The organism is Haloechinothrix aidingensis, assembly GCF_013450155.1.
Lineage (GTDB): Bacteria > Actinomycetota > Actinomycetes > Mycobacteriales > Pseudonocardiaceae > Haloechinothrix > Haloechinothrix aidingensis.
In genome coordinates this window covers 627,760-685,430 of record NZ_JACCKD010000002.1, presented here as the reverse complement: position 1 = coordinate 685,430, position 57,671 = coordinate 627,760, and the positions used below count along the sequence as shown (strand labels likewise).

The 57,671-nt window shown below is 70.4% G+C and carries 49 protein-coding genes (1 of these 49 running past the window's edge); 36 read left to right on the top strand and 13 right to left on the bottom strand.

Going from position 1 to position 57,671, the window contains the following annotated elements; translation table 11 throughout:
• Positions 1-340: the start of a lipid droplet-associated protein gene (locus tag H0B56_RS07610; RefSeq protein WP_180892198.1), read on the bottom strand. It extends 389 nt beyond the left edge of the window; the window shows 340 of its 729 coding nt (coding positions 1-340); it begins with the start codon at positions 338-340; its stop codon lies off the left edge, out of view.
• A 167-nt stretch (positions 341-507) separates the two neighbouring features.
• Here H0B56_RS07610 and H0B56_RS07605 point away from each other — a divergent pair, with 167 nt between their 5' ends.
• Positions 508-1,485, top strand: a complete 978-nt coding sequence (locus H0B56_RS07605; RefSeq protein ID WP_180892197.1) for a 4-hydroxy-3-methylbut-2-enyl diphosphate reductase — start codon at positions 508-510, stop codon at positions 1,483-1,485.
• A gap of 66 nt (positions 1,486-1,551) precedes the next feature.
• On the opposite strand, the gene H0B56_RS07600 is transcribed toward H0B56_RS07605, so the two are convergent.
• Positions 1,552-2,400 (bottom strand): DUF6542 domain-containing protein, encoded by an 849-nt coding sequence (locus tag H0B56_RS07600; protein WP_180892196.1) that lies wholly within the window; start codon positions 2,398-2,400, stop codon positions 1,552-1,554.
• Positions 2,401-2,487: 87 nt separating this feature from the next.
• Positions 2,488-3,417, bottom strand: a complete 930-nt coding sequence (locus H0B56_RS07595; protein WP_180892195.1) for a DNA recombination protein RmuC — start codon at positions 3,415-3,417, stop codon at positions 2,488-2,490.
• Between the two features lie 258 nt (positions 3,418-3,675).
• On the opposite strand from H0B56_RS07595, the gene H0B56_RS07590 reads away from it, so the two are divergent.
• Both H0B56_RS07590 and H0B56_RS07585 read left to right on the top strand, forming a co-directional pair.
• Positions 3,676-4,842 carry an exonuclease SbcCD subunit D gene (locus H0B56_RS07590; protein ID WP_180892194.1) on the top strand — a complete coding sequence of 389 codons (1,167 nt, stop codon included), beginning with the start codon at positions 3,676-3,678 and terminating at the stop codon, positions 4,840-4,842.
• Complete coding sequence (locus tag H0B56_RS07585) at positions 4,839-7,436, top strand: AAA family ATPase (RefSeq protein WP_180892193.1); 2,598 nt, start codon at positions 4,839-4,841, stop codon at positions 7,434-7,436. Before H0B56_RS07590 ends, H0B56_RS07585 begins: the two co-directional genes overlap by 4 nt.
• Here H0B56_RS07585 and H0B56_RS07580 read toward each other — a convergent pair.
• The gene (locus tag H0B56_RS07580) at positions 7,410-7,946 is read right to left on the bottom strand and encodes a methylated-DNA--[protein]-cysteine S-methyltransferase (RefSeq protein ID WP_180892192.1); all 537 of its coding nucleotides are present in this window, start codon (positions 7,944-7,946) and stop codon (positions 7,410-7,412) included. The genes H0B56_RS07585 and H0B56_RS07580 overlap by 27 nt on opposite strands.
• A 10-nt stretch (positions 7,947-7,956) precedes the next feature.
• Positions 7,957-9,600, bottom strand: a complete 1,644-nt coding sequence (locus H0B56_RS07575; protein WP_281373609.1) for a DNA-3-methyladenine glycosylase 2 family protein — start codon at positions 9,598-9,600, stop codon at positions 7,957-7,959.
• A gap of 150 nt (positions 9,601-9,750) precedes the next feature.
• Here H0B56_RS07575 and ychF point away from each other — a divergent pair, with 150 nt between their 5' ends.
• On the top strand, positions 9,751-10,833 hold the full coding sequence (gene ychF / locus H0B56_RS07570; protein WP_180892191.1) for a redox-regulated ATPase YchF: 1,083 nt from the start codon (positions 9,751-9,753) through the stop codon (positions 10,831-10,833).
• Positions 10,834-10,839: 6 nt separating this feature from the next.
• Positions 10,840-11,301 carry an ASCH domain-containing protein gene (locus tag H0B56_RS07565; RefSeq protein WP_180892190.1) on the top strand — a complete coding sequence of 154 codons (462 nt, stop codon included), beginning with the start codon at positions 10,840-10,842 and terminating at the stop codon, positions 11,299-11,301.
• Positions 11,302-11,350: 49 nt separating this feature from the next.
• Here the strand turns inward: H0B56_RS07565 and H0B56_RS07560 are convergent, their stop codons facing one another.
• Positions 11,351-11,641, bottom strand: a complete 291-nt coding sequence (locus H0B56_RS07560; protein WP_180892189.1) for a 4a-hydroxytetrahydrobiopterin dehydratase — start codon at positions 11,639-11,641, stop codon at positions 11,351-11,353.
• 138 nt (positions 11,642-11,779) lie between these two features.
• Here H0B56_RS07560 and H0B56_RS07555 point away from each other — a divergent pair, with 138 nt between their 5' ends.
• The 11 genes from H0B56_RS07555 (at position 11,780) to H0B56_RS07505 (ending at position 23,823) form a co-directional block, all read left to right on the top strand.
• Complete coding sequence (locus H0B56_RS07555; protein ID WP_343063795.1) at positions 11,780-12,193, top strand: (deoxy)nucleoside triphosphate pyrophosphohydrolase; 414 nt, start codon at positions 11,780-11,782, stop codon at positions 12,191-12,193.
• Between the two features lie 82 nt (positions 12,194-12,275).
• Positions 12,276-12,578: a YciI family protein gene (locus H0B56_RS07550; protein WP_089299726.1), complete on the top strand. Its 303-nt coding sequence runs from the start codon at positions 12,276-12,278 to the stop codon at positions 12,576-12,578.
• Between the two features lie 194 nt (positions 12,579-12,772).
• Positions 12,773-14,692, top strand: a complete 1,920-nt coding sequence (gene typA / locus H0B56_RS07545; RefSeq protein WP_180892188.1) for a translational GTPase TypA — start codon at positions 12,773-12,775, stop codon at positions 14,690-14,692.
• 364 nt (positions 14,693-15,056) lie between these two features.
• Positions 15,057-16,796 carry an ABC transporter family substrate-binding protein gene (locus tag H0B56_RS07540; protein WP_180892187.1) on the top strand — a complete coding sequence of 580 codons (1,740 nt, stop codon included), beginning with the start codon at positions 15,057-15,059 and terminating at the stop codon, positions 16,794-16,796.
• Between the two features lie 149 nt (positions 16,797-16,945).
• The gene (locus H0B56_RS07535; protein ID WP_180892186.1) at positions 16,946-18,463 is read left to right on the top strand and encodes an ABC transporter permease; all 1,518 of its coding nucleotides are present in this window, start codon (positions 16,946-16,948) and stop codon (positions 18,461-18,463) included.
• Positions 18,464-18,476: 13 nt separating this feature from the next.
• On the top strand, positions 18,477-19,469 hold the full coding sequence (locus H0B56_RS07530) for an ABC transporter permease (protein ID WP_180892185.1): 993 nt from the start codon (positions 18,477-18,479) through the stop codon (positions 19,467-19,469).
• Positions 19,469-20,575: an ABC transporter ATP-binding protein gene (locus H0B56_RS07525; protein WP_180892184.1), complete on the top strand. Its 1,107-nt coding sequence runs from the start codon at positions 19,469-19,471 to the stop codon at positions 20,573-20,575. The genes H0B56_RS07530 and H0B56_RS07525 overlap by 1 nt, the downstream gene beginning before the upstream one ends.
• A gap of 5 nt (positions 20,576-20,580) precedes the next feature.
• Positions 20,581-21,594: an ABC transporter ATP-binding protein gene (locus tag H0B56_RS07520; protein ID WP_219632513.1), complete on the top strand. Its 1,014-nt coding sequence runs from the start codon at positions 20,581-20,583 to the stop codon at positions 21,592-21,594.
• Positions 21,595-21,683: 89 nt separating this feature from the next.
• Positions 21,684-22,529: an N-acetyl-1-D-myo-inositol-2-amino-2-deoxy-alpha-D-glucopyranoside deacetylase gene (gene mshB, locus H0B56_RS07515; RefSeq protein WP_180892182.1), complete on the top strand. Its 846-nt coding sequence runs from the start codon at positions 21,684-21,686 to the stop codon at positions 22,527-22,529.
• Complete coding sequence (locus tag H0B56_RS07510; protein ID WP_180892181.1) at positions 22,526-22,984, top strand: hypothetical protein; 459 nt, start codon at positions 22,526-22,528, stop codon at positions 22,982-22,984. The genes mshB and H0B56_RS07510 overlap by 4 nt, the downstream gene beginning before the upstream one ends.
• A gap of 2 nt (positions 22,985-22,986) precedes the next feature.
• The gene (locus tag H0B56_RS07505) at positions 22,987-23,823 is read left to right on the top strand and encodes a hypothetical protein (RefSeq protein WP_180892180.1); all 837 of its coding nucleotides are present in this window, start codon (positions 22,987-22,989) and stop codon (positions 23,821-23,823) included.
• Here the strand turns inward: H0B56_RS07505 and H0B56_RS07500 are convergent.
• The gene (locus tag H0B56_RS07500; protein ID WP_180892179.1) at positions 23,820-24,626 is read right to left on the bottom strand and encodes a zinc metalloprotease; all 807 of its coding nucleotides are present in this window, start codon (positions 24,624-24,626) and stop codon (positions 23,820-23,822) included. The two genes, H0B56_RS07505 and H0B56_RS07500, sit on opposite strands and share 4 nt — an antisense overlap.
• A gap of 434 nt (positions 24,627-25,060) precedes the next feature.
• Between H0B56_RS07500 and H0B56_RS07495 the strand changes: the two genes are divergently transcribed.
• The gene (locus tag H0B56_RS07495) at positions 25,061-25,345 is read left to right on the top strand and encodes a WhiB family transcriptional regulator (protein ID WP_089299864.1); all 285 of its coding nucleotides are present in this window, start codon (positions 25,061-25,063) and stop codon (positions 25,343-25,345) included.
• A gap of 45 nt (positions 25,346-25,390) precedes the next feature.
• Positions 25,391-28,783, top strand: a complete 3,393-nt coding sequence (locus H0B56_RS07490; protein WP_180892178.1) for a glycosyltransferase family 2 protein — start codon at positions 25,391-25,393, stop codon at positions 28,781-28,783.
• Here H0B56_RS07490 and H0B56_RS07485 read toward each other — a convergent pair.
• Positions 28,767-29,234: a metallopeptidase family protein gene (locus H0B56_RS07485; RefSeq protein WP_180892177.1), complete on the bottom strand. Its 468-nt coding sequence runs from the start codon at positions 29,232-29,234 to the stop codon at positions 28,767-28,769. The genes H0B56_RS07490 and H0B56_RS07485 overlap by 17 nt on opposite strands.
• Positions 29,235-29,366: 132 nt before the next feature.
• Between H0B56_RS07485 and H0B56_RS22760 the strand changes: the two genes are divergently transcribed.
• The 6 genes from H0B56_RS22760 (at position 29,367) to H0B56_RS07455 (ending at position 35,253) form a co-directional block, all read left to right on the top strand.
• On the top strand, positions 29,367-29,729 hold the full coding sequence (locus H0B56_RS22760; protein ID WP_180892176.1) for a DUF3499 family protein: 363 nt from the start codon (positions 29,367-29,369) through the stop codon (positions 29,727-29,729).
• 203 nt (positions 29,730-29,932) lie between these two features.
• Positions 29,933-31,291, top strand: coding sequence for a phosphomannomutase/phosphoglucomutase (locus tag H0B56_RS07475; protein WP_180892175.1), 1,359 nt, complete (start codon positions 29,933-29,935; stop codon positions 31,289-31,291).
• 121 nt (positions 31,292-31,412) lie between these two features.
• A complete protein-coding gene (locus H0B56_RS07470; protein ID WP_180892174.1) occupies positions 31,413-31,667 on the top strand; it encodes a Trm112 family protein in 255 nt (84 codons plus the stop codon).
• Complete coding sequence (locus H0B56_RS07465) at positions 31,633-32,733, top strand: SIS domain-containing protein (RefSeq protein ID WP_246360914.1); 1,101 nt, start codon at positions 31,633-31,635, stop codon at positions 32,731-32,733. Before H0B56_RS07470 ends, H0B56_RS07465 begins: the two co-directional genes overlap by 35 nt.
• Positions 32,734-32,792: 59 nt before the next feature.
• Positions 32,793-34,034: a mannose-6-phosphate isomerase, class I gene (manA, locus tag H0B56_RS07460; RefSeq protein WP_180892173.1), complete on the top strand. Its 1,242-nt coding sequence runs from the start codon at positions 32,793-32,795 to the stop codon at positions 34,032-34,034.
• Positions 34,035-34,185: 151 nt separating this feature from the next.
• Positions 34,186-35,253: an extracellular solute-binding protein gene (locus H0B56_RS07455; protein WP_180892172.1), complete on the top strand. Its 1,068-nt coding sequence runs from the start codon at positions 34,186-34,188 to the stop codon at positions 35,251-35,253.
• Positions 35,254-35,315: 62 nt separating this feature from the next.
• Here the strand turns inward: H0B56_RS07455 and H0B56_RS07450 are convergent, their stop codons facing one another.
• Positions 35,316-37,706 (bottom strand): hypothetical protein, encoded by a 2,391-nt coding sequence (locus tag H0B56_RS07450; RefSeq protein WP_180892171.1) that lies wholly within the window; start codon positions 37,704-37,706, stop codon positions 35,316-35,318.
• Between the two features lie 199 nt (positions 37,707-37,905).
• Between H0B56_RS07450 and H0B56_RS07445 the strand changes: the two genes are divergently transcribed.
• From H0B56_RS07445 to secA, 7 genes are all read left to right on the top strand, one after another.
• Positions 37,906-38,562 (top strand): dTMP kinase, encoded by a 657-nt coding sequence (locus H0B56_RS07445; RefSeq protein WP_180892170.1) that lies wholly within the window; start codon positions 37,906-37,908, stop codon positions 38,560-38,562.
• Positions 38,563-38,658: 96 nt separating this feature from the next.
• Positions 38,659-39,336: an MtrAB system response regulator MtrA gene (mtrA, locus tag H0B56_RS07440; protein WP_089299706.1), complete on the top strand. Its 678-nt coding sequence runs from the start codon at positions 38,659-38,661 to the stop codon at positions 39,334-39,336.
• Between the two features lie 30 nt (positions 39,337-39,366).
• On the top strand, positions 39,367-41,289 hold the full coding sequence (gene mtrB / locus H0B56_RS07435; RefSeq protein WP_180892402.1) for an MtrAB system histidine kinase MtrB: 1,923 nt from the start codon (positions 39,367-39,369) through the stop codon (positions 41,287-41,289).
• The gene (locus H0B56_RS07430; RefSeq protein WP_180892169.1) at positions 41,286-43,070 is read left to right on the top strand and encodes an LpqB family beta-propeller domain-containing protein; all 1,785 of its coding nucleotides are present in this window, start codon (positions 41,286-41,288) and stop codon (positions 43,068-43,070) included. The genes mtrB and H0B56_RS07430 overlap by 4 nt, the downstream gene beginning before the upstream one ends.
• 56 nt (positions 43,071-43,126) lie before the next feature.
• On the top strand, positions 43,127-43,840 hold the full coding sequence (locus H0B56_RS07425; RefSeq protein WP_343063794.1) for a ComF family protein: 714 nt from the start codon (positions 43,127-43,129) through the stop codon (positions 43,838-43,840).
• 535 nt (positions 43,841-44,375) lie between these two features.
• Complete coding sequence (hpf, locus tag H0B56_RS07420; RefSeq protein WP_180892168.1) at positions 44,376-45,086, top strand: ribosome hibernation-promoting factor, HPF/YfiA family; 711 nt, start codon at positions 44,376-44,378, stop codon at positions 45,084-45,086.
• 281 nt (positions 45,087-45,367) lie between these two features.
• The gene (gene secA, locus H0B56_RS07415) at positions 45,368-48,214 is read left to right on the top strand and encodes a preprotein translocase subunit SecA (RefSeq protein ID WP_180892167.1); all 2,847 of its coding nucleotides are present in this window, start codon (positions 45,368-45,370) and stop codon (positions 48,212-48,214) included.
• A gap of 77 nt (positions 48,215-48,291) precedes the next feature.
• Here the strand turns inward: secA and H0B56_RS07410 are convergent, their stop codons facing one another.
• Together H0B56_RS07410 and H0B56_RS07405 are read right to left on the bottom strand one after the other, a co-directional pair.
• Positions 48,292-48,843, bottom strand: coding sequence for an Rv3235 family protein (locus H0B56_RS07410; RefSeq protein WP_180892166.1), 552 nt, complete (start codon positions 48,841-48,843; stop codon positions 48,292-48,294).
• A gap of 113 nt (positions 48,844-48,956) precedes the next feature.
• A complete protein-coding gene (locus H0B56_RS07405; protein ID WP_425484503.1) occupies positions 48,957-49,727 on the bottom strand; it encodes a TrmH family RNA methyltransferase in 771 nt (256 codons plus the stop codon).
• 127 nt (positions 49,728-49,854) lie between these two features.
• On the opposite strand from H0B56_RS07405, the gene H0B56_RS07400 reads away from it, so the two are divergent.
• The 3 genes from H0B56_RS07400 to pruA all read left to right on the top strand — a co-directional run bounded on the left by H0B56_RS07400 (position 49,855) and on the right by pruA (position 53,584).
• Complete coding sequence (locus tag H0B56_RS07400) at positions 49,855-51,261, top strand: WS/DGAT/MGAT family O-acyltransferase (protein ID WP_180892164.1); 1,407 nt, start codon at positions 49,855-49,857, stop codon at positions 51,259-51,261.
• Positions 51,258-51,770 (top strand): DUF6912 family protein, encoded by a 513-nt coding sequence (locus H0B56_RS07395; RefSeq protein ID WP_180892163.1) that lies wholly within the window; start codon positions 51,258-51,260, stop codon positions 51,768-51,770. The genes H0B56_RS07400 and H0B56_RS07395 overlap by 4 nt, the downstream gene beginning before the upstream one ends.
• Before the next feature lie 185 nt (positions 51,771-51,955).
• On the top strand, positions 51,956-53,584 hold the full coding sequence (gene pruA, locus H0B56_RS07390; protein ID WP_180892162.1) for an L-glutamate gamma-semialdehyde dehydrogenase: 1,629 nt from the start codon (positions 51,956-51,958) through the stop codon (positions 53,582-53,584).
• A gap of 282 nt (positions 53,585-53,866) precedes the next feature.
• Here pruA and H0B56_RS07385 read toward each other — a convergent pair whose 3' ends face one another.
• Positions 53,867-54,754, bottom strand: a complete 888-nt coding sequence (locus H0B56_RS07385; RefSeq protein WP_180892161.1) for an SCO4651 family lipoprotein — start codon at positions 54,752-54,754, stop codon at positions 53,867-53,869.
• Between the two features lie 222 nt (positions 54,755-54,976).
• Complete coding sequence (gene rsgA, locus H0B56_RS07380; protein WP_180892160.1) at positions 54,977-56,002, bottom strand: ribosome small subunit-dependent GTPase A; 1,026 nt, start codon at positions 56,000-56,002, stop codon at positions 54,977-54,979.
• 212 nt (positions 56,003-56,214) lie between these two features.
• On the opposite strand from rsgA, the gene H0B56_RS07375 reads away from it, so the two are divergent.
• Complete coding sequence (locus H0B56_RS07375; protein WP_180892159.1) at positions 56,215-57,042, top strand: SOS response-associated peptidase; 828 nt, start codon at positions 56,215-56,217, stop codon at positions 57,040-57,042.
• Entirely contained in the window at positions 57,039-57,656 is a 618-nt protein-coding gene (locus H0B56_RS07370; RefSeq protein WP_180892158.1) for an alpha/beta hydrolase family protein, read from the top strand. Before H0B56_RS07375 ends, H0B56_RS07370 begins: the two co-directional genes overlap by 4 nt.
• Positions 57,657-57,671: the final 15 nt, after the last annotated feature.

Below are 57,671 nucleotides of genomic sequence, written 5' to 3'. Positions count from 1 at the left end.
GTGTCGGCCCGAAGACGAGATCGGCGTCGTCGCGCGTGTCTGCCGCGGGGTCCGGCCTCGCGCTGCCGGTGCGCGTGGCGGGCGGGGTGTCCTCGAGGTCCTCGTCGAAGGTGGCCCAGGCCGGTGTGTCGTCCTCGACCGAGCGCAACGCGGCAAGGACGTCATCCCCCTTGATCGCCAGCTCGGTTACCTGCTGCTGCACGCGCATGGCGGTTTGCAGCATCTGGCTGGCTATGGTCACGGGCAGGCCGGTGAGTTGCCGAGGCAGGTCCTTGGCGTGTTCGGCCGCGCTGACCGCGAGCCCCGTCGCGACTCGTACTGGCAGCGGGAGTGGCTTCATGCCGTCAAGTCTCTCGCACCAGGTGTGTTCTGCCCAGGAGGGCTCGCCCTGGCAGCGGCACATGCCGGGGCGAGCCCTCCTGCCGCGAGGTACGCCGCTGGAGCGGGTTATGAGTGTGGCCACAGCGGTACCCCGGACCGCCGTGCGGTAGTCCGTATGCTGGTGGCATGACTGCAGCGAGCCAGGACGGACAGCAATCGGGCAAGCGGGTCTTGCTCGCCAAGCCGCGCGGCTACTGCGCCGGCGTCGACCGTGCCGTGGTCACCGTGGAGAAGGTACTGGAGAAGTACGGCCCGCCGGTGTACGTGCGGAAGGAGATCGTGCACAACCGGCATGTCGTGGAGAACCTCCGCGAGCGCGGTGTGATCTTCGTCGAGGAAGTGTCCGAGGTCCCCGAGGGCGCGCGCGTCGTCTTCTCCGCGCACGGGGTCTCGCCTGCGGTGCACCAGGAGGCGGCCGATCGTGACCTGCGCACGATCGACGCGACGTGCCCGTTGGTGACCAAGGTGCACAAGGAGGTCAACCGTTTCGACCGCGAGGACTACGACATCCTGCTGATCGGCCACGAGGGTCACGAAGAGGTGGAAGGCACCGCTGGTGAGGCGCCGGACAACGTGCAGCTCGTCGATACGGCGGAGGACGTGGACAAGGTCGAGGTCCGCGACCCCTCGAAGGTCGTGTGGCTGTCGCAGACCACACTCAGCGTCGACGAGACCATGGAGCGGGTCGACCAGCTGCGCGGTCGCTTCCCCCATCTGGCCGATCCGCCGAGCGACGACATCTGCTACGCGACGTCCAACCGTCAGGTAGCGGTGAAGGCGATGGCCGCGGAGTGCGATCTGGTTCTGGTCGTCGGGTCGACGAACTCCTCGAACTCCAAGCGCCTCGTCGAGGTGGCCCTGCAGGCAGGCGCCAGTGCCGCGTACCTGATCGACTACCCGAGCGAGGTCGATGAGGCGTGGTTGGACGGCGTGCGTACCGTCGGCGTGACCAGCGGTGCGTCCGTCCCGGATGTCCTGGTCATGGAGTTGCTCGACTGGCTGGCCGAGCGCGGCTGGAGCGACGTCGACGAGGTCACGACGGCGAACGAGAAGATCTCGTTCGCGCTGCCCCGGGAGCTCCGGGACTCCTCGCCGGTGCGGTAAGGCCGTCGCACCGGCGTGCCGGGCGAGCGGTACCGAGCTCGAGGTATATCAGCGGCTGACGGCAGGCTACCGCTCGCGCGGGGGGCGCGGCCTGCGTGGTGGCCTGCCTTCCGCGTCGGGCCTCGGGCGGCCACGGGCCTGCTCGTCCAGGAACGGCGGTGGCGCCCCGGTCTCGCGCGGCGCTGCGGGGCGTTGCTGCCGTTCGGACTCCCACGGGCGTGGTCCGCGAGTGTCCTGTGTGGTGCGTCGCGGCTCGCGTTTCGGTGCCGGCGGGTCGTTCGACGGCGGCGCGGATCGGGCGGCGGGATCCGGCTCGCGGCGACGTTCCGGCTCGCGGCGCCGTTCCTGCTTGGGCTGCCGTGCGGAGCCACTTCCGGATCGTTGCCCGGCCTTGCGCTCCCGATCCCCGGCCTTGTCCTCGCCCTGGCGGGTGCGTGAGGTCCGCCTGATCGCCTTCCGGTCCGGATCGCGTTGCGTGGCCAGCCGTAGAAGGCCGATGCCGATGGTGGCTACCGTGGTGGCTGCCATGGCCGGGAAGTTGTCGATCAACGGGGTGCCGATGGCGATCGCGCGGGACATCGTACCGGTCTCCTCGGGCATCCCGGAGGCGTAGAGCACGACGCCGGGCACGGTGAGCGCGAGGATCAGCGGCGGCTGCACGATCGGCCCGAACAGGTTGCGCCTGCGGACCGCGCAGATCGCGGCGACGCACCCGACAACGAAGCCTGCCTGGAACACCCGGTTGAGCTGACCCTGCAGCTGCATGTCGAGTATCGCCCCGCCCAGGGTGAGGCCGAGGGCGAGCGCGACAGCCACCGGCCACGATAGGCCTCGCGCGCTCCCGGCGATGGGACGTTCGTCCCATGGCACGGGCTCGTCGCCACTGTCCTGGTCGTCGGGTCCACTGGTGCTCACCACGACCTCAACCGTAGCGGCCGGTGTGCACGCCGTGCCGCCGCCCCGGGCCGGGGCGGCCTCCTCGTGTGGACCGGCCGGTTGTGCCTACCCGGTGCCGTTGTGCTGCGCGGCCTGCTCGCCTCGCCGGATCTCGGGCACGGCGTTGGGGCTGGCGGCTGTCTCGGTCAGCGGTGTCACCGCGGAACGGAAGCGTTCCAGCGCGTCCAGTTCCTTGCGCCGCGCGGCTATGAAGCGTTGCAAATGCGTGCTTGACACGTTCAGCGCGTCCACGGCGCCCGCGGCCGTGCGGTGCGCGGTCGCCGCCTGCGCGCGGATGTGCTCGACGTCCTCGGCCAGCGCGCGATCATTGCCCGCGAACAGCGCGGCCGAGGCCAGGATCGCGAAGCCGGTCGGGCCGCACAGGAACACCCGGCGATCCAGCAGCCACCGCAGCAGCTCCTCGTCGGTGTCAAGGGCCGCGACCACGGCGGCGTCGGAGGGGACGAACATGATGACGCCGTAGATCGCGTCCGCCCAGCGCTCGTAGCCCTTACCGGAGAGCTCGGCGGCCCTCGACCGCAGGTTGCGGGCATGTACCCGCAGCGCGTCGGCGCGTTCCGCGGCGTCGTCGGTTTCCATGGCCTCCGCCCAGCAGGCCATGCTCGCCTTCGCGTCGACGGGGACACTGCGGCCGCCACCCACGTACAGCACGAGATCGGGTTTGGCTGCGCCGCCGCCCGCGACGTCGGCCTGCAGGCTGAAGTGCAGGCCCTCACGCAACCCGAGCGCGCGTGCGGTCTGGACCAGGACCTGCTCGCCCAGCTCGCCCCTGCCGGACACCGAGGCGAAGGCCACCTGGTACCGGCGCAGCGCGTCGTGCTGCTCGTCGAGGCGGGCCCGTTCGGTGGCCAGGTCGGCGACCGCTTCGTCTACGCGCCGCATGCTGTCGGTGTAGAGCCGCCAGAGCACGGCGACAGCGGCGGCCAGCAGCAACGCGACCACCACGGCGGCGGTGGTGATCACCGTGGATGTCACGGATCCTCCTTGTCAGCACGGATGCCTCGGGTGCCGGTGGCGTTTCGGGCGCGAGCTCACCCCGCGGGCACGCCACCGGTGATCGCGCTCCAGCCTCGCAGGGACCACCGACAGTGTCCGGGCGGTCCCCGTTCGCTACCGGCCCGGTCGTCGCGCACGGCAGCCGCACGGCGCTGTCGCGAGGCGACGTCGGGGGTGGTCGGTGAGACGGTGCGTGCCGGGTTCGGCGCTGTCGGTACCGGGACATACCTTGGGGACATGCGCCTGCTGCACACTTCGGACTGGCACGTGGGTCGTACGTTCCACGGCGTGGACCTGCTGGCCGATCAGGAACGGGTGCTGGACCACATCGCCGAGATCGTCGTAGCCGACGGTGTCGATGCCGTCCTCGTCTCTGGCGATGTCTACGACAGGGCCGTCCCGTCCGCGGAGAGCGTCCGGGTGGCCTCGCGCGCCCTGCAACGGATCAGCGACGCGGGTGCGCAGCTGGTACTGACCTCGGGCAACCACGACTCGGCCGCCCGGCTGGGGGCGTTCGGCGCGTTCGCCGCGGCGGGCGGGCTGCACCTGCGTACCGGCATCGGGGAGCTCGCCGACCCGGTCGAGCTGCACGACGAGCACGGTCCGGTCGCGGTGTACGGCATCCCGTACCTCGAACCGGAACCGGTGCGGCACGCGTGGGGGATCGACGGCAGGGGACACTCCGCGGTGCTCGACGAGGCGTTGCGCCGCATCAGGGCCGATCTCGCCTGCCGCGAGGCGGCACGTTCGGTCGTGCTCGCGCACGCGTTCGTCACGGGAGCCGAGGCCTCCGGCTCGGAGCGCACCATCGAGGTCGGCGGTGTCGAGCAGGTTCCAGCCGCGGTGTTCGACGGTGTCGACTACGTCGCGCTCGGGCACCTGCACGGCCCGCAGCGGGTGACCGGCAACGTGCGGTACTCGGGCAGCCCGCTCGCGTACTCCTTCGCGGAACGCACCGACCGCAAATCGGTGTGGCTGGTGGATCTCGACGCGACGGGACTCGCGGAGGTCACCCGGCGCGAGCTCCCGGTGCCGCGCGCACTGGCCACGGTCACCGGCAGCCTGGACGAGCTGCTGACCGCGGAGGACTACGCCGAGCTGGCGGAGTGCTACCTGTCCGCGACGTTGACCGACCCCGTGCGGCCCGTCGACGCGATGCGCAAGCTGCGCGAGCGGTTCCCGCACGCCGTGCACCTGGAGTGGCAGCCAGAGGGTGGCGGCACGCAGGTCACGCTGCGCTACGCGCAGGTGGTGCGCGGTCGCAGCGACCGCGAGATCGCCGGTCACTTCGTGCGCGACTGCCGGGGAGCGGAGCCGACCGGGTCCGAGGCCGACCTGCTGACCGAGGCGCTCGCCTGGGCCGGTCGAGCCGACCAGGCGGGTAGCAGGGGTGATGCCCGGTGAAACTGCATCGCCTGGACGTGACGGGGTTCGGGCCATACCCGGACCACCAGACGGTCGACATGGATGCGCTGGGCAGCGACGGGTTGTTCCTGCTGCACGGCGACACGGGCGCAGGCAAGACCACCGTGCTCGACGCCGTGGCGTTCGCGCTGTTCGGGACGGTTCCCGGTGCCAGGGGGGAGACCAAACGGCTGCGCAGCGACCTGGCCGACGCCGACACCCCGACCGAGGTCGGCCTCGAGCTGACGGTGCAGGGCTGCCGGTTCCGTGTGGTGCGCAATCCCGAGTACGAGCGACCGAAGAAGCGTGGAAGTGGCACGACGACACAGCAGGCCAAGGCGTCCCTGACGTGGATCGCCCGCACGCCGAGCGGGTACGCGAACGAGCCGATCACGCGGGTCGACGAGGTGTCGCGCACCGTGCAGCGGCTGCTCGGGATGAGCGCAGAGCAGTTCTTCCAGGTGGTTCTCCTGCCGCAGGGCGAGTTCGCGCGGTTCCTGCGCGCGGAGACCAGCGAACGCGAGCAGCTGCTTGAGCAACTGTTCGCGACCCGGCGGTTCGCCGACGTGGAACGGTGGTTCCGGGAGCGCCGTGGCGAGCGGGGCAAGGAGCTGGAGGCGCTGCGGGCCCGCACGCGCGAGTGGGCGGCGCGGGCCGCGCAGGTGGCTGGCGTCGAGCAGCCGGAAGCGCCCACGGCCGAGTGGGTACGCGAGCTCGAGCGGCAGACGCTGGCCGAGCACGAGCAGGCGAGCGCGGTGGAAGCAGGCGCCCGCCGGGCCCGGGAGGATGCCGAGTCCGTGCTCGCCGACCGTACGGCGCGCGCTGATCGGGTCCGGCGGGTGGCGGCGGCGCACCAGAAGCTGGCCGAGCTGGCCGGACAGGCCGCCGAGATCGACGACGCCAGGCACCGGCTGGCGCGTGCCCGGCGCGCCGCGACGGTGCTCGAGGCGCAGCAGCTGGCCGACCGGATCGCGACGGAGCTGGACAAGGCCGACCGGGTCGAACAGCAGCGGGTGAGCGAGTTGCTGGAGTCGGGGGAGGAGTCCTCGGACGGGTCGCCTGCCGAGCTGCGTGCTCGCGCGGGTCGATTCCGGGAGGAAGCGGGCGCGCTGTCCGGCGCGATCGAGGAAGCCGAGCAGCAGCGCGCCGACGAGGTGCGGCTGGCCGAGGCGGCCACTGCCGCCGAACGTGCCACGGCGCGCGCCACGAGCCTTGCCGAGTCGCTGCGCCAGGCGGTCGACGAGCACCAGCGCGCGCGGGAACGCGTGCTCGACCTTCGCCAGCGGCGCCTGGCCGGGATGGCCGCGGAACTGGCCTCCGCGCTCGATGCCGGAACACCCTGCCCGGTCTGCGGCTCGACCGAGCACCCCGGGCCTGCCTCGCCCGGCGCGGGCGCGGTCGCCGAGGAGGACGAGCGCGCGGCCGAACGTGCCGAGCAGGACGCCCAGCGGGAGCGGGACCGGCTGGAAGCGGAGAAGGCCGAGGCCGACCGTGCCGCGACCCGTGCCGAGTCGGACCGGGCCGGACTGGCAGGCACGGTGTCCGAACGCGCCGAGCGGCTCGCCGCGGCGCGCGGTGAGTACCCGGACGTGCAGCGGCGCCGCGCCCACCTGCTGTCGGTCGCCGCCGCGCTGGAGGCACTGGCCGAGTCCCGCACGGATGTCCTCTCGTGCCGGCGCAGGCTGGCCGAGCAGCGCGAGGTCGTCGCGGCCGCCGTGTCCGAGGCCGAGTTCGGGTCACTCGACGAGGCGCTGGCCGCGGGGCTCGGGCAGCGGGACGCCGACGCGCTCGAGGAGTGGGTCACGCAGTCCGATGTGGCCGCCTCGGCGGCCAGGGAGGTCCTCGCCGACCCCGAGCTCGCCGACGTCGCCGCCGACGAGGAGGTCGATGTCACCGGCGCCGAGCAGGCGCTCACGCGGGCCAGGGAGGAAGCCGAGGCCGCGCTGGTGCGGGTGCGTGCCTGCGCGAGCAAGCGGGACGATCTCGCCACCATCGCGGAGTCGCTGACCGCGCGGCTGGCCGAGCTCGAACCCACGGAGGCCGCCTTCGCCGAGCTGGATGCGCTGACCGACGTCGTCAACGGCCGGGGCCAGAACGCCCGCAGGATGTCGCTGCGCTCGTACGTGCTCGCGGCACGGCTGGAGGAAGTCGCCATCGCGGGTACACGCCGCCTGCGCATGATGAGCCAGGGGCGTTACTCCTTCGTGCACTCCGACGCCGCGGGCGCACGGGGCACCCGGGGTGGTCTCGGTCTGGACGTGCTCGACGACTACTCCGGCGCCGTGCGGCCTGCCAAGACGCTGTCCGGGGGTGAATCCTTCCTGGCCTCGCTCGCGCTGGCGCTGGGGCTCGCCGACGTGGTGGCCACGGAGACCGGCGGGACCCTGCTGGACACGCTGTTCATCGACGAGGGTTTCGGCACGCTCGACTCCGAGACCCTCGACGTGGTGATGGGGACGCTCGACGAGCTCCGCGCAGGCGGCCGCGTCGTCGGTGTGGTCTCGCACGTCGAGGAGCTGCGCCAGCGCATCCCGGCGCGCCTGCGGGTCGGCAAGTCGCGGTCCGGGTCAACCCTGCGGCTGGAGGGCGTGTGAGGTCGCCGCGTTGCGCCGCTCGTGCTCGAGCAGCCACCGCTTGACGTCGACGCCCCACCGGAACCCGCCGAGCGACCCTCCGGTGCGCAGCACCCGGTGGCAGGGTACGAACAGGGCCGCCGCGTTGCGGGCGCAGGCCATGGCGGCCGCGCGCACCGCGGGGCGCCGACCCGCACGGGTGGCGAGCTCGCTGTAGGAGACCGGTTGCCCTGCGGGAACGTCCCGCAGGGTGGCCCATGCCTTCTGGAGGAAATCCCCGGACCGCTGCCGCACCACGATCTCGTCGATAGCGTCGAGCTCGCCCGCGTGATACGCGCGCACGGCCCTGGTCACCGGACCCAGATCGTGGCGGGCACGAAGCTCACCGGGCAGCAGGGAGCCCGCGATCCGGGCGGTGAGGTCGTCGGGTTCCAAGGTCCAGCCGGAGGCGAGGACCGCGCCGTCCGGGGCGACGATCGCGGTGAACGGTCCTGCGGGGGTTTCGGTGGTTGCCCAGTAGGCGAGTGTCATGGCGGTCGTCCTATCCGGAGTCGGGGTGATCGGCTGTCGATGACGTGCGGGGCGGGCCCGTCGGGGTGCCGGGCGCGGTTGCGGGGGTGAGCGCGGCGCGCCACAGGTGCATACCCGCGTAGGAGCGCCACGGTCGCCAGCGGTGCGCGCGGGCGTTCAGCCCGGCCGGGTCCTCGGGAAGGTTCAGGCGGGCGGCGCCGGTGCGCAGGGCGCGGTCGGTCACCGGGAGGGTGTCGGGTGTGCCGAGCGCGTGCAGCAGGACGTAGTCGGCGGTCCACGTGCCGATTCCCGGCAGCGCGGTGAGCTCGCGATGCACGGTCCGTGGATCGCAGCCGACGTGCACCTCGAGCGCTCCCGATGCGAGGTGTTCGGCGACGGTGGTCAGTGCGGCGATGCGCCGCGCGGGACCGCGCAGCACCGTGGCCGCGTGCTCGGCGATGGCCTGCATGGTGGGGAACAGTGTGTCCGGTTCCGCCGCCGTGCCGCCTTCCTCGGGCCGCTCCTCGAACCGCGTGCCGAGGGTGCGCGCCAGCCGCGCGGCCAGCGAGCGTGCCGAGGCCACCGACACCTGCTGGCCGAGAACTGCCCGCACGACGAGCTCGTGCGGGTCGACGGTTCCCGGTACGCGGATTCCCGGTGTCGCGGCAACCCGGGGTGTCAGCGCGCTGTCGGCCGCGAGTGCGGAGTCCACCGCGACGGGGTCGGCGTCGAGGTCGAACAACCGCCGTACGCGGGCGACCGCGCTGCCGAGGTCCCGCACGTCGGTCAGCCGCAGGGTGCAGCACACGTGGTCGGCCGCGGGCTCGGCGTGCATGATCGCCGGGCCGTGTGGCAGCCGCAGCGTGCGCGCGTAGCGTGCCTGCCCGTCGCCTGCCGCGGTGCGTACCGACTCGACGCCGGGCACGGCGCGAGCCGCCAGGTAGTCGAGCACCCCGCCCGCGTCGAAGGGGCTGCGGAACGGCAGCCGCACGCACACGCGCGTTCCCGGCGCGGAGTCGCCGGGCTCCGGTGCGCCACGGCGGCGCCGCGCCGGGGCGGCGGCCGCCTCGCGCAGCCGCGCGGGAGCCACCCCGAACACGGTGCGGATGGTGTCGTTGAACTGCCGCACGCTCGCGAAGCCTGCGGCGAACGCGACCTCGGTCAGTGGAAGCGGGGTGTGTTCGATGAGCAGGCGTGCGGCGTGCGCGCGGTGGGCCCGGGCCAGGGCGATGGGGCCCGCGCCGAGCTCGGCGGTCAGCACGCGAGTGAGGTGGCGTGTGGAGTAACCGAGCGCGCGGGCCAGGCCGGTGACGCCCTCGCGGTCGACGACGCCGTCGCCGATCAGCCGCATCGCGCGACCCGCGAGGTCGGCGCGCAGGTCCCACTCCGGCGAGCCCGGCACGGCGTCGGGAAGGCACCGCCTGCAGGCGCGGAACCCCGCGGCTTGGGCGGCGGCCGATGTGGGGTAGAAGGACACGTTGCCAGGGCGCGGTGTCAGCGCCGGGCAGGACGGGCGGCAGTAGATGCCCGTGGTGCGCACGGCGGTGATGAACTGCCCGTCGAACCGGACGTCCCTGGCCGCGACGGCGGCGTAGCACCGGTCGAAGTCCCGCCACAGCTGCGCCAGCGGGGTGTGCTCCGCGGCATCGGTGGTCACGGCTCGCGTCGCTGTCATGACGTCGATCCTGCCATCACCGGCCGCGCACGACCGGCGGGAATCGGACATCACGATGGGCGGGCCGGAGCGGGGCCGCCCCGGCCGCCTTGTGGCTCGGGTGCACGGGACGTCGGGGCGGCTGCGTGGCGACCCGTACACTGGGCTCTCGTGAGTTTGACCCTCGGTATCGTTGGCCTGCCCAACGTCGGAAAGTCCACCCTGTTCAACGCGCTGACCCGCAACGAGGCCGTCGCCGCGAACTACCCGTTCGCGACGATCGAGCCCAACGTCGGCGTGGTGCCCCTGCCGGACGCGCGGCTCGACAAGCTCGCCGAGATGTTCTCCTCGGCGCGCACCGTGCCTGCCACGGTGTCGTTCGTCGATATCGCCGGTCTGGTGAAGGGCGCTTCGGAGGGAGCGGGTCTCGGCAACCAGTTCCTCGCCAACATCCGCGAGGCCAACGCCATATGCCAGGTGATCCGGGTGTTCGACGACCCCGACGTGGTGCACGTGGACGGCAACGTCGACCCGGCAGGCGACATCGAGACGATCAACACCGAGCTGATCCTCGCCGACATGCAGACGCTGGACAAGGCGCTGCCCCGGATGGAGAAGGAAGCCAGGACCAAGAAGGAGAACCGCCCTGCGCTGGACAGCGCCAAGCAGGCGAGGGAGATCCTGGACAGCGGGCGCACGCTGTTCGCCGCCCAGAACGAGATCGACCTCGACGCTGTGCGCGAGCTGTCCCTGCTGACCACCAAGCCCTTCCTGTACGTGTTCAACGCCGACGAGGGCGTGTTGCGTGACCAGGCGCGCCGCGAGGCGCTGACCAAGCTGGTGGCACCGGCCGACGCGGTGTTCCTGGACGCCAAGGTGGAAGCGGAGCTTCTCGAGCTCGACGACGAGGAGTCGGTGCGCGAGCTGCTCGAGTCGGTCGGGCAGAGCGAGCCCGGCCTGTACTCGCTGGCGCGGGCGGGATTTCACACGCTCGGCCTGCAGACGTACCTGACCGCCGGGCCGAAGGAGGCCAGGGCCTGGACCATCCGGCAGGGCGCGACCGCCCCGGAAGCTGCGGGGGCGATCCACAGCGACTTCCAGCGCGGCTTCATCAAGGCCGAGGTGATCTCGTACGAGGAGCTGGTCGAGGCGGGTTCGCTGGCGGCAGCCCGGTCGGCGGGCAAGATGCGCATGGAGGGCAAGGACTACGTCATGCACGACGGCGACGTGGTCGAGTTCCGCTTCAACGTGTAGGCGGGGATGACGGCTCGACCTGGTGGCTGGGGCGAGCTACCCAAGGCCGAGTTCGCGTTTCCCGGCCCGCTCCGGGACCGCCTCGTGGAGCTGGTGCTCTCGGGTGTGAAGAGGTCGGCCACAGGGCTGCTCGTCGAGTACGGGGCCAGTGGTGTGCCGCTTCCCGAGATCGGCGCGCGCTCGGTCGTGGTGAACTCCGCGGACGATCCGGTCGCGCTTATGACCACGACAGGTGTCCGGGTCGTGCGGCTCGCCGAGGTCGACGTGCGGCATGTGGTGGACGAGGGCGAGGGACACTCTACCGTCGCGGAATGGCGTGCTGCACACGAAGAGTTCTGGTCCGGCCCGCAGATGCTGGAAGCCCTGGCCGATCCCGATTTCCACGTGGACGACGACACCCTGGTCGTCCTGGAGCGGTTCGTGTGTGCGGAGATCCCCCGGATCCACGATGTGCGGCCACGCGCGTAGCACCGGCGAGCGGAGGAGCCCGGCGCCGTGTCCCGTGGCCGTGGTGGTGTCAGTACCCGGCGAGTACCGTGTCGATGCGGTCCACGAGCGCGAGGTCGTTCTGCGTGACCCCGCCCTTCGAGTGGGTGCTCACCGAGAACCGGAGCGTGCGCCAGCGGATGTCGATGTCCGGATGATGGTCGAGCTCCTCGGCGATGACCGCGACCTGATCGACGACCTCGATCGCGCGCGGGAACGTGTCCAGCTTGACCGTTCTGACCAGCGCGGTGTCCTCGTGCGCCCACTCGGGCCGGGTCTGTAGTTCCGCGCTGATCTGCTCGTCCGTCAGTAGTTCCGGCATACCGTCCATGGTGCCAGCGAACCCCGGCCTTTCCCGCCACCCCGCGCCCGCATGTCCCCCCGGTGGTGTGCTGAATGACGCTTTCACTCCACGAGAGGGAGTGAAAGCGTCATTCAGCGTCGGGGTAGCGTCGTGCGGGTGACGGGCAGGGATGTGGTCGTGGGGGCGGCGTTGGTGCGGGGCGCGCGCGTGCTCGCTGCGCGGCGCAGCCATCCCGCGAGCCTCGCGGGCTACTGGGAGCTGCCCGGTGGCCGGGTGGAGCCCGGTGAGTCCGATGACGACGCGCTGCGCAGGGAACTGCTCGAGGAGCTGGGTTGTGCCGTCGTCGTCGAGCACCGCATCGCGCAGGTCGAGCTCGCGCCGGGGACGGTGCTGCGGGTCTACGCGGCGAGCCTGGCCGACCCGGCAGGCGAACCCCGCGCCGTCGAGCACGGCGAGATCCGGTGGGTGCCCGCCGAGGGGCTGGACGGGCTGGCCTGGCTGCCCGCCGACCTCGAGCTGTTGCCCGAGCTACGGCGAATGCTCACCCGCGCGGGTGCCGCAGGCGGGTAGCTGCACCGTACGGCGACCGGCCACGCGAACGAATGCGTCCTTAACAGGTGTCACAGCGCTCGCTGAGGACTACCCTGGGAACATGTATGTGGCTGTGAGTACCTACACCGCGCCGATCAACGAGATCGACTACGTGCTGCCCGAGCACGTCGAGTGGCTGGAGCGGCATTACGAGTCGGGTGACTTCCTCGTCTCCGGCAGGCGTGAACCGCGCGTCGGCGGCGTGATCATCGCTCGGCCCATGCTGCGCGGGAAGCTCGACGCGATCCTGGCCACCGATCCGTTCTCGTACCGCCACCTCGCCCGCTACGACGTCTACGAGTTCGCGGCGACCAGGACGGTCCCCGAGCTCAACTGGATCAACGAGGTGGTCGCCGCGCAGTGACCCGCCGGTGGCGGGGCCGACCCGCCGCCGAGGCGTCGAGCGCGTGCTCCTGTGCCGCCGGAACGTGTCCTGACGCGGTGTGTGCCTGTTCACAGCGAGGCCTCCGGTAATCTGGCCTGGACCACGTGCCGCTGCCGTGCTCCGGCCGATGGCACCGTGGTCCCTGCCCTTCTCGCGATCCCAGGAGCCCATGCGTGCCCGCAGTAAGCGACACCCTCAGCACGACGCGCACCGACCTGCGTAATGTCGCGCTCGTCGCGCACGTTGACCACGGCAAGACCACGCTCGTCGATGCGATGCTGCGGCAGTCCGGTGCCTTCGCCGAACATGGAGACCCGGTTGATCGCGTGATGGACTCGGGCGAGCTCGAGCGCGAGAAGGGCATCACCATTCTTGCCAAGAACACCGCGATCCGTCGCCACTCCGAGGACGGTCCGGTGACCATCAACGTCATCGACACCCCCGGCCACGCCGACTTCGGTGGTGAGGTCGAGCGGGGCCTTGCCATGGTGGACGGGGTGCTGCTGCTCGTCGACGCCAGCGAGGGCCCGCTCCCGCAGACCCGCTTCGTGCTGCGGAAGGCGCTGGAGGCGCGGCTGCCCGTCGTGCTCGTGGTGAACAAGGTGGACCGCCCGGACGCGCGGATCGCCGAGGTCGTCAACGACGCCTACGACCTGCTGCTCGAGCTGGCAGGAGAGATCGAGGGCATGGACGACGACGCGCTCGATGCGATTGTGAACATGCCGGTCATCTACACCTGCGCCAGGGACGGCATCGCCTCGCTGAACGCTCCCGCGGACGGCGACCGCCCGGACGGTGACAATCTGGACCCGCTGTTCGACATCCTGCTGAACCGGATCCCGGCGCCGCACGTCGAGCTCGACGCCCCGCTGCGCGCGATGGTCACCAACCTCGACGCCTCGGCGTTCGTGGGGCGTATCGCACTGGCGCGGATCCACTCCGGCCGGTTGGCCAAGGGGCAGACGGTGGCGTGGATGCGCGCGGACGCTCCCGTCGAGCACGTCCGGATCACGGAGCTGTACCAGACCAAGGGCCTCGACCGTGCTCCGGCGGCCGAGGCAGCCGCCGGTGACCTCGTGGCGATCGCCGGCATCAGTGAGATCACCATCGGGGACACCCTCGCCGACAAGGACGACCCGGGTGCGCTTCCCCGCATCACGGTCGACGAGCCCGCGATCTCGATGACGCTCGGCGTGAACACCTCCCCGCTGGCGGGAACGGGCGGCGGCGACAAGCTGACCGCGCGGCTGGTGAAGTCGCGCCTCGACCAGGAGCTGGTCGGCAACGTCAGCATGCGGGTGCTGCCCGGTGGGCGGCCGGACACCTGGGAGGTGCACGGTCGTGGCGAACTGGCGCTCGCGGTACTCGTGGAGCAGATGCGGCGTGAGGGCTTCGAGCTCACCGTCGGCAAACCGGATGTCGTCACGCGCACCATCGACGGGAAGCTGCACGAGCCGTTCGAGCGGCTGAGCCTGGATATCCCCGAGGCCTACATGGGGGCGGTCACGCAGCTGCTGGCCGCGCGGAAGGGCCGGATGGAGCACATGGAGGGGCACGGCTCGGACCGGATGGCGCTGGAGTACCTGGTGCCTGCGCGGGGCCTCATCGGCTTCCGGACCGACTTCCTCACCGAGACCCGTGGGGAGGGGATCGCCAACCACGTGTTCGAGGGGTACTTCCCGTGGGCTGGCGAGATCCGCAGCCGCAACAGCGGCTCGCTCGTCGCCGACCGCACCGGTGCGGTCACCACGTACGCGCTGACCCAGCTCGCCGACCGCGGGACCTTCTTCGTCGAGCCGGGCGCGCAGGTCTACGAGGGAATGGTGGTCGGCGAGAGCCCGCGCGCCGAGGACCTCGAGATCAACATCGGCAAGGAGAAGAAGCTCACCAACGTCCGCTCGTCGACAGCCGACGAGCTGGAGCGGCTCGCGCGTCCCCGCGTGCTGAGCCTTGAAGAGGCTCTGGAGTTCTGCGCGGCCGACGAGTGCGTGGAGGTCGCGCCGAACGCGATCCGCGTGCGCAAGGTGACCCTGGACACGCACCAGCGCGGCAAGGAGCGCACCCGCGCGCGCAGCCGCGACGCCGGCGCCTGACGGCGCCCCGGGCCGCCCGTCTCCGCGCGTACCTGTGGCCTGACACCCGAAAGGGTACGACACAGAGTAATGAAATCCTCCTAACCAGACCCCCTCCGATGGTCGTGGGCCGTTCGGCGTAACCCGGGGGACGGGTTCGTTTCTCCAGGTAGTCGCCAGCTGGGACGAACCGGTGAGGGGTTCGAGACTGAAGTCACCGATTGGTCACGATCTTCCGCGAACTCGTGACGCGGCGTGGCCCGCTTCCTAGTGTTCATCGGCGAGCTCGCCATACCAAGAAAGGTGTGGTGCGTCATAGGCTTCGGCCACACTTGCCGTTGCGATGCGGGCCACACCGGCCCAGTGCTAGGAGGACACAGTCATAATGAGGAGATCACGATTCACCTCTGCGGTCGCGATGATCGCGGGGAGCGCGCTCGTACTGAGCGCGTGTGCCGACAACGGTGATGACGCCGCCGGTGACAACGGCGGGGGCGGCGACACCATCACGTTGGCTTGGCCCCAGCCCTTCGACAGCTACAACAACACCACGGCCGGAGCGAACTCGTTCGCCAACGGTGTCGTGATGGAGTGGGTGACCACCGGCTTCTGGCACTTCGCGGGTGAGGACGGGCAGGTCACTCCGAACGAGGAGTTCGGCAGCTACGAGAAGGTCTCCGACGACCCGCTGACGGTCGAGTACACGATCAACGAGGACGCCACCTGGTCGGACGGCGAGCCGATCGACTGTGACGACGCGCTGCTGTGGTGGGCCCAGCAAAGTGGTGAGTCGGACTACTCGGTGATCGGCACCGACGGGGTCGAGGACACCGAGGTGCCGGACTGCGAGGCGGGGGACAAGGAGTTCACGCTCGAGTACGACAAGCCCTTCGCCGACTGGAACAGCAACGGGCCGAGCAACGGCAACACCGCCATGATGCCCGCGCACGTCGTCGCCGAGCAGGGCGGACTGTCCTCGGAGGAGTTCATCGAGGCCGTCAAGGCCGAGGACTGGGAGGCCCTCGAGGACACCGTGGACTTCTTCAACGAGGGCTGGCTGATCGAGGGCGGACTGCCCGACCAGGAGCTGATCCCCTCGTCCGGGCCGTACAAGCTGGACTCCTACGAGGCAGGCCAGCACGTCACCCTGACTTACAACGAGGAGTACTGGGGTGAGGCACCGGAGACCGAGACCATCGTGATCCGGGAGATCCCCGAGGAAGAGCAGGTCCAGGCCCTGGAGAACCAGGAAGTCGACATCATCAACCCGCAGCCGACCGTGGATATCGCCAACCAGATCGAGGCCGCGGAGGCCGCGGGTATCGAGTCGGCGGTCGAGAACCAGTACAGCTACGAGCACCTGGACTTCAACTTCAACGACGGGCCGTTCGCGGAGAGCCGCGAGCTGCGCGAGGCCTTCGCGCTGTGCGTGCCGCGGCAGACCATCGTGGAGAACCTGATCCAGCCGGTGTTGCCGGAGGCCGAGACGAAGGACATCCGCAACATCGCGCCATGGGATCCGGGCTTCGAGGAAGGCATCGAGCGCTCCTCCGAGTGGCTCGACGAGTACGGCGAGCAGGATCTCGAGCGGTCCCGCCAGATCCTCGAGGAGGAGGACGCGGTCGGTACCGAGATCCGGCTGGAGACGCTGGACAACGAGCGCAGGAACAACACGGGCACGCTGATCACCGAGGCCTGTGAGGAAGCGGGCTTCGAGGTCGACTTCGACGCCAGTGCCGACTTCTTCGACACCAAGGGCGGCCTGTCGCAGGGCACCTTCGATGTCGCGATGTTCGCCTGGATCGGCTCCTCGGTGCTGTCCGGCTGGAACGCCATCTACCGGTCTCCTGAGGAGTGCACCGCCGAGGGCAAGGGCAACAACATGGGGTGCTACTCCGACGAGGAGATGGACCAGATGCTCGATGACATCCTGCGGCAGAGTGACCAGGACAAGGCGCTCTCGATCGCGGCGGACATCGAGGAGAAGCTCTGGGCCGACCTGGCGACGATCCCGCTGTACCAGCACCCGAACATCGCGGCCTGGCAGCAGGATGTGCAGAACATCGTGATGAACCCGACGCAGACCGGCCTGGTGTGGAACATGCCGGAATGGAGCAGGGAGTGAGCTGATCCGGTGCGCCGTGCGGTGAGCTGACACCCGCTCACACGCGCCCGCATCGGTATCGCACCGCGGCGGGGCCGGGAGCCCCTTTCCCGGCCCCGCCGCGGTGCGACCCCACCCGCATCCTTTCCGCGTACCCAGGAGACTGCGCCATGCTCGCTTTCATCGCGCGGCGCCTGTTCGTCTCGGTCCTGGTCTTCCTCGCCGCCACCGCCGTGGTGTTCGTCATGGCGGCGAACGTCGGGGACCCGCTGGCCGAGGCCAGGCAGTTGCCGCCCGGCCCGGCCCAAGAGTCCGCGATGGCCGAGATCACCGAGCGGATGAAGCTCGACGAACCCGTATTCGTCCGCTACTTCCACTGGCTCGGTTCCGCGCTCACCGGCGACCTCGGTGTGAACGTGACCGGCCGGAGCATCAACGCCATGCTGGAGAACGCCGTCGGCTCCACGCTGCAGCTGGTGCTCGCCGCGACGGTGCTGTCCATCGTCATCGGGATCACCATCGGGGTGATCTCCGCGCTGCGGCAGTACAGCGGCCTGGACCTGTCGGTGACCTTCGCCGCGTTCCTGTTCTACTCCCTGCCGCTGTTCTGGGTGGCCACCCTGCTCAAGCAGTTCGTGGCCATCGACCTCAACAACTGGCTGGCCGACCCGGAACTCGCCCTCTGGGTGATCGGCCTGATCGCCCTGTTCGTCGCGCTGTTCTGTGCCGCCCTGGTCGTCGGCGACCGCCGTAGCAGGGTGACCACCTTCGTGGTCGCGTTCGTGGCCATGTGCGCGCTGTTGTGGGCCCTGTCGGAGACCGGCTGGTTCGCCGATCCGGGGCTGGGCATATTCGTTATCGCGCTGACCGCCGTCGCCGGTGCGATCGGCTTCACCACGCTGTTCAGCGGGCTGGACTGGCACAGCCCGCCGATGCGCGCGGCGATGGCAGCCGCCATCGCGGGTATCGCCAGCGCGCTGCTGCTCGACCCGGTGCTGCGGGACCCGAACCTGGCGACGATCGCGCTGCTCGCCGTGATCACCGCGGGCGTGTGTTTCGCCATCGGGTGGCTGCTCGGTGGTGAGCTTTACCGGCGCTCGGCCGTCCAGTCCGCGATGTTCACCGGCCTGTTCACCGGCGCGGTGATCTTCACCGACCGGCTGCTGCAGTCCTTCGCGAGCTACAGCGATCTGAAGGGTGGCCGCCCGGTCTCCACGATCGGCTCGGGCACGCCCAACTTCCAGGGCACCTTCTGGCAGTCCGGTCTGGACTCCCTCGGCCACCTCGCCCTGCCCACGCTGGCGCTGATGCTGATCTCGCTGGCGACCTATACCCGCTACACCAGGGCGAGCATGCTGGAGGTGATGAACCAGGACTACGTGCGCACCGCGCGCGCGAAGGGCCTGCCCGAACGGGCGGTGGTCACACGGCACTCGCTGCGCAACGGCCTGATCCCCATCACGACGCTGACCGCGTACGACATCGGCACGGTCATGGGCGGGGCCGTGGTGACCGAGACCGTGTTCGGGTGGCGGGCCATGGGCAGGTTGCTGCTGGACGGCATCAACCAGGGCGACCCCATGCCGATCATGGCGTTCTTCCTGGTCGCCGGTGGCGCGATCGTGGTGTTCAACATGATCGCCGACATCGCGTACGGCTTCCTCGACCCGCGGATCCGGCTGTCCTGACAGGAGTAGGTGAATGATGCGCAGAACACGGACGAAGCCGGCGCAAGCACCAAGCGGCACCGACGCGGTGCAGGGCATGGGCGTGCGGACTCGCACCCAGGGCGAGCTGGTATTCCGGAGGTTCGTCCGGCACAAGGGAGCGGTCGCGGGCATGATCGGCCTCGGGGCGATCGTGCTGCTCGCGGTGACCTCGATCGGTGCCGGACCGATCCCCGGCTGGTGGCCCAAGGACTTCTCCTCGACCGGAACGATCGTCGACAGCGGCAAGCCGACGTTGAGCCTGTTGCCCGGTTTCCTGGGTGGTTCCGGCATGCAAATGGGCGAACACCCCTTCGGGCAGGACAACGTCGGCAGGGACTACTTCGCGCTGACCATGCGGGGCACCCAGGTGTCGCTGGTGATCGCGTTCATCGTCGGTATCGTCAGCACCTTCGTCGGGACGCTCATCGGGGCGGTAGCCGGGTACTTCCGGGGCAAGTCCGAGGCCGCACTGATGCGGCTGACCGACCTGGTCATCACCATCCCCACCCTGCTGTTCGCGGGGCTGGTGGCCGTGATGGCAGGGGACAGGGGCATCGTCGTGCTCGGGCTCGTGCTGGGGCTGGTGACGTGGACGCCGACGGCGCGGCTGATCCGCGGCGAGGTGCTGTCCATCCGGGAGAAGGAGTTCGTCATCGCGGCCAGGTCGTTCGGCACGTCCGCGCGACGGATCATCGTCAAGCACATCCTGCCGAACACGGTCGGCATCATCATCGTCTCGGTGACGCTGGCCATCGCGACCGCGATCATCCTCGAGTCGGCGCTGTCCTTCCTGGGGCTGGGGGTGCAACCACCGGACACCTCGCTCGGCAGGATCATCCACGATTACCAGAACGCGCTGACCGTGCGGCCGTGGTTGTTCTACTGGCCGGGATTTTTCATCATCGGCATCGTGCTGTCCGTGAACTTCATCGGTGACGGCTTGCGCGACGCTTTCGACCCACGACAGAACCGGGTGCGTGACTGATGTCGACGAATACGGAGCCCGCCAACGGCTCGCGGGTGCACGCGGGAAAGACCCTCGCGGACTCGCTGCCCCCGTCCGACGAGGAGATCCTGCGGGTGGAGGACCTGACCGTGGAGTTTCCCACCGACGACGGCATCGTGCATGCCGTGCGGGGCGTGGACTACTCCGTGCGCGAGCGCGAGGTGCTTGGCATCGTGGGGGAGTCCGGCTCGGGCAAGTCGGTCTCCTCGATGGCGATCATGGGTCTGCTGCCCGGCAACGCCCGCGTACACGGCAGCATCCGGTACCGCGGAACGGACCTGCTGCGGATGCGGGAGAAGGAGCATCGCTCGCTGCGCGGCGACAAGATCGCCATGATCTTCCAAGACCCGATGACCTCGCTGAACCCCGTGCAGACCATCGGCGACCAGCTGGCGGAGGCCGTGTTGTCGCACCACCTGGTCTCGCGCAAGCAGGCGCTGGCACGCGCGAAGGAGATGCTGGACCTGGTCGGGATCCCGCGACCGGAGGCCCGGCTGAAGAGCTACCCGCACGAGTTCTCCGGCGGGATGCGGCAGCGCGTGATGATCGCGATGGCGATCATCAACGATCCCGACCTCATCATCGCCGACGAACCGACAACGGCGCTGGATGTCACGGTGCAGGCGCAGATCCTGGAGAAGCTGCTTGAGGTCAAGGACGAGGTCAACGCGGCGATCCTGATGATCACCCACGACCTGGGCGTGATCGCGGGTATGGCCCATCGTGTCCTGGTGATGTACGCGGGAAGGCCCGTGGAGATCGGGAACGTGGACGTGGTGTTCAACCAGCCGCGCATGCCCTACATGGCCGGGTTACTCGGCTCGCTGCCGCACCTCGACGCGACCGAGCACGAGCGGTTGCGCCCCATCGTGGGCACCCCGCCTTCGCTGATCAACGTACCGCCGGGGTGCCCGTTCTCCCCGCGCTGCCCGCTCGCGGACGACAGCGCGTGTGTGACCACCGAGCCGGAGTTGGCGCCTGTCGACGCCGATGAGCACTATGCCGCGTGCCATCACTGGTCCCGGCTGGCTCAGGTCGACGATCCGACCGCGTACTTCCGGGCCGAGAGCGAGAGGTCGCGATGAGCGTGATGGCAGAGAGCGCACGGCAAGCGGTATCCGGCGAGCATGGTGACCCCCTGCTCGAGGTGAACGACCTCGTGGTCAACTTCCCCGTGCGGGGTGGTGGGCTGCTGCGCAGGAAGATCGGCGATGTGCAGGCCGTCAGCGGGGTCTCGTTCCACGTCGGCGAGGGCGAGACGCTCGGTATGGTCGGTGAGTCCGGCTGCGGTAAGTCCACGACCGGGCGGTCGTTGCTACAGCTGAACAGGCCGAGTTCCGGGTCGGTGCGGTTCGGCGGGCGGGAGCTGATCGGACTGAGCTTCCGCGAGCTGCAGCCGGTCCGGCGTGACATGCAGATCGTGTTCCAGGACCCGTTCGCGTCGCTGAACCCGAAGATGCCGGTGAACGACATCATCGCGGAGCCGTTGAAGGTACACGGGACGTGGCGGGACGGCGGCGCCGCGCGCGTCGCCGAGCTGCTGGAGCTGGTGGGGCTCAGCCCGGAGCACGGCAACCGGTACCCGCACGAGTTCTCCGGGGGGCAGCGCCAGCGCATCGGTATCGCGCGCTCGCTGGCGCTGCAGCCGAAGCTGCTCGTGCTCGACGAGCCGGTGTCCGCGCTGGACGTGTCGGTGCAGGCAGGAGTGGTCAACCTGCTGGAGGACCTGCAGGACGAGTTCGGGCTGGCGTACCTGTTCATCGCGCACGACCTGTCCGTGGTGCGGCACATCTCCGACCGGATAGCGGTGATGTACCTCGGCAAGATCGTGGAGACGGGCACGCGCGAGGAGATCTACCAGGAACCGGCGCACCCGTACACGCGGGCGCTGCTGTCGGCGGCTCCGGAGGCGGACCCGGGCAGCGAGCGCGAGCGGGAGCGCATCATCCTCAGCGGGGACGTGCCGAACCCGATCGATCCGCCGAGCGGTTGCCGGTTCCGGACGCGCTGCTGGAAGGCGGCCGATATCTGCGCCACCGAGGAACCCGCCCTCGTCGACCGCGGAGGTGGACACCCCGTCGCCTGCCACTTTCCCGAACGCTGAATGACGCCCTCGGTCCACGGGAGGGACTGAAAGCGTCATTCAGCGTGCCACGGAGGCGGTGTCGTCGGGGCAGCGATTAGGGTGGCAGCGTGGAGACCAGGTTATTGCTCGTTCACGCGCATCCGGACGACGAGACCCTCACCACGGGCGGCACCATCGCCCGGTACGCCGCCGAAGGCGCGGAAGTCACGCTCGTGACCTGCACGCTCGGCGAGGAGGGGGAGATCATCCCTGCCGACCTCGCGGAGCTGGGCTCGCACGCCGGGGACCAGCTGGGTGGCTACCGCGCAGGCGAGCTGCGCGATGCCTGCCGGGTACTTGGCGTGACCAGGCACTTCTATCTTGGCGGTATCGGGCGCTGGCGCGACTCGGGTATGGCAGGCGCAGGCTCGCAACACCACCCCCGCGCGTTCGCCACGGGCGCGTTCGATGAGCAGGTGGCCCAGCTGCGCGCCATCCTGCACCAGGTGCGGCCGCAGGTGGTGGTCAGCTACGACGCCAACGGCGGGTACGGTCATCCCGATCACATCCGCGCACACGAGGTCACGCACGCGGCGGCCGCGGGCGCCGAGCCGGTGCTGCGGGTGTTCCACACGGTTGTGCCCGAGACTCCGGTGCGGCGCGGAGTCCAGGCGTTGCGGGAATTGCCCGGCGTACCGTTCACCGTTCCCGAGCCCGCCGAGCTGCCCGTCGTCGCCGACGAGCGCGCGCACGCGGCTATCGATGTCTCCGGGCAGCTCGACGCAAGGCTCGCGGCGCTGGACGCGCACCGCACCCAGGTGAGCGTGTGGCGCGACGGGAGCGGCAGGCCGGAACGGGCGTGCTGCGCGCTGTCCAACGGGATGGCGCTACCGAACCCGCACACCGAGTACTTCGAGCTCGCCTCCGGTCGTGCCGGTCCGGTGGAAACCGACCTGTTCGGTGGTCTCCGATGAAGGGCGGAGCCACCCTGGAGCGGCTGGTACTCGGCGTACTCGTACTCGACGCCGCGCTGCTGGCCGTGCTGGAGCTGTTCTTCCTGCCACTGCGGCTGGACGGTCGCCTGCTGCCCGCGTTCGGGGACGCGCCGTTCCCGCTCGTCGTGGTGCTGGCCGTGGTGACGACCCCGCTGCTGGTGAAGCACGCTGGGCGAAGCGCGCGGCGGTTGGGGGCAACGCCGTGGCTGGCGGGGCTTCCACTGCTGGTCTGGTCGTGCACGCTGCTGGTGCTCGCGGTCGCGGGTCCCGGTGGTGACCAGGTGTTCGTCGCCGACTGGCGCACCATCGTGCTCCTCGCAGGTGGCGGACTGACCGGTGCGTACTCCTTCGGCCGGGCGATGGCCGTGACCGCCCGGGCCACGGTTCCTGCGGCGGCAGGTGCGGTGACCTCGACGTCCATGGCGGGGAAGTGACCGTGGCAGGGGTGACGATCTCGGACCGGCAGCTGGTCGCCGTGCTGCGGCCGTTCGTCCGCGCGACCGGGCCCGTGCTGGATGTGCTGCGCGAGTCCGACCCGCTCGGCCTGCGCGCGCGTGCCGCGGAGGCCGCCGCGCGCGGTGCGGAGCCGGAGGAGCTCGCGCACCTGCGGCCCACCGTGCGCAGGAGGTTGCTCAACGGTCTGGCGTCGCTGCGGGTGCCTGGCACGCCTGCCTGGGAGAGGATGACCCCCGCGCAGCGGGAGCGGTGGTGGGTGGGCCGTGTCGGCAGGTTCACGGCGCTGCTGACGGCGATACCCGGCCTGGGTGGGGCGCTTGCGCAGCGCTTCCCCGTGCAGAGCGCCGTCGGAGCGGCGTCCCAGGGTGTCCTGCTGTGTGCCATCGCGGGCGAGTACGGCATGACCAGCCATTCCGATCGCGTCCGGCTGCTGGCATGGGTGCTGTTCGGCAGGAGCGTCCCGCACGAGCTCGCGGCGGGTACGGACCCGGCGCACGACCAGGCCGGGGAGGACGCCAACACGGCCGACCTCACCGAGGAGCTACGCGGAGCGCAGCGTGACCGCGGCAGGGTCACGCTCAAGGCGGTCGCGGTGACGCTCTGGCGGCTGGGTCGTTCCCTGCAGGCCTTCGGTGACGAGCTGGACAACCGGCCCCGCGGCCGGTTGTGGCACCGGATGCTCGGCATGATCCCGGTGCTGGGCATGTTCGCGGGTTATCTCGGTGAGCGCTCCGCGCTCAAGCGGGCGGTCAAGATGGCGCGCCGGTACCGGCAGCAGCAGGCAGGTGGTGGGCACCACCCGCGCGACACACCCTAGGAGCGCCAGAACATGAACGCCGAGAAGCCGGCACCCGCCATCTGGACATCTCCGCCGAGCAGGCCGTAGACGGTGGTGGACAGCGTCCAGAACGCCTCACCCGCGTACGGGAACCCGATGATCACGGCGAACAGCGCGAGCGGGGCCCAGGGGCGAGCCTTCATGCCGAGCTCCCTGGCGCGCGGGGACAGGTAGGGCTCGAGCGCGCCGTACCCGTCAAGGCCCGGGACCGGCAGGATGTTCAGCACGAACGCGAGGACCTGCACCATCGCCAGGTAGGACAGGCCGATGAGCAGACCGGCAGGCAGGGGCGCGGCCGCGACCAGCGCGATCAGCACGACGCCGACGGCCAGGTTGGACAGCGGTCCGGCCAGGGACACCGCCGAGGCGACCCCGCGGGTGCGGAGGGCGCCACGGTTGATCCACACCGCCCCGCCCGGCAACGGGATGCCGCCGATGGCCAGCAGGAGCAGCGGGAGCACCATGGAGAACACCGGGTCGGTGTAGTGGCGGATGTCCAGGGTGAGATAGCCCTTCGCGGCCACCGCGCGGTCGCCGCCCCGGTAGGCTACGACGGCGTGACCGAACTCGTGCAGGGTCAGCGACACCGCCCAGCCACCCAGTACGAGCAGTACGACACCGATGGTGCCGAGGACGTTGCGCGAGCCGAAGTCGATGGCCGTGCGCTCGCCGAGCTGGTGGGTGTCGAACGGCGCGTCCACGGCGAGCAGCAGCGCCCCGGCAAGGGTGGCGGCGAGCAGGCCGAGGAACACGGGGCTGGGGCGGATGGCGGATCGGTGCACGGGCCAAGTCTCTCTGGGACGTCGCCGGTACCGATCACCACCCCGCGGATCACGGTGCGGTGTGCTCGGTATGAACTGCGTGTCGGGTTCGCGTCGGCGTGTCGGCTTGCACTTGCGTCACTCTTTCATCCCCCAACCCAGGGATCCGGCTTGACCGAATAGCATCACAGGGGTGTAATCACATTGATGTCATTCGCTGCAGCCCAGCAGGGTTGTGAATGTCCGGGCCTCGGGTATCGGTCCGCGGTACTGATCCGTCGGGTCGCCGAGGAGCCGGAACCGAGCCGGTGTCGGTAGAGGGGCCGGCGCCGGACCGGCGCGAGCCGGACTCGTCCGGCCGTGCGGGAAGCGAGTGATGTCCGCCAACTTCGACGCGTGGAAGTAAGGAGGCGGACGTGCGAAACGCGGACGTAGGTCACCAGTCGGGGGCAGGTATGCAGTGGACAGAGAACTCCGGGCAGGAGTTGGACGTCCTCGCGGACCTGTTTGGCCTCGAGGAAGAGCAGGACTGGCAGGAGCGTGCGCTGTGCGCGCAGACCGACCCGGAGGCGTTCTTCCCGGAGAAGGGGGGATCGACCCGGGAGGCCAAGCGCATCTGCCAGGGCTGTGAAGTACGCACGGAGTGCCTGGAGTACGCACTCGCGCACGACGAACGCTTCGGTATCTGGGGCGGACTGTCCGAGCGGGAGCGTCGCAAGCTCCGGAAGCGAGCGGTCTAGACTCGACTCGTTCGTTGCCGTCGACGGGTCGAAAGGCACAGCCGCATGCACACCGCGCCGGTTCTCGCGGTCCTGGTGTGTCACGACGGCGAGGACTGGCTGCCGGGAGCGCTGTCCGGGCTGCGGGCGAGCACGGTACGCCCGTGGCATGTGGTCGCGGTAGACACCGGATCGGATGACAGTACGCCCGAGTTGCTGGCGGACGCGGCTGCCGGAGAGTCCCCGGTCGTCGACGAGGTGGTCACGCTTGCCAGGCGGACCGGCTTCGCCGAGGCCGTGTCCGCAGGCGTGGCGCACGCGGATGCCACCTGGCAGGAGCCGGATGACTGGATCTGGGTACTGCACGATGACAGCGCCGTCGAGCCGCACTGCCTGGCGACGCTGCTCAACGCCACCGAAGCGTCCCCGTCCGCGGGAATGGTGGGGCCGATCGCCCTGGATTGGGACGACCCCCGGCTGATCGTCGAGGCGGGCCTGACCACGGACACCTCGGGGCATCGTCGTGCGGACGTCGGCATCGGCACCTCGACCGGCGCGGCGCGCGGGACCACCAAGGAGATCACCGCGGAGCAGAGCACCGAGGTGCTGGCGATGCCGAGCGCGGGGGTGCTGCTCCGCCGCTCGCTCTGGGACCGGCTCGGTGGCTTCGACACCGAGCTCGCCCTGCTGTGGGACGACGTCGACTTCGGGTGGCGCGCCAACGTGGCAGGCAGCACGGTGCTGTGTGTACCGATGGCACGGATCCGCCATGCCCGCGCGGTCGCGACGGGGCGACGCGGGCACGCGGCGCTGGATGCCGCCGGTTACCCCGGAACGGCTGCCGCGCAGCGCGCGCACGGGGTACGCACCTACCTGGTGAACTGCTCGCGCCCGGCGTTCGTGCTTGGCATGCCGCGGCTGGCGCTGCTGTGCGTGTTGCGGGCGCTCGGGTTCCTGCTCCTTGCCGCGCCACGGCGGGCACGTGCCGAGCTGTCGGGTCTCGCGGTGGTGTTCCGGCCCGCCGCGCTGCGCCGCGGGCGGCGCGCGCGGGTGCCACCGGAGGGGACGCGCCGCTCCGGCGGCGTGCGAGGGTTGTTCGTCGGCAGGTTCAGGAGGTTGTCGCGCGCGCTGCGCGCGGGCGCGCTGTACCTGGTACGGCGCCGGGTGGCGCGTGATGCCGCACTCGGGATCCTGGCGGGGCAGCCTTCGCGCGCGCAGTGGGTACCCCCGGAGCGCTCGGACGCCGTCGCCGCACCGATGGCGGTGAGCTCGTCGGGGACGGCGGTCTCCAGGGGCATGGTGGCGGTCCCTGTCTCCGACACGGCGCGGGCGGAGCGAACCGAGGAGGCCGGGGCGGCTCACGGTCCCGCTCACGCGCCCACCGGCGAGTCCGCAGCGCAGCGCCCGAGCCCGGGCACGGACGGTGGTGAGCACCGGCTCGTGTTCGTCGAGGTGGACCGCAAGCGCATCCTCGCCGCGACCCTGCTCGCGCCTCCGCTGCTGCTTGCCGTCGGGCTGACCGCGCTGGCACTGTTCGTGCACTGGCACCGGCTCGGTCTCGACCTGGCAGGCGGCCGGTTGCTGCCGGTAGGCGACCTCCCTCAGGTCTGGTCGAGCTACCTGGCCTCCTGGCATCCGGTCGGCGGCGGGACGTCCGCGCACGCGCCGCCCGCGCTGGCTGTGCTGGGTGTTCTCGGTGCGGCCCTGTACCCGATCGGGGGTCCGCCTGCCGCGGTGGCGCTGATGCTTGTCCTGGCCATGCCGCTGGCCGGGTTGAGCGCCTACGTCGCGACCCGGAGGCTCGCGGTAGCAGGCTGGGTTCGTGCGCTGGTGGCGGTCGGCTATGCCGTGCTGCCGCCCGCGACCGCGGCCGTCGAGCAGGGTCGTGTCGGTGTGGTGCTGGCACATATCCTGCTGCCGCCGGTGACCGCGGGCATCGCCACCGTGTTGCGGCCCGGTATCGCGGGAGACCCGGAAGGCACGCGGTGGCTACCGAGCTCGGTGATGGCCGCCGTCGGTCTGGCCGTGCTCGGTGCCTTCTCGCCTGCCACACACATACTCGTGCTGGCGGGGCTGCTGCTGGCGTTCGTGCTCGTGCCCTCGACGGTCCGGATGGCACGGCGCGTCACGTCGATGGCGATCGTCGCGCTGCTGCCGATCGCCCTTCTGCTGCCGTGGCCGGTCACGTTGGTCACACACCCGGAGCTCGTGCTGCACGGCATCGGTGCCCGGTTCACGGAACTACCTGCGCACGCCGCGATGCTGTTCTCCATGCACCCCGGTGGCCCCGGCGCGCTGCCGATCGGCGCGGTGCTGGTGGTGGCGGTACTGGTCGCGCTGATCCTGCGCCCCACGGTTCGTGCGCTTACGGGGCTCGGCATCGCCGCCATCGGCGTGGGCGGGGTCGTGGCCTCGCAACTGCTCGCCGCGTCGCCGCCTACCGGTGGGCAGGAGCGCCACCCCTGGCCCGGGGCGCCACTGCTGGTCGTGGGACTCGGTCTGCTTGCGGTCCTGCTTGCTGTGGCGTACCGGCGGGAGGAGAACCAGCCCGCGGTGGCGCGGGTGCCGAGACTGATGGCGGCGGGTGCCGGTGTCGCCATGACCGCGGCGTTCGTGGTGGCGGCCGGGCAGGTCGGCGGGGACGGCCCGCTCCGCGATGCGGACACCACCCGGCTGGCCTCCGCTGTCGCGGAGGACCTGGCTCGATCCGGGGAGTCGGTTCTTGTGCTGCGCGGCGACGACGATCCGCCCCAGCAGGCCGCGGGCGGCATGCCCGCCTTCGGCGATGACGACCTGCCGCTGCCCGAGGGGGCGGCCGAGCGGCTGCACGGGTGGCAGCAAGCCATGGTCGGCGCGCCCGGCGTACCGAGGGGATCCGACAGCGAGGTGCGCGATGCGGTGGCCGCGGCGAGCGCGGCCGGGGTGCGCATGGTCGTGCTCCCGCACGGGGTGGACAGCGCGGGCCTGCTCGAGGCGGGTGGTGAGCTGGTCAGCCCGGCGGCAGGGACAGCGGACGGACGGCATGTCGTGCGCCTCAACCCCGCCGGTGGACCCGTCACGTTGATCGCACCCGAGCTGAGCAGGCTCGCCATCGGCGGTGAGGCACCTCCCGGTGATGTCGAGACGAACGGTGTGGCGCCCGTCGAGGCGGAGTTGCCCGAGGTGCGGGCACGCGTCTCGGACGGGGCGGGCGGCCGGTTGCTCGTGCTCGCGGCGACTCACGAGGCCGGGTGGCGCGCCGAGGTCAACGGCGAGGCGGTGCCGATCGTGCGGGCCTGGGGTCACCAGGTGGCCGTGGAGGTTCCCACCCGGGAGTCGGAGGTCCTCGTGGAACATCCCGGAACGGTGCGGAACACGCTGCTGCTCGCGCAGCTGGGCGCTGTCCTGTTCGCCGTGCTGACGGCGATCCCCGCGGGACGGAAGGGGCGGGAGGCACGCCCTGCTAGTCGCCCTCGATGATCTCGGGGTCGAGCCCGAGGTAGGCGGCGACCTGCTCGACGAGTACCTGGTGGATCAACTCGACCAGGATGTCCTGCTCGGGTGCGCGTGCCTCGAGCGGGTGGCGGTAGAGCAGGATGCGCGCGTGGGTGGGTAACCCCGCGTTGTCCACCCCGGCAGGCACGAGGCGCGACAACGGAACCGCCCCGTCGTGCAGGATGCTCTCGCCGCCGGCTTCCGGCGGGGCCTTTCGCACGTCGGGCACGTCGTCGACGGCGACATCGAGGTTGGTCAGCTCGGCATGCCACCGGGACTCGATGGGCTCGAGTGCCTCGACCACGGCCGCGTCGAATCGCTCGGACCGGCTCGCCGCGGCGGGCAGTGACGCCGGTATCAACGGACCGCGCAGGCCCCGGCCCCGTCGATCGCGCCGTCGCCTGCGCTGCGGCCGCGCGCTGCGAATGGATCCCACGTTCTGCAGGGTACGCGCGTGGTCGCAGGCGTGTCGTCCCCGCGGTGCCCTGCGCGGGCCGGGTACACGGACACGGCCGCCGCCCGGCGTGCCAGCGAGACACGGACAGGTCCGGGCGATACAGTCCGGGACGTGCCTAGCGTACGCGTGTGTTCCCGGACAGGCTGCCTCCAGCCGGCGGTCGCGACGCTGACCTATGCCTATCGGGACTCGACGGCAGTGGTCGGTCCGCTGGCCATCGCGTCCGAGCCGCACTCCTATGACCTGTGCGAGCACCATGCGGTGCGGCTGACGGCCCCGAAAGGCTGGGAGGTCGTCCGGCACGAGGGTGAGTTCGCCGAGGCCGAGCCGTCCGGCGACGAACTCACCGCCCTTGCCGAGGCCGTCCGGGAGGCCGGTCGGCCGCAGTACTCCGGGCGGGAGCAGGACGATCCCGGCGGTGCCGATGCCGGGCGGCGCGGTCACCTGCGCGTGCTTCCCGACCCCGCGGACTGAGGGGCACCGACGAACGGCCTCTGGACATCGTGCCAGGCCGTCCGAGTAGGCTGCGGGAACTCGAGCTACACGGGTGTACGCGGTGCGTGTGGCTGGATGTGGCTGACCTGTCCGGTGATGGCCGGCGACCGCCTCCGGCTCCGGCCGGGGGTGGGGCGACTGGGAGAATGTTCCTGCCGTTGGTGAGACAACATGGAGTGGGCGTGAGTGACCTTTCGGAGATCGTCAAGGCCTACGATATCCGCGGGGTGGTCGGGGAGCAGCTCGACGCGGACCTTGTCGCGCAGTTCGGCGGGGCGTTCGCCAGGCTGGTGCTGGCCGAGGGCGCGTCGGCGGTGGCGGTCGGCCACGATATGCGGGACTCGTCCCCGGGGCTGGCCGAGGCCTTCGCGCGCGGGGTGACCTCCCAGGGGGTGGACGTCGTCTCGATCGGGCTGGCCAGTACCGACCAGCTCTACTTCGCCTCGGGCAGTTTGAACCTGCCGGGGGCGATGTTCACGGCCAGTCACAACCCGGCCGAGTACAACGGCATCAAGCTGTGCCGTGCCGGGGCAGCCCCGGTCGGCCAGGAGTCCGGCCTCGCGGAGATCCGCGAGGTGGTCGAGCAGGGAGTTCCGGAGTTCGTCGGGGCAGGCGGCACGGTGACCGAGCGCGACGTGCTCGGCGACTACGCGGCACACCTGCGTGACCTGGTCGACCTCTCGGGCTCGCGGCCGCTGCGGATCGTCGTGGACGCGGGCAACGGCATGGCCGGGCACACCGTGCCGACGGTGTTCGACGGGTTGCCCATCGAGATCGTGCCGATGTACTTCGAGCTGGACGGGAACTTCCCGAACCACGAGGCGAACCCGCTCGACCCGGCGAACCTCGTGGACCTGCAGCACGCGGTACGCGAGGCCGGGGCGAACGCCGGCCTGGCGTTCGACGGTGACGCCGATCGTTGCTACGTGATCGACGAGCGTGGTGAACCCGTCCCGCCGAGTGCGATCACCGCGCTGGTGGCGGTGCGCGAGCTCGCGAAGGAGCCGGGCGCCGCGATCATCCATAACCTGATCACATCGCGGGCCGTTCCCGAGATCGTCGCCGAGCACGGCGGGACACCGGTACGCACCCGGGTGGGGCACTCGTTCATCAAGCAGAAGATGGCCGAGACGGATGCGATATTCGGCGGTGAGCACTCCGCGCATTACTACTTCCGCGACTTCTGGCGTGCCGACACGGGCATGCTGGCCGCGCTGCACGTGCTGGCGGCGCTCGGTGCGCACGACGGGCCGCTGTCCACGCTGACCGGCCGTTACCAGCGATACGTCGCATCGGGCGAAATCAACTCCACTGTGGATGATCAACATGCGCGTCAGCGTGCGGTCCGGGAGGCGTTCGCCGCGCGCGACGGGGTCGGCGTCGATGATCTGGACGGCCTGACGGTCGAGCTCGCCGGGGGAGCGTGGTTCAATCTGCGGGCGTCGAACACCGAACCGTTGTTGCGGCTGAACGTCGAGGCGGAGAATGAAGAGGCTATGCGGAAGCTGACCGACGAGGTACTCGCGATCATTCGTGACTGACGGGTCGCGCGAGGGCAGCCTCCGCAACCAGGCAGGTGGCCCGCGGCGTGCCGGCTGCCTGTCCGGATCCGGTCCGTGAGCCGCGTGCCGGCTCGGCGTATCACGTGGTAGAGAGGGAAGCATGGCCTTCACGGTTGACAAGCAGTTGCTGGAGATCCTCGCCTGTCCGGCGCAGGATCACGCTCCACTGGTGAAGGGAACCCCGACCGATCCGGGTGCCGACATGCTGAGCTGCACCGAGTGCGGCAGGCAGTACCCGATCCGGGACGGTATCCCCGTGCTCTTGCTCGACGAGTCCCACCGTCCCGGTGGCGATGAGGACGCACAGGAGGACGTGCCCGATGGATCGGACGTCAAGCGTGCCGATGGTGCTTGATGACACCCTGCTCGACGACCCGGCGCGGCTGGCCGACGTCGACAGCGGCGGCGCCCTGCGCGCCGCGGCGATGGCCGGTGCCCAGGTGCGTTCCGCGTCCGAGCGGGCCGACGAGCTGGCCGCGAAGCTGGAGCGGCACGAGCCGCGCGCGCTGGTACTGATCACCCGCAGCGCTGTCGGCGACGCGGTGGCGCGGATGCTCGCGGCGCTGCTGGACCCCGGGGCCCAGCTGCCGGTCGTGTTCGCCGACGTGGTGCCGAGCTGGGCTGGGCCGTTGGATGTGGTGTACGCGCACACCGACGACCCCGGGGACCAGGAACTGGCGGAGTCGCTGGACCGCGCTTGCCGGTACGGCGCCCGCGTCGTGCTCTCCGCTCCGGACGAGGGGCCGGTGGCAGCGTCGGTCGCCGGCCGCGGTGTGCACATCGCCCCGCGCAGCGAGTTGGCCGCACGCCGCGACTTCGCGCACGCCCTCACCTGCGGCCTACAGGTGGCCGCCGTGCTGGGCCTTGTGGAGGTCGACTTCGAGGTGCTCGCCGACGAGCTCGACGCGGAGGCCGCGCGCGATCATCTCGGGCACGAGTCGTTCGTCAACCCGGCCAAGTCGCTCGCCCTGCGGATCGCCGAGCGGACCCCGCTGCTGTGGGGGCTGGACCCGGTCGCCACCTCCGTGGCCGGGTACGCGGCGTATGCCCTGGCCACCGATGCCGCCGTGGTGAGCGATGTCTCCGAGTACCGGCGGGCGGTCTCCCGCACCGCACTGCACCGCAGTGCGGTGGCGTTGTCGAACGACGACGACATCTTCGCCGACCCGTACGAGGGCGACGACGGCCCCGCGATGCGGGTGATGCTGCTCGCGGTGCGGACCGGCGCGCAGGCTGACGCGACTCGGCGTGCTGCCGAACACGTGCTGACCTCCGCGGACGTGCTCGACGCGAACGAGGAGATCGGCGCCGACGAGCCGACCAGGGCGGTCGCGCTTGCGCTGCGATTCGAACTCGCTGCCCTGTATCTCGGCCTCGCCACCGGAACCGTCGGGGGCACGGGCCTGTTCGCTCCCGCTTGACCGCGCCGATCGGGACGCGGCGGCCGTTCGCCTGCCACGGGTAAGGAGAGTGACTCGGAGTGGAGCTGCTGCGCAACGCCGTGCGACCGTACGCGTGGGGGTCGCGGACCGTCATTCCGGAGTTGTTGGGGAACCCGTCGCCTGCCGACCACCCGGAGGCGGAGCTGTGGATGGGAGCGCACCCAGGCGACCCGTCCACGCTGGTCGGAGCCGACGGCGCCGAACGCAGCCTCCTGGATGTGGTCGCGAACGACCCGGACAGCCAGCTCGGCACCACCTGTACGCGGTTGTGGGGCGGCCGGCTGCCGTTCCTGCTGAAGATCCTCGCGGCGGATGAGCCGCTGTCCATGCAGGCGCACCCGACCGCCGAGCAGGCCCGTGAGGGCTATGCCAGGGAGGAAGGAGCCGGCGTTCCGCGGGATGCCGGCGAGCGCAACTACCCGGACCCCACGGCCAAGCCCGAACTGGTATGCGCGCTGACGGAGTTTCACGTGCTCGCCGGGTTTCGCGATGCCCTGCGCACCGTCGAGCTGCTGCGCGCGATCGAGCCACCGAGCTTGAGCAGCTACATCGACCTACTGGCCGGGCAGCCCGACGCCGACGGCCTGCGCGCGCTGTTCACCACCTGGATCACGCTCCCGCAGCAGACCTTGGATGAGGTGCTGCCGGACGTGCTCAGCGCGTGCGCCACGCACGCGGACGCGGGCGGGGAGTTCGCAACGGAGTGCCACACCATCGTCGAGCTGGGTGAGCGGCATCCCCGCGATGCGGGCGTGCTCGCCGCGTTGCTGCTCAACCGGATCGTGCTGCGGGCGGGCGAGGCGATCTACCTGCCGCCCGGCAACCTGCACCTCTACCTGCGCGGGACAGCGGTGGAGATCCTCGCCAACTCGGACAACGTGCTGCGCTGCGGCCTGACCCCGAAGCATGTCGACGTACCCGAGCTGCTGCGCGTCGTCGACTTCGCCGACGGGGACATGCCCGTGCTCCGGGGCGAATGCGCGGCCGGGTGCGACCGGATGCTCGTGTATCCGACCGACGCGGCGGAGTTCGAGCTGGCCCGGCTGTACTGGCGTGCGGGCGACGCCGGGGAAGCCCGGCTGCCGTACGCGGGACCGCGCATCGTGGTCTGCACGCAGGGAAGCGTCGTGCTGCGCGGTGTGGACGGCAGCGCGCGCGAGGTCGAGCTGGCCAAGGGGAGCTCCGTGTGGCTGCCGGCTTCCGACCCGGAGATCGCGCTGTGGCCCGCAGACGCGGGCGCGGACTGCCACGTGTTCTGCGCCACCCCGGGCAAGGCGTGACCCTCCGCGGCAGTGGTCCGCCCCACACCTCGGTCGATGGTGTGTGCGGGCAGGCGCGACACCTGCCGTGGCTACCGGCCGGTGCCGCACCCTTCGGTTATGGTTGCCTACCCGGAGTGATACGACCGTGTGCGGTTTCCGAGGAGGGGCGATGGCGAGTAGCGCGTACCGGCGCCTCGGTGCCGGTACGGCCGCAGGAGCCGTGTTCGTGGCGCTGGCGGCGTGTGGCCCGCAGGCGGGGGCCGGGGACCCCGATGACAGTGATACGGCCGACGCCGACGACGGCAGCACGCTGACCCTCTACTCGGGCCGCGCCGAGGAGCTCGTCGGCGGGATCGTGCCCTACCTCGAGGACACCACCGGCCATTCCGTGCAGGTCCGCTACGGGGACGGCGCGGAGCTGGCCGCGCAGCTGGCCGGGGAGGGTGCGGGCACCGAGGCGGACCTGTTCCTCGCGGAGAGCGCAGGGACCCTCGGCGCGCTTCGCGCGAACGGCGTGCTGCGCGAGCTGCCCGAGCACGTGCTCACCGTGGCCCCGGAGCGCTTCCGGGCATCCGACGGCAGCTGGGTGGCGACCTCGGCCCGGAAGCGGGCGATCGCCTACCACCCCGGCCGGGTCGACGAGGAGGACCTGCCGGACACCACGGAGGAGCTCGTCGACGAGCAGTGGGCCGGCGAGGTCGGCTACGCGCCCGCGGACGCCTCCTGGCAGACCTTCGTGTCCGGCCTGCGACGGCTCGAGGGCGACAACGGCGCGCGCGAGTGGCTGACCGACTTCGCGGGCAACGACCCGGAGGCCTTCGCGGACAACGCGAGCGTCCTGGACGCTGTCGACAACGGCGAGGTCGCGCTCGGCCTCGTGAACCACGACGACCATCGCATGAGGACCGTCGAGCGGGGCGCGGCCGGCGTCGCCGCCGAGCTGCACCACCCCGCCGCCGGTGACGCGCTTGCCCTCGTCGACGTTGCCGGGGTCGGCGTGGTGCGGTCCAGCGACGCCCCGGAAGCCGCCTCGGAGGCGGCCCGGTTCCTGATGTCCGGTACCGCCCAGCAGTACTTCGCGGACGCCGCCGCCGAGTACCCGATGCGCGCGAACGTGACATCGACCCGGCACGACCTGCAGGACGTCGAGGAGCTGGACGGGCCGAACATCGACCTGTCCGAGCTGTCCGCCCCGGATGAGACCCGGAAGTTGCTGAACGAGGTGGGGTTGACGTAGGCACCGGGCACCGGTGCTGCCGGTCGTCAGGGGGCTCGTCCGGGGGCTCGTCCGGGGGCTCGTCAGGGGGACCGGCGGGCGCCGGGCGGCTTGCCGAACGCGGGGAGGTCGCTGAACAGCGCGGCCTGCTCGGTACAGGAACCCCGGGCCCCGCCGGGGCGTTCCAGCCCCGCGGCGATCGCTACCGCCCGGTCCCATTCCTGGTCGATGAGGTAGTCGGAGTGGCGGAGCGTGCCCGCGGCCCAGCGGTGCCCGTTGTCGGAGTGCGGGACGGGGTCCGGCAACCAGTGATCACCACCGAGCACCAGAGCGCCGTTCGGGCTCTGCTCGGCCGCGGGCAGCGGGCCGATCCCGCCGTCGGTCAGGTAACCGACGCCGAGCAGCCGGTCGTCGACGATCTGGTGACGCCACGTCGTCACCCCACCACCGAAGGGATCGGTGCCGCGGCACAACCCGCGCCAACGTCCGTGCAACGTGCCGTACAGGGTGGCGAGTGAGGTGTGCGGCAGCAGCGCGGGGAAGGCGCGCTGGTATCCCCACTGCAGCGGTGATCCGGCTGTGACCAGCCCGATCCGTTCCCGCTGGGCCTCGTCCACCGACCCGGCCAGCCGTGCGACGGCCAGCACCGCGAGCAGGCCGCCGTGACTGTAGCCGGAGACCACCACGTGGGTACTGGCATCCGCCAGGTGGTGCCGCACGCGATCGGCCACATCGGGCACGACCTTGAGCGCGTACGAGGGCGGCACGACCGGGTGGGCGGAGCGTGGCCAGAAGTACACCAGGTCGGCCAGCGCGCCGAGGTGCCGGTCGCGGCCCTGCGAGCGCGCTGCCGTGTAGACCACGCGGAGCAGGCCCGCGGCGAGCAGGCCGAGGGCGAAGACGCCGAGCGCGGACAGCGGCTCGAGCCAGCCGGGCCGCTCCGTACCGGTCATCCGCATGGCGACGAGTGCGAGCGCTCCCGCGGCCATGAGTATCACCAGGGCGGACACCAGCCGGTGCAGGTGCTTGCGTTCGATGATCGAGGCTGCCCAGGCGTCGGCGGCACTCTCCCTGTCCCGCTCGTCGCTGTGCAGCATCCGCACGATCATCGGGATGCCGCGCGAGCGCTTGCGCAGCGGGATCGCGATGCCGTAGGTGATCGTCGCGATGAGAAGGGCCCCGACGGTGCCCGCTCCCCACAGCAGGGTGAGCGCGGTGTAGCTGGTGGGGAGCGCGAACCCGCGCTCACCGAGCAACTCGCGTACCGCGATCGCGAGACCCGCGCCGAACCCGGCGCCCGTCAGGCAGGCGAGGAACAGGGTGGGTGCGGCCACCCACCCGCCGAGCCAGGGCCGCAGCCTGCGTGGCAGCGCGCGCCACAGGCGGCGCGCGAGTATCGCCGACGGCACGAGCAGGACGCCGAACGCGACGCATCCGAGCAGCAGCGCCGCGCCGATGGCCTCCACCATGGTGTTGATACCGGTTACGCCCGCGGCGCCGCCGCTGTCCAGCGGCAGGTGGTACGCGCCCGCGGCTACCACCAGCGCGACGGCAACCACGAGCAGGATCACGACCACGGTAGGGGGCAGCAGGGCACGCGGCCAGCGGGCCGTGTCGTCGAGCACGGCCGCCGTCACCAGCGAAGCCCCGAGCAACCCGAGCGCGCACGCCCAGACGACCACGCGCGTGGCGCCGTCCGGCGCGTCGGACACCCCGCCGAGGGGCAGGAGGGCGATACAGCTCAGGGCCGTCAGGGTGTGCAGCGCACGGAGCACGCGGACGTTCCTGCCCGCGGCAAGGGCGTGCCCGGGTAGCTCGCCGTTGCCCGCATCGGGTTGGTCAGGGTGGACACTACCCACTTCGCCCGGCGGCAACCAGCGCATCCCGGAGACCGTGTGCAGCACGGCGACCAGGGCCAGCAGGGGCGTCAACCCGATCGCGACCCGGACGAGTTCGGCACTCAGGAAGGCCGGGGTGCCGCCGAGGCAGCCGGTCTGGGCCGGTGTGGCTTCCCCGAGGCAGGTGGCAGCGACCAGATCGAGGCTGATGACTCCGAGCTGGGTGACGAACAGGGCGGTCAGGAGTATCCCGACTGCCCGCAGGATCGCGCGCAGTGCGGCCGCGCAGGCGCGGCTGAGCGAGCTCGACGGCACGACCGGCGGCAGCATCCCGTGTGCGACGTTGGCAAGGGCGAACGGGAACAGCAGCGCCCACACGGCCTTGACGGGTCCGCCCGAGGTCATCTTGTGCCACAGGTACCCCTCGAGCGTGCGGGGCATGGAGCGCCGTAAGGCCTGCAGTACCGGTCCGGGCGCGGGCCTGTGCAGCCGGTCCGATGGGCGGATGACCTGCGCCGTCTCGTCACCGGCGACGGTGACCGCGGAGACGGTGTCCAGCAGCCGTTCCCCGCTCAGCCCGACGAGGCCGGGCACGCGCAGCTCCACGACCCGGGTGTCCTGGCCGGGTAGTGCCACGGAGAGGCCTCCAAGATGGGTGCTTCCGGTGCCGACGTGCGTTCACCGGGTGTCTTGACTACGACCGTAGCGCGTGTGGGGGGTTGTGCCGCGTACGCAACGCGCCCGGTCACCTCGAAGCGTGGTACTCGCTGGTCGCCGCGTGTTGCAGCCGCCTGCCCGGACAGGGCCGTACCGGAGCGTGGTTACGCTGGCCCGCGTGGGCAGACTGATCGTTATCGAAGGGCTCGACGGGGCGGGGAAGAACACACTCACGGATGCCTTGACGACCGCACTCCACGCGGCAGGCGCGAGCGTGTCCACGCTCGCCTTCCCCCGTTACGGCGAGGACATCCACGCCGACCTGGCGAGAGATGCGCTGCACGGCAGGCTCGGGGACCTCGCGGACTCGGTGAGCGGGATGGCGTTGCTGTTCGCGCTCGACCGGTACGGCGCCGCGGGCCGGATCCGCGCGGACCTCGACCGCTACGACGTCGTGCTGCTGGACCGCTACGTCGCCTCGAACGCGGCATACGGGGCGGCCCGGCTGCGTCAGGACGTCGACGGCGGGTTCGTCGAGTGGGTGCGGGAGCTGGAGATGGACCGGTTCGCCCTGCCCGAGCCGGACGCGCAGATCTGGCTTCGGGTACCCACCGACCTCGCCGCCGATCGCGCGCGGGACCGCGAGCGTGCGGACGGGGCCCGGGCGAGGGACGCCTACGAGTCGGACGCCGGCCTGCAGGAGCGCTGCGGGCAGGTGTACGGGCAGCTGGCCGAGCGCGCGTGGTTGTCGCCGTGGCACGTGCTGGACGGCGCCGAGCGGGTCGATGCCGAGGGGCTGGCCGCGTTACTGTGGCGGCCGGGTAGCGCGTACTAGTCCGATCGGACGAAGCTGCTGCCCCGTTCGGGAGCAGTTCTCGCACGTACGTGGGTCGTGCACTGCCGAGTCGGCGGCGAATGCGAACATGACCCCATGAAGGCACGCGTGCTCGTTGTCGATGACGACCCGGCTCTGGCCGAGATGCTCACCATCGTGCTTCGTGGTGAGGGATTCGAACCCACGGTTGTCTCCGACGGTACCCGGGCATTGCCCGCGCTGCGGGAGCTCAAGCCCGACCTCGTCCTGCTCGACCTGATGCTGCCCGGCATGAACGGTATCGACGTGTGCAAGGCGATCAGGGAGGAGTCGAACGTCCCTGTCGTCATGTTGACGGCCAAGAGCGACACCGTCGACGTGGTGCTTGGCCTGGAGTCCGGCGCCGACGACTACATCGTCAAACCGTTCAAACCCAAGGAGCTCGTCGCCCGGGTCCGGGCACGCATGCGCCGCACGGAGGTCGAGCCAGCCGAGACCCTGACCATCGGGGACCTGTCCATCGATGTGCCTGGGCACGAGGTAACCAGGGATGGCAAGCCCATCTCCCTGACCCCGCTGGAGTTCGACCTGCTCGTCGCGCTCGCGCGTAAGCCCCGGCAGGTGTTCACCAGGGAGGTGCTTCTGGAGCAGGTGTGGGGCTACCGGCACGCCGCGGATACGCGCCTGGTCAATGTGCACGTGCAGCGCCTGCGGTCCAAGGTCGAGAACGACCCGGAGCATCCGGAGGTCGTGTTGACCGTCCGCGGCGTGGGGTACAAGGCCGGTCCCCCGTAGGGTGGAAATGTGAGAGATCGGGCCGCCGACATGACGCGTGCAGTTGCCCGGCGGGTCGGCTGGCTGGGACGGGGAGCCCGGCGGCAGTGGTCCGGGATCGGCAGCCTGTGGCGCACATCCCTGCAGTTCCGGGTGACTGCCTCGACGCTCGCGCTGTCCTCCGCGGTGGTCTTCCTGCTGGGCATGGTGCTGCAGAACCAGATAACGACCCGACTGCTCGAGACCAAGGAAGCCGACGCCATCGAGCAGACGCGCGCGTCCTTGCAGGTCGCCGAGCAGGAGCTGGTCGGTATCGACGCCGACCCGGACACCCTCGGCGCCCGGTTGGAGAACGCGCTGACCCAGATCACCAGCACCGCTCCCGGTGGCGGTGACGCGTCGGGGTCGGCTGCGGGGGACTTCGAGCCGGTGCTCGCCAGCGGCGGCTCCGACCGGCCTGCCGAGGACACGGTCTCGGCGGGTGCCTACCACAAGGTCCCGGACGGCCTGCGGGAGTTCGTGGAGTCCGGGCTGGAAAGCACTCAGATCCACACGGTCGGTGGCGAGACGTACCTGATCGTCGGCGCCCCGATGACGTCCACGCCCCGCCAGCCCCAGCTCTACCTGCTGTTCCCGCTGGCCTCCGAGCAGAACACCGTGGCTACCGTGCAGAACACGCTGGTGTTCGGGGGTATCGTCCTGCTCGGTCTGCTGGCGGCGATCGCGAGCCTTGTGACCCGGCAGGTGGTGCTTCCGGTACGCAGGGCCGCCAACGCCGCCGGTCGGTTCGCCGAGGGGGAGCTGGACAAACGGCTGTCCGTTGTCGGCGACGACGACCTGTCCAAGCTGGCGATCTCGTACAACGAGATGGCCGCGAGTATCCAGCAGCAGATTCGCCAGCTCGAGGAGTTCGGGCAGCTGCAGCGCCGCTTCACCTCGGACGTCTCGCACGAGCTGCGCACCCCGCTGACCACCGTGCGGATGGCGGCCGACGTGCTCTACGCTTCCCGCGAGCAGTTCCCGGACGGGTTGTCCCGCTCCGCGGAGCTGCTCGTCGACGAGCTGGACAGGTTCGAGGCACTGCTGCGCGACCTGCTGGAGATCAGCAGACTGGATGCCGGGGTCGAGGAGCTGTCCGCGGAGAACATCGACGTGCGCACCCTCATCGAGCGGGTGTACGAGCAGGTCCACGGTCTGGCGGGCAGTGCGGGCAGCTCGATCGAGCTCGACCTGCCGGAGGACGAGGTCTACGGGGACGTGGACGCGCGCCGGGTGGAACGGATCCTGCGTAACCTGCTCGCCAACGCGGTCGACCACAGCGAGGGTTTGCCGGTGCGGGTGCAGCTGGCCGCCAACGACGAGGCGGTGGCGATCGCCGTGCGGGACTACGGTGTCGGGCTGCGTGTGGGCGAGGCCGAGCTGGTGTTCAGCCGGTTCTGGCGTGCCGACCCGTCGCGTAACCGGAGGACAGGCGGTACCGGGCTCGGGTTGGCGATCAGCCAGGAGGATGCCAGGCTGCACGGCGGCGAGCTCGTGGCCTGGGGGCTGCCCGGCTACGGCTCGTGTTTCCGGCTGACGTTGCCGCGTCGCATCGGGGAGAGCTTCGAGGTGAGCCCGCTCGGGTTGCCGCCGGACCCGCCGGAGGTGCCGGAGAACGTGGAGGGACCGACGGAGCCGCTCGCGCAGGTCCCGTCGGACGTCCCGGTCGCGGGCGTATCCAGCGTCACTGCCGCCGACGGGGAACTCACCCCCGACGGCTCCGGGAGCTCCGACCGCTCCGAGCCCGTCGCGCTGCTGGAGGCCGGGGAGACCGTCGAGGCGGCGGACGGCGACTCCGGTTACGCCGACGGCAGTACGGCTGACGTGCCGGAGGACCGTAGCGACAGTACGGGTGACGTGCCGGGGGATGACACCGACACGACCGGTGACGCCGGGGACGGGGACGGAACGGACCGGGAAGAGGTGGGGCGATGAGCGCGGTACCTGTCGAGGGCCTGCCCACCCGGGCACGCGCGGCACGGTGGATCGCCGTGGTGGTGGCCGTGGCCCTGCTGGGCGGGGCGTGTGCCAACGTGCCTCAGGAAACCCAGCCGCAGGCCATCGGTGAGGACGACACGCGAACCGGGGAGCAGGAGGAGCTCGAGGGCCCCGAGGACGATCTGTCGGCCACCGAGATCGTGCGCGGTTTCGTGGAAGCCAACGCGCGGTCGGCCGACCACGAGGCCGCTCGCCTGTACCTGGAGGACGAGTCGCGGGACACGTGGCGACCGTCCAGCAGCATGGTGATCCTGGACAGTTCGCCAGACACGGTCCCGGCGGGCTTCGAGGAACAACCCGGCGGGGAGAACGAGACGGCTGTGCTGTTGCGCGGTACGCAGATCGGGACGTTACGCGGTGACGGCTCGTTCGACCCGATGCGCAGGGACTACGAGCGGGTCATCCGGTTGCGCCAGCAGCCGAACGGGCAGTGGCGCATCGTCGACCCGCCGAGTGAGGTCATGACCACCGAGGATGAGTTCACTGCCAACTACCTGCGGGTCCCGTTGTATTTCTTCGCTCCGGACAGCGACGTGCGCGTACCGGACCCGCGGTACCTGCCGCGCAGGCCGCAAGCCGGGCAACCGAGCAAGGTGATCGACCTGTTGCTGGAGGGGCCCTCCGGGTCGTTGCGCTACGCCGTGGACAACCCGCTCGGTGAGGACGTGACCACCGAGACGAACGTGACGGGATCGCCGGACGGCGCGCTGGTCGTCCCGCTGGCCGGGGTGCGAGGCATGAGCGACGAGACCAGGGAGCGTATCGCCGAGCAGGTCGTGATGTCGCTGGACAACGTGACATCCAGCCGTGTCCGGCTGCGAGCGGACGGGGCGCCGCTCATCGAGGGCAACGAGGACCTCCGCCGCGCGGATATGCCGGACGCCTCCCCGCTGATCGTGCCGAGTTCCGACCTGCCGGGAATGTCGGTCGTCAGCGGCTCGCTGCACTCGCTCGGTACCGGCGGACCCGTGCCGGGGCCCGCGGGCGAAGGTGAGTACGACCTGGTCAGCGCCGGCCAGTCGCTGGACGGGGAGCAGCTTGCCGCCGTCGAGCGCCGCGACGACGGGGTGCACCTGCGTGTCGGGCCGGTCAGCGGTGACCTGCAGCGCGTCGAGCTCGAGGGAACGGTCCTGACACGGCCCACGTGGTGGCCCACGCTGACCGAGGACGCTGTCAGCAACGAGGTGTGGACGGTGCAGGACGGCGAGAAGGTCGTGCGGGTGGTCCAGACGCAGCAGGGCACCTGGACACCACTGACGGTGGACTCCAGCGAGCTGGCCCCGTTCGGCGAGATCAGCGGGCTCCGGCTGTCCAGGGACGGCACGCGGGCAGCCGTGGTCACCGAGGACGGTCTGGTGATCGCGGGCGTGGAGCGGGAGGAGAACTCGGTCGCGTTGCGCAACCCCCGGGTGATCCGGGAGGGCAGGCTGGTCGACGTCACCGATGTCGACTGGATGGCCCAGGACACGCTCGCGGTGGCGACCGAATCGGAGTCCCGCCCGGTGGCGCAGGTCAGTGCGGACGGGTTCCGTATCGACTCCTTCCGGGACACGAACCTGTCCCCACCGGTCCACGCGATCACGGCGGCACCGGGTCGCTCGATCGTGGTCTCGGACGTGCTCGGACAGTGGGTCACCTCGGATGTCGGCGACGTGTGGCAGCAGCACCCGAACTCGGAAGGAGCGGGTTCGCTCGCGAAACCGTTCTACCCCGGCTGAGGCGCCCGTCGCGGACGCGGCCGGGCGTGTCGGTACCGGCTGGCAGGGTCCGGACCGTGCTAGATCCGCTGCCGTCCCTGAGGCGCGCGGCCACGGCCGCGCTTGACCTCGTGCTGCCGGCGTCCTGCGCGGGCTGTGGCCGGCACGGTGAGCCGTGCTGCTCGCGGTGCCGCCAGGCGCTGCTCGACCCGGCTCCGCTGTCCGGCGAGCCGGGCCGGCGGGTGCCGTCCGGGTCCGGTGTCCCGGGGTACGCGCTCGCCGGTTACCGGGGAGCGCCGCGCCGGATCCTGCTCGCCTGCAAGGAGGGTGGCCGGCGTGACCTCGCCCCGGTGCTGGGTGAGGTGCTGGCGGAAGCCTGCGTGGCACTCTCGCTGACCGGCGACCGGGACGCCGCGGCGACTCTCCTGCTGGTCCCCGCACCGTCCCGCTCCTCGGCCGCGCGGGCGCGGGGCGGGAGCCACGTCCTGCGTCTCGCGCGGCATGCCGTGGCGGTGCTCGACCGGGGCGGGCATCCGGCGTCGCTGGCCCCTGTGCTGCGGCTGGGGCCGGGAGCGCTGGACTCGGTCGGGCTGGACAGGGCGCAGCGTACGGCCAATGTCGCTGGCAGGGTCTCGGTCACCGGCGGCTGGCGGTGCGCGGCCGGGGCTCGGGTCGTGCTTGTCGACGACGTGGTGACCACCGGAGCCACGGCGGCGGCATGTGTGCGGGCACTGCGCGAAGCCGGTGCCGGCGACCTGGCGGTGCTCGGCATGACCGCGGTCGGGCACTGAGCCGGCACCCGGCGTGGCCATCAGCAAGCCTGTCGAGTGATATGCCCGCCGGGGGCCTGGCGTCGGCCGGCCGGATCCCTCGCCGTTGTCCGGAACGATAACTACCCGCTGTGCGTTGTACGGGTATGCGGCACGCTACGCCCCTCGATACGGCGAAATTCGCCGGTGACTGCTCCGGTCGGGGTGGGAGCAGAACGGGCCGGTTTGCGGGCAGCGTCTTCGATCGATGGGCCGATCCAGTGAAGCGTCTCCTGACGCAATGGTTCGTTTCGGGGAACTTCCGGTTCCGAATCGTGGCTCTCCGCAGCTCCGCCGGCGCATCACTCATCCGCGGATATCCCCCGGCTCGGGGGCTGTCGAAAACGTCGCTTGGCGGCTAACGTGCAGCGCTATCAGGTAGTACACCGACCGCAGGGAGGTGACAAGTCGATGTCCCCGTGCCGGTCGTTCGAGCCGACTCCCGGCTTGGTGTCACGGACCGGCACAACTCTCCAATCCGAAGCAATCTCGCGATCATTCAGCGAGGAGGTCGTGTATGGACATCGTCGTGAAGGGCCGCAACGTTGAGGTGCCTGATCACTATCGGACCCATGTCAGCGATAAGCTGACCAGGCTCGAACGGTACGACAGGAAGGTGACCCGCTACGAGGTCGAGCTTTTCCACGAACCGAATCGCCGCCAGTCGAAGAAGTGCCAGCGCGTCGAGATCACGGGCAAGGGTAAGGGAGCGCCGGTCCGCGCTGAGGCCTCGGCGGCCGACTTCTACTCCGCGCTCGATTCCGCGGTGAACAAGCTGGAGAACCGGATGCGCCGGATGCACGACCGGCGGCGCGTGCACTACGGTCGTCGCCGTGCCGAGTCCGTCGCAGAAGCGACCTCGGTCGCGGCCGCGGGAGAGTCGGCCCCGTTCGCCAACGGGCGGAGGCCGGCGGCGCCGACCGCGGTTCTCGAGTCACCGTCGCCGGTCGACGTGGCGTCCGAAGCCGAGACGGCCGGGCACGACACGGAGCTCTCTGAAGTCGATGTTCCTGAGCAGCGCTGGGACGACGGCCTTGTCGAGCACGTACCGGGGCGCATCGCCCGCGAGAAGCAGCACTCGGCCGACCCGATGACGGTGGACCAGGCACTCTACGAGATGGAGCTGGTCGGTCACGACTTCTACCTGTATCAGGACGCCGACGCCGGCAAGCCCAGCGTCGTCTACCGGAGGAAGGGCTTCGATTACGGTGTGATCCGTCTCGGCTAGCCGGCACGCTCGGATACCGGACGTCGCACCACAATTCACCTGTACATCACGGCTGCCCCGGGACGATCGTCCCGGGGCAGCTCGTGTAGCGGCGCCCGGCGGTGTTGTGCCCGGAGGGGTCCGCACGGCGGTCGGTGTCACACTGTCCAGGGCGGCAGGCGTATGCATCGGTGCCGTGCGGTTGCCTACGATGGGAACGAAGGGCGCGACCGGGCGGACGGCCGAGAGACCACCGGCCGCTGCCGAAGGCACACCAACGAAAACAGCGAGGTCGAACCGGAATGGTTTTGAGCCGCCTGCTCCGTGCGGGTGAGGGAAAGCTGGTCAAGAAGCTGCGACGCATCGCTGACCAGGTCAACGCCCTCGAACAGGACGTCAAGGGTCTGTCGGACGCCGAGCTGCAGGCCAAGACGGAGGAGTTCCGCAAGCGGCACGAGTCCGGTGAGTCCCTCGACGACATGCTGCCGGAGGCGTTCGCCGTCGCCAGGGAGGCCTCCCAGCGGGTGCTGGGGCAGCGGCATTTCGATGTCCAGGTCATGGGGGGTGCCGCGCTGCATCTCGGCCAGGTCGCCGAGATGAAGACCGGTGAAGGCAAGACGCTGACCTCGGTGCTCGCCTGCTATCTCAACGCGATCTCGGACAACGGCGTGCACGTCGTCACCACCAACGACTACCTCGCCAAACGTGACTCCGAATGGATGGGCCGCGTCTACCGATTCCTGGGGCTCGACGTCGGGGTGATCATGGCGCAGATGCCTCCCAAGCAGCGCAGGGAGGCCTATAACGCCGACATCACCTACGGCACGAACAACGAGTTCGGCTTCGACTTCCTGCGCGACAACATGGCGTGGAGCCTGGAGGAGTGTGTCCAGCGCGGGCACAACTTCGCGATCGTCGACGAGGTGGACTCGATCCTGATCGACGAGGCGCGTACCCCGCTGCTCATCTCCGGGCCCGCGGACCAGTCCTCGCGGTGGTACAACGAGTTCGCGCGGCTGGCTCCGATGATGTCCCGCGATGTCCATTACGAGGTGGACGAGCGCAAGCGAGCGATCGGTGTCACCGAGGCCGGCGTGGAGTTCATCGAGGACCAGCTCGGCATCGAGAACCTCTACGAGTCGGCGAACACCCCGCTGGTCGGCTATCTCAACAACGCCATCAAGGTCAAGGAGCTGTACCAGAAGGACAAGGACTACATCGTCCGCAACGGTGAGGTCCTCATCGTCGACGAGTTCACCGGCCGCGTGCTCGCCGGTCGCCGGTTCAACGAGGGCCTGCACCAGGCGATCGAGGCCAAGGAAGGCGTCGAGATCAAGGCCGAGAACCAGACGCTGGCCTCGATCACGTTGCAGAACTACTTCCGGCAGTACGACAAGCTCGCCGGCATGACCGGCACGGCCGAGACCGAGGCCGCGGAGTTCCACCAGACCTACAAGCTCGGCGTGACCCCCATACCGACGAACCGGCCGATGATCCGTGTCGACCAGCCGGACCTGATCTACAAGTCCGAGGACGCCAAGTTCGAGGCCGTCGCCGCCGACATCGACCAGTGCTACCGCAGGGGTCAGCCGGTGCTGGTCGGCACGACCAGTGTGGAGCGCTCCGAGCACCTGTCCAAGCTGCTGGTCAAGCGCGGGGTGCCGCATGAGGTGCTGAACGCCAAGCAGCACGGCAAGGAAGCCTCGATCATCGCGCGGGCGGGCCGCAAGGGAGCCATCACCGTCGCCACCAACATGGCTGGTCGCGGTACGGACATCGTGCTCGGCGGCAACCCGGACATCATCGCCGACGAGGTGCTGCGGGAACGGGGCCTCGACCCGGTCGAGCACTCCGAGGAGTACGAGGCCGCCTGGCCGAAGGTGCTCGAGGAGGTCTCCGCGCGGTCCGAGGCCGAAGCCGACGAGGTGCGCGAGCTCGGCGGGCTGTACGTGCTCGGTACCGAGCGGCACGACGCCCGGCGTATCGACAACCAGCTGCGTGGCCGCTCCGGCAGGCAGGGTGACCCCGGCGAGTCGCGCTTCTATCTCTCCCTCGGCGACGACCTGATGCGGCGGTTCAACGCGGGCATGGTCGAGCGGGTCATGCGGACCATGCGGCTGCCCGACGACATGCCGATCGAGCACAAGATGGTCACCAAGGCCATCAAGAGTGCGCAGACGCAGGTCGAGCAGCAGAACATGGAGATCCGCAAGAACGTCCTCAAGTACGACGAGGTCATGAACCGCCAGCGCAAGGTCATCTACTCCGAGCGGCGGCGGGTACTCGAGGGCGAGGATCTGCGCGAGCAGGCGCGGCACATGCTGCGCGATGTCGTGACCGAGTACGTCACTTCCGAGACGAGCGAGGGCTACGCCGAGGACTGGAACCACGAGCGCCTGTGGACGGCACTCAAGGGGCTCTACCCGGTGTCGGTGACGTGGGACGAGCTGTGCGAGAAGCATCCCGAGCTGGACGGCAAGGTGTTGCTCGAGGAGTTGCTCGACGACGCCATGGCCGCCTACGAGCGCCGCGAGGCCGAGGTCGACGCCGTGGTCGGCGAGGGCGGTATGCGCGAGCTCGAGCGGCGCGTCGTGCTGTCGGTGCTGGACCGCAAGTGGCGCGAGCACCTCTACGAGATGGACTATCTCAAGGAGGGCATCGGCCTGCGCGCGATGGCCCAGCGCGACCCGGCGATCGAGTACCAGCGCGAGGGCTTCGACATGTTCCAGGCGATGCTGGAGTCGCTGAAGGAAGAGACCGTCGGTTACCTGTTCAACCTGCAGATCGAGAAGGCGGAGCCGGACCAGGTGGCGCCGGAGGAGGTAACCGAGGTCCCTGCCGCAGGGGGCTCGGGCGACGGCAAGGCGGCACAGGGCGGCAAGCACGCCACGCCGCCCCCGCCGCAGCCCCAGGCCGAGGACGAGAGCGTGCCTGCGGCCCTGCGCGGTAAGGGTCTCGACAACCGGAGCGACCGCGCGTTGACCCTGTCCGGCCCGGACGAGTCCGGTGACGTGAGCAAGCGTGGAGCCGGCTCCGAACGGGACGGCTCCACGGCGGGTGCCGGTGGCGCCGGCTCGGGTAGCAGGCGGGAACGCCGGGCTGCGGCGCGCGCGCAAGCCAAGAAGGGCAAGAACCGCGCGCGGCGGTGAGCGGCGATGTCCGAGCCAGGGTCGTGCGGACGCCGTCCCCGTAACAAGGCGGGCCGTGCGAGCGCATCAGGTGGGCATCAGGCGGCCCGGTGCGCCCGCGACCTCGCGTAACCTGCCGCCGGGGGCAGGAGGACGTCGAAGCCGGTACACAGCCAGCCGTGCCACCGGGCGTCGAGCCGGGTGAGCAGCGCGAACGCGTGCGTGCGCCCGTGCGCGGTCGCGCAGACCTCGAGCGCACGCACCCCGCACCGTTGCTGGTGCACAGTACCGAGTACGTACCGGCGTTCGGGTGGTACCCGAGGACGTGCCTGCCACTTCCGGACGACCGGCTCGCTGAGCCGGCTGCGTAACCGGGCGACGTAGCGTTGGCCGGTGGCCACCTCGATGAGTGCGGTGAGCAGGCTACGCAGCTCGGGCTGGGCAGGAGGGTCGGGGATGCCCGGCGCCTCGCCGGTCGTGGCGTCTCCCGTCGTGGCGGGACCGCCGTGCCCGGCGGACGCCGTGGCGAGCGGCAGCACCAGCTGGTCCTGGTGGCGCGGGGTGGCCTGCGGCGCGACGCGATACGGCTCGCAGGCGTCGAGCGGCCGGACGAGCGGTGTCTCACGTGCCTGCCTTGCTGTCTGGGACATGTGCGTACCTCCCGGTTCCGGGTGCCGATGACGGTTCGTCACCTTCTAGAGCCGGAGCGTGTTCCGTCCGGTCACGGCCGCACCGAGTGGGTGAAAGCGGAAGGCCGGCGCGCTCAGCCTCGCGCGTAGGTGCCCCGCCCGTCGCGGCGTGCGACCTCGAAGCAGAGCACGGCGGCGGCAGCGGAGACGTTCAACGACTCGACGTCGCTGTGCATCGGGATGGACAGCCAGCCGGTGACGCGCTCCCGGACCGGCTCGCTGATGCCGGTCGACTCGCCGCCGAGGACGAATGCGGCCTTCGGCGGCAACGTCGTCTCGTACAGCGAGCGGCCGTTGTCCGCGCGCAGCGCGAGCAGCTCGAACCCGGCATCGGAGAGGGTGCCCGCGGCTTCGGCCGCCGTGGCGCAGCGCAGTACCGGCGCCCGGAAGGCGACGCCCGCGGAGGCCTTGACCACGAGCGGGTCCAGTGAGGCGACTCCCCTGCGCGGCACGACGATCCCGTCGATGCCGGCCGCGGTCGCGGTGCGCAGGATCATCCCGAGGTTGGCCGGCGTCGTCACGCCGTCGACGAGCAGGACGCGTGCGGGACCGCCCGGGGCGTCGAGCGCGCCTGCCAGCGGCCGCATCCGCGGCGCGACGACGTCGGCGAGCACGCCCTGGTCCTGCCTGCCGTTGCCGGCGAGAACCTTGACCCGGTGCGCGCTGGCGGTGTCCACGCGCACGCCGCGTGACGCCGCGGCCCTGCGGATCTGGTGCACGCCGCGGGCGGACTCGGCGATGATCACTTTGTCGACAGCGAGCTCGTCGTCGGTGAGCACCTCGAGCACGGGCTTCCTGCCGTACACGGTGATGAAGCGATCCTTGGGCGAGCCACTGTCCGTCACCACCCCAGCATCTCACGTGTGCTGAATGACGCTTTCAGTCCCGCAGATGGGCTGAAAGCGTCATTCAGCCTTCCGTTTGGTGAGCGGGTGGGCGTAGGTGGCCGGGTGGTGTGTCAGGATCGGGTACATGCCCGATCGTCTCTCCGCGATTGACGCCGCGTTCCTGTATATGGAGGACGCGTCGACGCCGATGCATGTCGGAGGTCTCGCCGTCTTCGACCGACCGGCTGCGGGCTTCGACTTCGGCGATGTGCTCGCGCTGGTCCGCCAACGTCTGGTCTACTTGCCGCGGTACCGGCAGCGGGTGGTGTCCGTTCCGGGGAACCTGGCCCGCCCCGTCTGGGTCGACGACGTCGATTTCGACCTCAGCTACCACGTGCGGCGCTCGGCCCTTCCGGAACCGGGCTCGGATGCGCAGCTGTACGAGCTCGTCGCCCGGTTGATGTCGCGGCCGCTCGACCCTGGGCGTCCACTGTGGGAGATCTACTTCGTGGAGGGCCTGGCGGACGGCCGGATCGCGCTTGTGACCAAGACGCACCAGGCAGTCGTCGACGGTATCGGCACGGTCGAGCTCGGTCAGCTGATCCTCGACTCGGTGCCGACCGATGCCGAGCCCGTCGACGAGCTGTGGGAGCCGCGGCACGAGCCGAGCAGGACGGAGCTCGTCGCGGACGCGCTCGGCGAGCGGGTACAGCAGCCGGGGTTGCTCATGGAGAACGCTCGCTCGGTGGCCTCCGATGCCGTGAACACGATCGGCAAGGTCGCGGGTGCCGTCGGTGACGTCGCCTCGGCGTTGCGCACCGTGATCCGCCCGGCCCCGGCCTGCCCGCTGAACGTCGAGGTCTCCGGCGGGCGGGTCTTCGCGGGCGTGCGTACCCGGCTGGCCGACTACCGGGAGATCCGTAAGAGGCATGGGGGCACGATCAACGATGTCGTGCTCGCGGCGATCAGCGGGGCGCTGCGGGAGTGGATGCTGACGCGTGACACGCCGCTGACGCAGGACAGCACCGTGCGAGCGCTCGTCCCGCTCGCGGTGGTCGACCCCAACACGATGGCGTACTCCTCGGCGGGGATCGTGGGCAACGAGGTGGCACCGCACCTGGTGGACCTGCCGGTCGGGGAGAGCGATCCGGTCGTGCGCCTGCAGCACATCAGCTACGCGATGGGTGAGCACAGGGACTCGGGTCGCTGGGTAGCGGCGCGTAGCCTGCTCAGGGTCGGTGGCTTCGCGCCGCCGACCCTGCATTCCCTCGGGGCGAGGACCGCGGGAACACTGTCGGACAGGATCTTCAACCTGGTGATCACGAACTCGCCCGGGCCGCAGGTGCCGATGTACGCCGGGCGTGCACCGATGACGGAGATGTTCCCGATCGTGCCGCTGGTGCCCAACCACGCACTCGCCGTCGGTGTGACGTCCTACGACGGTGGTGTCTACATCGGATTGAACGGTGACCGTAAGGCGGTGCACGACATCGAAGCTTTCGCGACCATGTTGGAGGAATCAGTGGAGGAGCTCCGGGAGACCCTGCGATGAGGGTGTACCTGCCAGCGACGATCGCCATGCTCAGCGAGCTCAGCTCCAGCGGTGAATTCCTGCCCGTCAACGGCACGGCCTTCGCGGTGACGCCCGCGTTGCGGGAGTTCTACACCAGCGGCTCGACCGAGGAGCTCGAGTACGCGGCCCTGCTGGAGGCGGCGCGCGCCTCGCTGCGACTGATCGCCAGCGAGCGGGACGTGGCCGACGAGCGGACCCCGGTTCGCACGCGCCGCGTCGTGGTCTCGGCGGACCTGGACGACGTGACGGTTCGCTCGGACCTCGATGACGCCGTGGTGCGGTTGTCCGGGTCGGTACCGATGACGGCGGTGGCCGCCGTGCACGTCGACACCGCGGAGGCGGAGCCGGCGGTGAGCGTGGCCGCCGAGGTGGTGGACTCGGCCGACCTCGGCGACCAGGATGCCGAGCTGGCGCTCGGCGACGTGGAGGATCACGAGCTCGCCTGGTACGCGCCGCAGGAAGTGCCGTTCCTGCTGGAGCTGATGTAGCGGGGCGACGTTCGTGGCCCGCGAGGGGAGGGCATGGGCCGGTGGTTCGTGTCACGATAGACGTATGAACCCGTTCGAGGGTCGCGCACCGATGGTGCGCCCCCGTCCCGGGCGGGTTCGCCAGATCCGATATCGAGGACAACGGCCCACAAGGCTCATCACCACCCTCGGGAGGCGAACGAACCATGGACGCGATCACGTCCGTTCCCACTCCTCGTAACGAACCGGTGTACACCTACGCACCGGGGAGCGCAGAACGCGAATCGTTGCAGCGCACGTTGGCCGAGCTGGCTTCGGAGAAGCGGGAGCTGCCGCAGACCGTCGGCGGTACGAAGCGCATGGCACGGGGCGAACCGTTCAACGTCGTCGCCCCGCACGAGCACGGTCATGTGCTCGGCTCCTGTGCGCAGGCAAGCGACCAGGATGTCGCGGATGCCGTCCGTGCGGCCAACGACGCCGCACCCGCGTGGCGGGAGTTGCCGTTCGACGAGCGGGCTGCCGTCTTCTTGCGCGCGGCTGACTTGATGTCGGGAGCGTGGCGTGACACGCTGAACGCCGCGACGATGCTCGGCCAGTCGAAGTCGGTTCACCAGTCGGAGATCGACGCGGTGTGTGAGCTGGTGGACTTCTTGCGGTTCAACGTGCACTTCGCGCGGCGCATCCTCGCCGAACAGCCGATCTCGGTACCCGGCACCTGGAACCGGGCGGAGTACCGGTCGCTGGAAGGCTTCGTCACGGCGATCACGCCGTTCAACTTCACGGCGATCGCCGGGAACCTGCCGACCGCCCCCGCCCTGATGGGCAACACGGTCGTATGGAAGCCGACGCCGACGCAGCAGCTCGCCGCGCATTTCACCATGCGGATCCTGGAGGCGGCAGGCCTGCCGCCCGGCGTGATCAACATGGTGACCGGCGACGGCGCCGCCGTCAGCAGGGTGGCGCTCGCGGATCCGGATTTCGCGGGATTGCACTTCACGGGGTCGACAGCGACGTTCAAGATGCTGTGGCGCACGATCGCCGACAACCTGGACGCCTACCGTTCCTACCCGCGAATCGTGGGTGAGACCGGTGGAAAGGACTTCATCGTCGCCCACCCGTCGGCGCATGTGGACAAAGTCGTGACGGCGATCGTCCGTGGTGCCTTCGAGTATCAGGGACAGAAGTGCTCCGCCGCTTCGCGGGTCTACGTGCCACGGTCGTTGTGGGACAGCGGACTGCGTGAGCAGCTCGCCGACGTCGCCAAGACCATCAGCTACGGCGACGTTCGGGACTTCTCGAACTTCGGCGGTGCTGTCATCGATCACCGCGCGTTCGCCAAGCACCAGGCGCTACTGTCTCGTGTGGATAGTGACCCCGACCTGGAGGTTCTGGTAGGCGGATCGTGTGACGACTCGGTCGGTTACTTCGTGGAGCCGACGGTGCTCACCTGTACCGACCCGCATCACGAGGTGTTCGCCACGGAGTACTTCGGTCCGATCGCGGCCGTGTACGTCTACGACGATGCCGAGTACTCCAGTGTTCTTCACCTCGTGGACTCCACGGCACCGTACGCGCTGACCGGTGCGGTGTTCGCCGACGACCGGGATGCCGTTGCCGAGGCGCACCGGGTGTTGCGGTACGCGGCGGGGAACTTCTACGTCAACGACAAGCCAACCGGTTCGGTGGTCAACCAGCAGCCGTTCGGTGGTGCGCGGGCTTCGGGCACCAACGACAAGGCCGGTTCGCTGTTCAATATGGTCCGCTGGACGAGCCCGCGGGCGATCAAGGAGAACTTCGACGCGCCGACCGACCACACCTACCCGCACATGGGGTGATGCGGTGCGTCGCGGTGGCACCGGCCGGCCGGGTCGGTGCCACCGCGACACCCGCTCGGTGGCCGGGCGTCGCGGCCGGGCCACCGAACCCAGGGCGTGTCTCTCAACCCCGCGTACCTGCTGCGCGGGGCCGGCGGAGCGCCTCGCTGCGTTCTCGACCGTGCTCGTCCCTACCGGGTGAAGACCACTACCGGCGGCTCCGCCAAGTGCGACCCGATGCGAGGCACTCCGCTGATCCCCGCTCGTCGCGACGGAGGGGATCAAGAGACACGCGCTACCGGGCTACTCCTCGAACTCTTCGAGGTCTTCGAAGTTCTCGGCGTCGCCCGTGCTCGGCTGGGGCATCTCGCCGACCTGGTCCTCGGGTGGTGCCTCGATCTCCACGGGCTCACCCCAGTCGCTGTAGGTCATGGTCATCGAGGCCTCCGCCATCTCCGGAGGCACATCCTCGCCGTGCTGTTCGGCCATCGCCTGCATGAACGGCCCCATGTCGGCGACGAACTTCACGGGAAGGTCGTCGCCGTTCATCCAGAGCTCGATCGGCAGCGTGCCCAGCTCGACGCCCGACATCTCGTCGCCGAGCTCGCCGCTGAGGTCGGCCGCGTACCGCTCGACGAGCTGCTCGGCATCGACGTCGATGGCGTAGTAGGTCACCGGCTCGCCGTCCAGCTCCGCGTCCTCGTCGGTATCGGTGATCTCGCCGGACTCCTGGAGCAGCTCGATCATGTGCCGGGGGTCGTTCTGCTCGAGCAGGGCCTCGTCCATCATGGGCGAGTCCCCGAGAGGCATCTCGATCCACGGCTTGTCCGGGTCCGCCCGCATGCCGGGTCCGGATCCCATCTCCTCCGGCATGTCCGGCATCTTCATGTACATCGTCTCGTCGATCAGGCGGACCTCGAAGTCCATGTCCATGGCGTTCATGGTCATCGCCATGGCGGTGTCGGCGCCCTCGAATCGCCCCTCGCCGGATGCCTCCATGGCCATCATGCCCATGTCCATGTTCATGGTGAAGCTCGCCGAGTTGTGCTCGGCCGTGCTCTCGCTTGCCGCTCCCGCCAGCGCCTGGACGTCGGTGAAAGCCGCTGATCCTTGGCCGACGGCGCCACCGTCGCAGGCGCCGAGCACCACGGCGCAGGCGACCGCCCCGGTTGTCACGAGTGGTTTACGCATCGAATCTCCAAGTCGGTTGGTCGAGGCCCCAGGGCCCCCGTACGGTCGTCGCTACTCCGAGCCCCGCCCGGCCGCGTCGCCCTGTCCAGGGACGATACTCGTTCTCGTCGAGCCGTGAGACAATCCGGGCGGATCGGGTCACGGACAACCATTCAGACATGTTCTATCACTCGGACGAATGAGGGTCGTACGGAGTTCCGCGCTACGTTCGCCGAGCGCGCGTCAGTCGTGTTCGCCGGGATCCGCCCCTGACCGGGAACGCAGCAACCTGCGCAGCGAGTTCAACCGGCCTGCTGTCGCCGCACCGCCGGTGACGACCGAGTCGAGCGCGCAGTCGGGGTCCTCGCCGGAGGCATCGCCGCCGAGATGCCCGCAGCCGGGTTTGCACTCCTCGGCGGCCTCGGCGAACTCGGGGAAGGCCGACACGATGTCGCTCGGCGTGACGTGCGCGAGACCGAACGAGCGGACGCCTGGCGTATCGATGATCCAGCCACCGTGCGGCAGTGGAAGGGCGACGGCGGTGACCGAGACGTGCCTTCCCTTGCCCACCGCGCTGACCTCTCCCGTGCGCAGGTCGGCGTCCGGTACGAGCCGGTTGACCAGCGTGGACTTGCCGACCCCTGAGTGGCCGACGAGCGCGGAGACACGCCCGGTGAGGATCTCGTCGAGCTCGGCGATGTCCGCGTCGTGCCGTGTGACGACGACGGGAAGGTCGAGCTCGGCGAAGCGTTCGAGTACCGGGCCCGGCTCGGCCAGATCGGCCTTGGTCAGGCACAGCACCGGCCGCAGGCCGCCGGTCAGGCAGGCCACCAGGCACCGGTCGATGAACCCGGTACGTGGCGCGGGTTCGGCCAGCGCGGTCACGATCAGCAACTGTTCGGCGTTGGCGACGACGACCCGCTCGTACGGATCGGTGTCGTCTGCCGTCCTGCGTAGCACGCTGCTTCGCTCGTCGACCCGGACGATGCGCGCGAGTGTGCCGGGCTGACCGCTGGTGTCGCCGACGACGCGGACCTGGTCGCCCACCACGATCGGTGTCCGCCCGAGCTCCTTGGCGCGCATCGCGGTGACGGTGTGCCGCGGGTCCCCGTCGATCGCACAGGTCCACCGGCCGCGGTCGACGGCGACGATCAGGGCGCGGGCGGCGTCGGAGTGGTCGGGTCGGCGCTTGCTTCGCGGGCGTGACCCCTTGCCGGGGCGTACCCGCACGTCGGATTCGTCGAAGCCGTGCCAGTCCGTGCTCCGCAACGCGTCGCCTCATTCCGTACTCAGGACGTCCCCGCCGATGATCCCGTACCGGTCGCGGGCTGACCACTCGTGGTCAGGTTGCGAGTTGGCTCGCACACACCGTGTGGACGTGCGAGGATGGGGTCACGCACGGCTTGTGGCCGGGCATGTGGCTGGGGAGGCGAGCGACGGCGGCTGCTCCGGTGCCTGGGTGGTCGACGAGGAGGCTGGCGATGTGCGGACGGTACGCGGCGACAAAGGACCCTGCCACCATCGCGCGCGAGTTCGACGCACTCGACGAGGTCACGGACACGGAGGCCGCGCCCGGGCCGAGCTACAACGTGGCGCCGACACGGCCGGTGACGACGGTGGTCCGGCGGCATCCCCGTGCCGAGGACGGCACTGTCCTGACCACCGAGGCCGCTTCGCGCCGGGTACGCGGGATGGTGTGGGGCCTGGTCCCGTCCTGGGCGAAGGATCCGTCGATCGGCCAGCGAATGATCAACGCCCGTGCCGAGACCGTGGCGACCAAGCCGGCGTTTCGCAAGGCCGTGGCCCGGCGGCGCTGTCTCGTCCCTGCGGACGGCTGGTTCGAATGGCTGCGCGGATCCGGGGAGGGTCGGCGGCCGGCCAAGCAGCCGTACTACATGACGGCGCGCGACGGCACGTCGCTGGCGTTCGCGGGCATCTGGGAGACCTGGCGTGACCCGGAGCTGCCTTCCACGGCGTCGCCGACCGTGACCTGCTCGGTCCTGACGACCGATGCGGTCGGTGCGCTCGCCGATATCCACCACCGGATGCCGCTGCTGATGCCGCCGCATCTCTGGGACGAGTGGCTGGATCCGGACTCCGGCGACGTCGCCGAGCTGCTGGCGCCGCCCGCTGCCGATGTCGTCGAGCGGCTGGAGATACGTCCGGTCTCCGAGCGGGTGGGCAACGTGCGCAACAACGGACCCGAGCTGATCGAGCGGATCGACGTCGACGGTGCCCAGCAGCGGGCCCAGCAGCACGCCCAGCAGCAGGTGCCGCTGTTCGATACCGGTGGAACAGGGATGCCATGACGACCACGATGATCGATACCAGGCACGGGCAGGCGCGTGCCGAGCTGCACTGTGCGGAGGAGGGCAGCGCGGCCTTGCTGCTCGGGCACGGGGCGGGTGGCAATATCGATGCCAAGGACCTCGTCGTGGTCACCCGTGCCGCCCACGACGCAGGGGTGCATGTCGCGCTCGTCGAGCAGCCCTACCGGGTGGCGGGCCGTCGAGCGCCCGCTCCGGCAAGGCAGCTGGACGAGGCCTGGTTGACCGTCGCCGACGAGCTGGGACAGCACTGGTTCGACGGCATGCCGATGGTGTTCGGCGGCCGGTCCTCGGGCGCCAGGGTGGCCTGCCGCACCGCGGCCGACGGTGCGGCCGTTGCGGTGCTGTGCCTGGCATTCCCGCTCCGCCCTCCCGGCAAGGGACCCAACGGCGGCAGCAGGCAGGGTGAGCTGGATGCCGTTGAGGTCCCGACCCTGGTCGTACAGGGCGAGCAGGATCCGTTCGGGGTGCCCCAGGCCCGCAGGCACCACGAGATCGTGACCGTCTCCGGCAACCACTCGCTCGACTCCGACCTCGACGCGGTCGGGCGCGCTACCGGCGAATGGCTCGGCAGGGTGCTACGTCCCCTCGTGTGATGCCCCGGCGCCGGC

Bases quoted from the DNA above. Each gene is read 5' to 3' on its own strand.
- H0B56_RS07605 (WP_180892197.1), top strand. From the start codon at position 508: ATGACTGCAGCGAGCCAGGACGGACAGCAATCGGGCAAGCGGGTCTTG.
- H0B56_RS07590 (WP_180892194.1), top strand. From the start codon at position 3,676: ATGCGCCTGCTGCACACTTCGGACTGGCACGTGGGTCGTACGTTCCAC.
- H0B56_RS07580 (WP_180892192.1), bottom strand. From the start codon at position 7,946: ATGACACTCGCCTACTGGGCAACCACCGAAACCCCCGCAGGACCGTTC.
- H0B56_RS07575 (WP_281373609.1), bottom strand. From the start codon at position 9,600: ATGACAGCGACGCGAGCCGTGACCACCGATGCCGCGGAGCACACCCCG.
- H0B56_RS07565 (WP_180892190.1), top strand. From the start codon at position 10,840: ATGACGGCTCGACCTGGTGGCTGGGGCGAGCTACCCAAGGCCGAGTTC.
- H0B56_RS07560 (WP_180892189.1), bottom strand. From the start codon at position 11,641: ATGCCGGAACTACTGACGGACGAGCAGATCAGCGCGGAACTACAGACC.
- H0B56_RS07550 (WP_089299726.1), top strand. From the start codon at position 12,276: ATGTATGTGGCTGTGAGTACCTACACCGCGCCGATCAACGAGATCGAC.
- H0B56_RS07540 (WP_180892187.1), top strand. From the start codon at position 15,057: ATGAGGAGATCACGATTCACCTCTGCGGTCGCGATGATCGCGGGGAGC.
- H0B56_RS07535 (WP_180892186.1), top strand. From the start codon at position 16,946: ATGCTCGCTTTCATCGCGCGGCGCCTGTTCGTCTCGGTCCTGGTCTTC.
- H0B56_RS07530 (WP_180892185.1), top strand. From the start codon at position 18,477: ATGATGCGCAGAACACGGACGAAGCCGGCGCAAGCACCAAGCGGCACC.
- H0B56_RS07525 (WP_180892184.1), top strand. From the start codon at position 19,469: ATGTCGACGAATACGGAGCCCGCCAACGGCTCGCGGGTGCACGCGGGA.
- H0B56_RS07520 (WP_219632513.1), top strand. From the start codon at position 20,581: ATGGCAGAGAGCGCACGGCAAGCGGTATCCGGCGAGCATGGTGACCCC.
- H0B56_RS07510 (WP_180892181.1), top strand. From the start codon at position 22,526: ATGAAGGGCGGAGCCACCCTGGAGCGGCTGGTACTCGGCGTACTCGTA.
- H0B56_RS07495 (WP_089299864.1), top strand. From the start codon at position 25,061: ATGCAGTGGACAGAGAACTCCGGGCAGGAGTTGGACGTCCTCGCGGAC.
- H0B56_RS07490 (WP_180892178.1), top strand. From the start codon at position 25,391: ATGCACACCGCGCCGGTTCTCGCGGTCCTGGTGTGTCACGACGGCGAG.
- H0B56_RS07470 (WP_180892174.1), top strand. From the start codon at position 31,413: ATGGCCTTCACGGTTGACAAGCAGTTGCTGGAGATCCTCGCCTGTCCG.
- H0B56_RS07465 (WP_246360914.1), top strand. From the start codon at position 31,633: ATGGATCGGACGTCAAGCGTGCCGATGGTGCTTGATGACACCCTGCTC.
- H0B56_RS07455 (WP_180892172.1), top strand. From the start codon at position 34,186: ATGGCGAGTAGCGCGTACCGGCGCCTCGGTGCCGGTACGGCCGCAGGA.
- mtrA (WP_089299706.1), top strand. From the start codon at position 38,659: ATGAAGGCACGCGTGCTCGTTGTCGATGACGACCCGGCTCTGGCCGAG.
- mtrB (WP_180892402.1), top strand. From the start codon at position 39,367: ATGACGCGTGCAGTTGCCCGGCGGGTCGGCTGGCTGGGACGGGGAGCC.
- H0B56_RS07430 (WP_180892169.1), top strand. From the start codon at position 41,286: ATGAGCGCGGTACCTGTCGAGGGCCTGCCCACCCGGGCACGCGCGGCA.
- hpf (WP_180892168.1), top strand. From the start codon at position 44,376: ATGGACATCGTCGTGAAGGGCCGCAACGTTGAGGTGCCTGATCACTAT.
- secA (WP_180892167.1), top strand. From the start codon at position 45,368: ATGGTTTTGAGCCGCCTGCTCCGTGCGGGTGAGGGAAAGCTGGTCAAG.
- H0B56_RS07410 (WP_180892166.1), bottom strand. From the start codon at position 48,843: ATGTCCCAGACAGCAAGGCAGGCACGTGAGACACCGCTCGTCCGGCCG.
- H0B56_RS07400 (WP_180892164.1), top strand. From the start codon at position 49,855: ATGCCCGATCGTCTCTCCGCGATTGACGCCGCGTTCCTGTATATGGAG.
- H0B56_RS07395 (WP_180892163.1), top strand. From the start codon at position 51,258: ATGAGGGTGTACCTGCCAGCGACGATCGCCATGCTCAGCGAGCTCAGC.
- pruA (WP_180892162.1), top strand. From the start codon at position 51,956: ATGGACGCGATCACGTCCGTTCCCACTCCTCGTAACGAACCGGTGTAC.
- H0B56_RS07385 (WP_180892161.1), bottom strand. From the start codon at position 54,754: ATGCGTAAACCACTCGTGACAACCGGGGCGGTCGCCTGCGCCGTGGTG.
- H0B56_RS07375 (WP_180892159.1), top strand. From the start codon at position 56,215: ATGTGCGGACGGTACGCGGCGACAAAGGACCCTGCCACCATCGCGCGC.
- H0B56_RS07370 (WP_180892158.1), top strand. From the start codon at position 57,039: ATGACGACCACGATGATCGATACCAGGCACGGGCAGGCGCGTGCCGAG.